Genomic DNA, 57671 nt, shown 5'->3' on the forward strand with positions numbered 1-57671 from the left:
CGGCGTTCGCGCTGGCGGGTGACTGGTTCAGGACCGGCATGTCCACACCCGCACTGGTACGCCGCACCGGCTCGGTCTGGGAATGGCACATCAAACGAACCCAGAGCGGCGGCAACGGCGACCTGACGTTCCGCTACGGCGACGCCCACATGACCCCCGTCGCCGGCGACTGGGACGGCAACGGCTACTGGACACCCGGCGTCGTCGCCAACGAAAACAACTCCCGCCGCTGGTACCTCAAAAACACCCTCGCAGGCGGCGAATCCGACGTCGACTTCCTCTTCGGCGGCAAAGACTACATCCCCGTCACCGGCGACTGGGACGACAACGGCACCACCACCCCAGGAGTCGTCTCCAAAGACAACGGCGCCTGGAAATGGGAACTACGCAACGACAACAGCGCCGGCGGCGTCAACCACACCCTCCGCTACGGCAACGCCAACACCTGGCCGGTCACCGGCGACTGGAACGGCGACGGCACCTGGACCCCCGCCGTCGTCGACGACACCGACGGACCCCGCCACTGGTACCTGAAAAACGACCTCGACCCCACCGACGGCAACTCCGACCTCGACTTCACCTACGGCAGCCACGGCACCTACCCGATCCCCGGCAACTGGAACGGCACCACCACCGCCACCGAACCCGGCATCATCCAGAACTTCGAAAACCGCGTCTGGCGCTGGCACCTCAAGAACACCGTCACCGGCGGCGTCGCCGACAAATACTTCGACTACGGCAACGACGCACCCTACCCCTACCCCTTCTGACGCATCCCGCCCCGGGGGCCGGCCTGGCCAGCCCTCGGGGCACCCTTCCGTCCGCCGGCGTGCCGGTGTCCCCGGCCGGCGGGACAGCCGGATCGCGGACCGCACGGCCCGGGTGGTCCGAGATCACAGAATCGCCACGTTTTGTCCCATCAGTCCGGGGTACCGCTCTCTGGGCACCCCCACCGTCGTCTGATGGAGGACCTGCCCAGATGGATCCCAGCAAGCCCGCCAAGGTAGTCAAGGACGCCGTGGAAGCCGCGGCAGAGAAACTGACGGACGCCCCGGCGACGGATGTGCCCGGCGCGCCGGGCAGCGCCCCGCCGCCCGTCGAGGAGCCGACGGCCCCCCACGACCCGCTGCCGCCGAAGAGGGAACAGGGCGCTCCGCAGACCCGTACCCCGACCGGTGCGCGGACCGGCGCGCCGACCACCGCGAGCGGTCAGCAGGGCGCGTACCTGACCACCGCGAACGGCGCACGGCTGCGTGACACCGACCATTCCCTGAAGGCCGGTCCCCGCGGTCCGGTCCTGCTCCAGGACCACCACCTACGGGAGAAGATCACTCACTTCGACCATGAACGGATCCCGGAGCGCGTGGTGCACGCGCGGGGCGCCGGAGCGCACGGGGTGTTCACCAGTTACGGCACCGCCGAGGCGCTGACCATGGCCGGCTTCCTCAGGAAGGGGCGGAGCACCGACGTCTTCGTCCGGTTCTCCACGGTGCTCGGCTCGCGCGGATCCGCCGACACGGTCCGCGACACCCGGGGCTTCGCGACGAAGTTCTACACCGACGAGGGCACCTTCGACCTCGTCGCCAACAACATCCCGGTCTTCTTCATCCAGGACGCGATCAAGTTTCCCGACATCATCCACGCCGGCAAACCGCACCCCGACCGGGAGATCCCACAGGCGCAGAGCGCGCACGACACGTTCTGGGACTTCGTCTCCCTGCACACCGAGGCCCAGCACCACACCATGTGGAACATGTCCGACCGGGGCATTCCCCGGTCGTACCGGACGATGGAGGGCTTCGGGGTCCACACCTTCCGCCTGGTGAACGAGGCCGCAGAGACGGTGCTGGTCAAGTTCCACTGGAAGCCCAAGCTCGGCGTGCACTCCCTGACCTGGGAGGAGGCACAGCTGTTGGGTGGGGTGGACCCGGACTTCCACCGCCGGGACCTCTACGACGCGATCGAGTCCGGGGCGTATCCCGAGTGGGAACTCGGCCTGCAGGTCTTCCCGGACACCCCGGAGGAGACCTTCGGCGGAATCGACCTGCTGGACCCGACCAAGATCGTGCCGGAGGAACTGGCACCGGTGCAGCCGGTCGGACTGCTGACGCTCAACCGGACGCCGACGAACTTCTTCGCCGAGACCGAGCAGGTCGCCTTCCACGTCGGCCACCTGCCGCCGGGGATCGACGTCACGAACGACCCGCTGCTGCAGGGCCGGCTCTTCTCGTACGTCGACACCCAGCTCACCCGGTTGGGCGGACCGAACTTCCCGCAGATCCCGATCAACCGCCCGCACGCCCCGGTGAACGACATGCTCCGGGACGGCTTCCACCAGCAGGCCGTGCACGCGGGCGTCGCGCCGTACCGGCCGAACTCGCTCGACGGCGGCAACCCGTTCCCGGCCGGGGACGACGCGCGCGCGTTCGTCGACGTGCCGGTGCGGGTGGCCGAGGCGCCCAAGGTCCGGGCGAACCCGGTCTCCTTCGACGACCACTACAGCCAGGTCCGGCTGTTCTGGCTGAGCATGTCGCCGGTCGAGAAGGAACACATCATCCGCGCCTACACGTTCGAGCTCGGCAAGTGCTACCACCAGGCGATCAGGGAACGCCAGCTGCGGTGCCTGGCCAACATCGACCCGGTGCTGTGCGCACAGGTCGCCACCGGTCTGGGTCTTCCTGCTCCGGAGCCGACCGTGCCGCTCGCCGACGTCACGCCGAGCCCCGCCCTGTCCCAGGTCGGCAGGGAGTGGCCGACCGACGGCCGGACGGTCGGGATCGTCGTCGACCCCGACGGCGACCTCGACGACCTCGACGAGGTACGCCAGGCGGTGTTCGCCGCCGGCATGGTGCCGCTGCTGATCGCGCCGCACGGCGGGATGGTCGCCGACCTGCCGGTGCAGCGGACCTTCGCCACCGCCCGGTCGGTCGAATTCGACGCGCTGCTGCTGGCCGGTGCGCCGGCACCGGCACCGGACGCGCTGCCGGCACGCGACGCCAAGGCCGGCTCGGCCGACCGATCGGCCGTCGATCCACGGGTACTGCTCCTCGTCGAGGAGTGCTGGCGGCATGCCAAGGCGATCGGCGGCTGGGGTGCCGGCGGCGGCGTGCTGCGGCAGTTCGGGGCGACCGGTACCCCGGGTGTCGTCACCGGCGGCTCCGGGGCCGAGGTGTTCGACGGTGTCCGGTCGTTGATGACCGCGCACCGGGTGTGGGAGAGGTTCCCCGCTTCGGTCGCCTGACCTCGACCGGCCCGCCGTACGACCGGCGGGCGGTGCCGACAGCCCGGGTCGGGGCCGGCCGTGCCGGTCTCCGACCCGGGTCGACGTACGGGCCGGGCGCCGGACTTCGCGGTCGACGTCACCGTCCACAACGTCCCCGCCGATGGGTGACCCGGCTCACAATCCGCGCCGACCGGCCTGTCGGCGAAGCGCGGACCACCCGACTACGGTTGTGATGATCCACACCTCCGGGACCGGACGCGACTGGCCGGGCCCCGGAGAACCGGTCGGGAGAGAGGACGTACGGGTGGCGCAGCGGAGAGCACTGGTGGTCCGCGGCGGATGGGAGGGGCACCGGCCGGTCGAGGCGACGGAACTGTTCCTCCCCTTCCTCGAGGAGAACGGCTACGCCGTACGGGTCGAGGAGTCGACCGACGTCTACGCCGACGCCGACGCCATGGCCCAGACCGACCTCGTCGTGCAGTGCGTGACGATGTCCGAGATCAGCGCGGCACAACTGGCCGGACTCGGCGCCGCGGTCGTCGCCGGCACCGGCTTCACCGGCTGGCACGGTGGCATCGCGGATTCGTTCCGGGCGTCGTCGGACTACCTGCACCTGGTCGGCGGCCAGTTCGCCACCCACCCGGGCAAGGAGCCGTGCGAGCGCCACGGCGGCGCCGAGGACAACTTCCTGCCGCACACGGTGCGGATCACCGACCTCGGCCGGGAGCATCCGATCACCGCGGGCATCGAGGACTTCGACCTGGTCACCGAGCAGTACTGGGTGCTGCACGACGACCTGGTCGACGTACTGGCCACCACGACCCACCCGACCCGGCCCTGGCATCCCTGGCACCGGCCGGTCACCTCACCGGCGATCTGGACACGGCTCTGGGGCGCCGGACGGATCGTCGTGACGACCCCGGGGCACAGCCTCGACGTCCTGGCGCACCCGAGCGTCCGCACCGTCATCGAGAGGGGGATGCTGTGGGCGACCCGCACCGTGTCGGCATCGTAGGTCTCGGGGTCATCTCCCGCGCGTACCTGGACACCCTGGCGGACCATCCCGGGGTGCGCGTGGTCGCGGTGGCCGACCTCGACGGCGCCCGGTCGGCCGAGGTCGCCGCCGCGCTCCCCGGCGCCGAGGCGATGACCGTCGACCGCCTGCTCGACCGCCCCGACGTACAGACGGTGCTCAACCTGACGACCCCGGCGGCGCACACCGAGATCTCGCTGCGCGCGATCAACGCGGGCAAGAACGTCTACGTGGAGAAGCCGCTGGCCGTCACGTTCCCGGACGGCCGCACCGTCGTCGACCGGGCCGCGTCGGCCGGCGTCCGGCTGGGTTGCGCCCCGGACACCGTCCTGGGTACGGGGACACAGACGGCCCGCACGGCGATCGACGACGGCCTCATCGGACGTCCACTCTCCGCGTCGGCCGTCATGGTGACACCGGGACACGAGCGCTGGCACCCCCAGCCCGACTTCTACTACGCCCCGGGTGGCGGGCCCCTGCTGGACATGGGGCCGTACTACATCTCGGCCCTGGTCCACCTGCTCGGCCCGGTACGCGCGGTGGTCGGCGCCGCCAGTCGGCTGCGTGCCGAACGGACCATCGACTCGGGCCCGCGCCTCGGCCAGCGGATCACGGTTCAGGTGGACAGCCACGTGACCGGTGTCCTCACGCACGCCAGCGGAGCCCTCTCCACCATCACGACGAGCTTCGACGGCGTCGCCACGACGGCCGCCCCGATCGAGGTGCACGGGGAGACGGGCTCGCTCGCCGTACCCGATCCGAACCGGTTCGACGGCGAGATCCGGCTCTTCGCGCTCGGCGACACCCAGTGGCGTCCGCTCGAACCCCGGGCCGGCTACGCGGGCGGTTCCCGAGGAGTCGGCCTGATCGACCTCGCCGACGCGACGGAGCGGCGCCCGCCGCGCGCCGGCGGCGAGTTCGCGTTGCACGTGCTCGAGACGATGACCGCCCTGCTCCGTTCGGCCGACGAGGGCCGGCGGATCGAGCTGACGACCACGGCGGAGCGGCCCGTGCCTGTCCCGCTCACCAGCGTCGAGGAGTGGAAGGCGCGGTCGTCGGGTCGTTGAGCTGAGCCACGCCGGCGGGAGGTGCGTCAGGAAGTCGGTCAGCCGAACGTCCGCCACCGCCACACCTCGGACGCCCCCAGGGGATTCGCCGGGTCAGCGCGGCGGCGACGGCGTGGCGGTGACGCAGGTGAGCACCCGCCCCTGCCCACGATCCTCGACCCGTCTGGTGGTGGCGAAGCCCTGGGTTCGGAGCAGCCGCTCGGTCGAGGTGAGGTTCGCCTCCGGATGCGCGGACGTGGGCCGCTCGCCGAAGACGTAGAGTCGCCCTCCCGGAGCGAGCAGACTCCGCATCCGGTCGATCTGCCGCGCCACGGCGCCCAGCCAGAACAGGTTGACGTTCACCGCGAAGATCTTGGTGAAGTACCGGTCCGGGAGTTCGACCGACTCGAACTCGGCGCACCGGATCTCGGCCCTGCCCGAGCTGATGTGGTGTGCGTTGCGTTCGGTCGCGAGCCGGGCCATCGTCGCCGCCCGGTCGATCGCGACGATCCGGCCGGTGCCGAGCCGGCTGGCGACCAGGGAGACGGCCACTCCACGCCCACAGCCGATCTCCAACAGGTGGTCGTGCGGTACGACGGCCATCGTCTCCACCGCCCAACGCTGCCGGTAGGTGGCCGCCGGGGCGCCCGGTACCGGGCCGGGGTCGCCTGCGACGAGACCCGGCTCGCGGGTCGGCAGGGTGCATCTCACGACGTCACTCGCCGGGCCGGGATCTGCTCACCCACCTATTGCACCTCTCCGAGCGTCGGGATGCACCGTGCCCTCGGTCACCAGGGCGCGACGACACGTATCGCGGGCCTGGGTCTCCGTGCCGGCACAGGGCCAGCGCGGTCCGCCGGTCGGTGCCGTGGCCAGCCCGACATCCGGGCCGGTCGGCCGGCGAGGTGACCCTGACCACTCCCCCACGGTAGACGGCGGCGGAGTGGTCCGGCCCCGTCGACGGAGGACCCCGTCCGGGCCCGGCCACCCGGCACCGACTCCGCCCCGTCCAGGGCGGATGCCCGTTCGACGGAGACCACGCTGGCGAATCGTCGTTGCAGCACCGCCCGTTGTCCGGAGCCGGCCCGCGCGCGCCCATGTGAGCCTGAATCTTATCAACATCGATGTCCCGGGCCGGACTCGACGACGAGCCGTGTGCACTGTGGACGATATGGGAAGGAGGCCTCATGCGCGGACGCAGATGGGCGATCCGGGTGGCGGCGGTGACGCTCGCCCTGGGCGGACTGGTCGGGAGCGCCGCCGCTCCGGCCGCTGCGGACCCGCCGGGCGGCACCCTGCGCGGCGTCTACTCCGACGGCCAGTTCTGCAACAGCTACGGCAACGAGGGTGTCCAGACCGGCCTGTGGAGCTGGTACTACTGCGAGTACCGCCAGTACGCCCCCACCAGCCCCGGCTTCTACTTCCTCTGGACCTTCACCTACTAGCGCCGGACCGCTGGACGCGCCTGCCCTTCGCGTGCGTATCCCGGACTCACGGTGGTAGGCCGTGTCCAGCTGGTCCCACCACTGCCGGGCACTCTGTGTTCGACCGTACGACAGGGACCGGGCCCGGTTCCTGTCGTACGGTCCGGCGCCCGGACGGTGACACCGGCACGCGGCGGGACGCCGACGGCGCGGTCCGCGTGGGACCGGCGCCGGGTCGGTCCGGTGCTCGGCCTGCGGCGATGCCACGACCGGGTCTCGACCACCGGGAGACGTTCCGGGAGGACCGGGACCTCGACCACGGGCCCCTGGCGACCCGTGAACCCACCACGGCCCGGTGGGATCCCTGCCTGACGGCTCCCCCACCGGCGTCGCCCTACCGAGGTCCGAGCCCGGTCTTCCCGTCGATCAGCTCGCGCGCGACGTCAAGGTGGCCCGCATGCCGTGCGGTCTCCTCGATCATGTGGAGGACGACGCGCCGCAGGTCGGTGACCTCGTCCCCGAGCGGGCCCGGATAACGCCCGCACACGGGCGCGGACAGTGGCGTGGCGGCGAGGACGGCGTTCGATCGTTCGCACTGGGCGCGGTAGAACGCGAAGACCACCGCGGGCGGTCGTGGGGTGGTCAGTGGCGCGTGGTCGTCGTCAGGCCAGGCCAGCGGCTCGACGGAGCCGGTGACGATCTCCTGGAACCAGTACCGCTCGGCGTAGCCGAGGTGTTCGACGAGACCCAGCGGCGTCCATTGCGAGGGCAGGACAGCGGTGGTCAGGGCTTCGGGGTCGAGCCCGTCGACGATCGCGAGAACACTGGCGCGCTGTGCCTCCAGGAACATCAACAGCGCGTTCTTCTCACCGTCTTCCATCCGTTCCACGCTCTTCCTGGTCAGGGTTCTGCCGGCCCACTCCGTGGAGCGCCGCGGGATGCCGCACGCTACCAACCCGGACCGACGTTCTGCTGTGTCCGGGTATGTTCCTGCCGTTCACGGGCGTCGGCGGAGCCGACCGTCGCCCATGCCCACGCCGAGTACGACGAGGAACACGGTCGGGCCGGCGGACATCCTGACGACGGCTACCCCGGGCTCACCGTCGACGTCCGGGACGGGGGCCCGACGCTGCCGCACGAGGCGCCCGAGGGCGACCGGGTCAGGTGCCCGGCTGACGGGACGAACTGTTCGGCGGACCCTGAGGCGGCCCTGGGAACTGCCCGCCGCTACTCACCGGTCGCCCCGGGCGAACGGTCGATCGCCTGGGCCCGCCGCACCGCGATGTCGACGAACTCGTGCACCAGAGGTGACCGGTTCCCCTCGGCCCAGGCCAGGCAGACCTGGTTGGGCCCCAGGTCGTTGACGGGCACGTGGACGACATCGGGCCGGGTGTAGAACGTCGCGGTCGACAGCGGCAGGATCGCCACCCCGCCGTACGCCGCGACGTGTTCCAACTTCTCCTCGACGGAGGAGAGCACGGGCCGGGGGCGGGGATCGGGGTCGGTCGGCCGATTCGGCAGGTCCCGCCACTCCGGCACCGCGTCCGGATCCTGCAGCAGCCGCTCCTCGACCAGCTCGGCGAGGTCGATCGACTCCTTGCCGGCCAGGCGGTGGTCGCCGGGCAGAACCACGACGCGGGGTTCGCCGAACAGTGGGCGCAGGCGCAGGCCACGCTGGTCCACCGGAAGCCGTACGTAGCTGACGTCGGCACGCCCCTCGTGTACCACCTCGACCTGGTCGTTCCAGGAGGTCCGGACGACACCGACGGACAGGTCGGGGTGCCGCTGGCCGATGGCACGGGCCTCGGCGGTGACGATGATGCCGGGCATGAAGGCGATGGTGAACGTCGGTCTGGCGTGCGCGGCCCGTTGCACCCGCCGACGCAGCGCCTCGGCCGAGGCGAGCAACGGACGGGCGTCGGCCAGCAGTTGGCGGCCGGCCTCGGTCAGCACGGTGGAGCGGCGGTCCCGGACGAAGAGCTCGGCGCGAAGTTCGTGCTCGAAGGCCCGAATCTGGCGGGACAGGACCGGTTGGGCGATGTGCAGTCGGGCCGCGGCGCGGCCGAAGTGCAACTCCTCGGCGACCGCCACGAAGTAGCGGAGCTTGCGTAGATCGACGTCCACCCGGCCCCCGTACCCGTCCGCCCGTTTCCTCCCGGCGGTTCCACGATACCCGCCGGGTATGACTGGGGAGATACCCAACGGGCATTACAGCAGGTGAAAGAGGTCTTGGACGCGGGCGTTCCCGCCGGCGCAGGGTGGAAGCCGTCTCCACCGCACATCCCACACGATCCGGAAGGACAAGATCATGGCCCTCACCGACCAGCGTGTCGTCGTACTCGGCGGAACCTCGGGGATCGGGCTCGCCACCGCCACCCTGGCCGCCCGCGAGGGCGCCCAGGTCGTGGTCGCCTCCAGCAGTCAGCGCAGCGTGGACCGCGCCCTGTCGACCCTGCCGGCCGGCACCCTGGGGTACGTCGCCAACCTCACCGACTCCGGCGACGTGTCCCGGCTGTTCGAGGGTCTCGGCCCGTTCGACCACCTCGTCTACACCGCCGGTGAGCCGCTCGCGCTGATGTCCGTGGACGCCCTCGACCTGGACGCCGCGCGTGCCGCGTTCGAACTGCGCTACTTCGGCTCCCTCTCGGCGGTCAACGCGGCAGTCCCGTACCTGCGGCCGAACGGGTCGATCACTCTCACCACCGGCACCGCCAACTACCGCCCGAGCGCGGGCTGGTCCGTGGCGGCCAGCATCACCGGGGCGATCGACGCACTGGTCCGCGCGCTCGCCGTCGAACTCGCCCCGGTCCGGGTCAACGCCGTCTCCGCCGGCGTGATCCGCTCGCCGCTGTGGAACTCGTTGCCGGACGAGACCCGCGAGCAGATGTACGCCCAGCTCAGCGAGTCGCTTCCGCTCGGTCGCGTGGGTGAGCCCGAGGAGGTCGCCGAGGCGTTCGGCTACCTGCTGCGAGCGAGCTACGCCACCGGCACGGTGGTCACCGTCGACGGTGGCACCCTGATCGCCTGAGCCCGGCGGCCCCGCCTCGCCACGCCGTCGGCACAGCCGGGCACGGCGAGGTGGGGTCGGCCAGCCGGGCGCTCGGCGACCCACACCCGCTCGGCTGGATCACGTCGGTGGATTGTCAGCGGGCTGGGCCGCCGAGCGAGGTTTCGTCCGGAAGCGGCGGTGTCGTGACAGGAGCCGCCGGCCCGCTCGGCCGGACAGCGCGCAGGATCCACATGCCGATGCCGCCCACCACGGCGCCGACCAACGCGACCGTGGCCATCAGCAGGTCGGCCACGAACGCCAGGCGCCAACCCAGCGCGACCGTCAGGGTGCCGCTCACCACGGGTCCGACCAGGAGAGCCACGCCGAGCCCGAGGCCGAGCACCAGCCGGGCCCGGGAACGCCAGTGGCCCAGCTGACCGGAGAGGGCGAGGACGACGCCGACCACGGTTCCGGCACCGACGCCGAGGACCACCCGACCGACCGCCAACAGTGCCACCCCTGGCGTGAAGGCGCTCACCGCGCTTCCGAGGACCAGGAGCATCGAGGCCGGGACCGCGGTCGCGGTCGGCCACCGCCGGCCGAGCAGGTGACCGGGCACGACCAGGGCCGCCGCCGCCACGACGTACGGGACCACCACGGTCATCAGCATGGTCGTGGTGGACAGTCCGAGGTCGCGGGTGATCGCGCCGGCCAGCGGCCCGATGGGCGCGGTGAGCAGTCCGGCGGCGAGCAACGCGCCGAGCGCGGGGCCGACGAGCGACCAGAGCGGACGTCCCACCGGTGGTCGGGCAAGTTCGGGGTTTCCGGGCGGAATCACGCGGCGAGTCTATGCATCAGCCGCTCGGTCGCCAAGATCTCGCCGTGGCGGGGCGTTCCCCCCAGGTACCCGGCCCACCGTGCCCTGACCACATCGGAGGCGATCCGGCCAGGCGGGCGAGGCCGCCCCACTCAGGAACTCACCGACGCCGTGGACGTCCACAGCAGCCGGACCGCACTCTTTCGCGGGCGACGCGGACAGTGACAGGAATGGTTTTCCGGCGGTCGGGTACCGGAAGCGAAAGCCCGCCGACCGGGTACCGGAAGCCAAAGCCCGACGACCGAAAGAGGTGTGATCCAGTGGCAACCGCACGCGACATCATGACCCCGGGGGCCGCCTGCATCGGCGAGAACGACGACATACTGACGGCCGCCCGCCGGATGGCCGAACTGAGCATCGGCTCGATGCCCATCTGCGGCAGCGACAACCGACTCAAGGGGATGCTCACCGACCGCGACATCGTCGTGAAGGTGCTCGCCGAGGGGCGGGACCCCGCCACCGTCACCGCGGGCGAGCTCGCCCAGGGCAAGCCAGTCACGATCGGCGCCGACGACGACGCCGAGGAGATCCTCCAGACCATGGGCAGCCACCAGGTACGACGACTGCCGGTCATCGACGGGCACGAACTGGTCGGCGTGGTCGCCGTCGCCGACGTTGCCCGTGCGCTGCCCGACCGCCCGGTGGGTGACCTGATCGACGCCATCTCCCAGCACTGACATCCGTAGCGCGCACCACCACCGCGATGCGCGAGGTCGGCCCCGGAGCGGAACTGGCGGCTCGCTGACCGCACGACCCCGGTGTCGACCGCCCGGATCTCGCCGCCTACGCAGAGCACCGGTTCGGCCCTGCCTGGTTCTGCCGGAGCAGGGCCGAACCGATCCAGCGGGAGAGCTTTCCCCGTACCGTTCCGACGACCGCGTGCCGGGCTCAGTCCGAACCCGAACCAGGCTCGGAGAGCTTGCGGTGCATCTGTGCGTTGACGGTTTCCGGCGTCTGCCTCGACGCGCCGGCGATCACCCTGTTCTTCGGGGAGCCCGCGACGACGTGGTCCCTGCCCTTCATCAGCGCCTCGAACCCGTGCCGGGCGACTTCCGCCGCGTCGTCCTTCTTCGCGGCGCCCACCCGCGTGTCCCGCATGTCGGCCCGTTCGAAGAACTCCGTGTCGGTCGGACCCGGCAGTAGGGCGGTCACCGTGACCCCGGTGTCCTTGAGCTCGTTACGCAACGCCTCGGAGAACGACAGACGCTCGGGGCCGAACCGGGAGTCGCGGTGATGTCCCTCTACCGGCACCTACCGAACCGGGACGCCGTCCTCGCCGCGGTCGTCGACCGTCTCGCCGCCGAGGCGGTCGACGACCTCCACCTCGGCTCCACCTGGCCGGAGGCACTGGCCGCGTTCGGCACGAACTACCGCCGCATGCTGCTCCGTCATCCGAACGCGGTGCCACTGCTGGCCACCCATCCGATGGATGTCGACGCCGGCCTCAAACTCGTCGACGGCCTGCTCGCCCGGTTCTCCGACGCGGGTGTGCCGCAGGCGGAGTGGTTGACCGCCGTGCAGTCGGTCATCGTCTACGTGCTCGGCCACGCCCTTGCCCAGGTCGGTTCCCCCTCCGGGGTCTCGGCCGCCCCGCCCGAGACTCCGGAAGCAAGCGACTACTACCAGCGGTGGTTCACCGCCGGCCTGACCGCCATGGTCGGCGGGTTCGCCGACCGGTACCGCCGGTAGACCGGGTCGGCATCCCCACCAGCCCGGTCGTCGCCACGCGACGTGCGCAAGCGCCCCGGTTGCACCGACCGCGGCTTGCACCAAGCCGCCAACCGGGCTCTTTTTCCTGTATATCCTGGTTTGGCCGCCGCGAGTCACCCACTTCCCGACTGCCTACCCACGGCCGAGGAGACACCATGAGCACGGACGACTCGTACGAGCGCGGCCTGCTGGCGACCGAACGTCTGCTCGGACAGCGCCTCGACATCCCGATGGGTGTCGGGGAGCCGGACTCGGGGCGGGACTTCCGCAAGCTGGCGATCGCGCACACCTTCGGTGATTCGTGGGTGCGGACGGGACTCGACGAGCGGGGCCGGAGCCTGGTGTCGGTGGCGATCACGGCCACGCTCGGCACCCTCGGGCCGCTGCGGGGACAGCTACGGATCGCCCTCAACTCGGGAGTCTCGCCGGACGAGATCGTCGAACTGTTCATCCACCTGCAGGCGTACGCCGGGGCGGCGCGGGCGTTCGAGGGTTACCAGGTCGCCATGGAGGTCTTCGCCGAACGGGCCGAACACGGGTGAACACTGCCGCCGCACTCCGTCATCCCGCTGGCACCGCAGCCGACCGACCCGGGTCCCCCGGCCCGGTGATCCACAACGGGTCGCCCGCCGGGAGCCGGGTGTGGGGCCGCACCGCCGCAGCGCCGGCGTAAGGAGGCAGCCGAGCGGCTCGCCGGTGAATCCGGTGCCGGGGCTCACCGCCGGCTGGCGGTGGTGCTCCGCCGGCCTCGTCGGCAACCAGGCCGCCCACCGATCCGCGGGCCCGGTGGCGGCCGGTCCTTCCGGACGACCGCCCCCGGGCCCGCCAGGTGTCGGGGATCAGGTGCGGAAGGGTCCGGTGACGCAGTACGTGATGCCGCCGGAGGAGGAGCCCGAGGTGCCCCGCTGGGACGAGAAGTACAGCCGGTTCCCGGCCGGGGTGAAGGCGGGACCGCAGATCTCCGAGGAACCCTGGCCGGTGATCCGGAGGAACACGGAGATCTTTCCGTCCGGCGTGATCATGCAGATCTCCATGTTGCCGCCGTCCTCGGCGACGTAGAGGTCGCCGAAGCGGGAACCGGTGATGTTGTCCACGCCGGTCAGCGGCGCCGGACCGGGGTTGACGAGGTTGTCGTCGTAGGCGAGTTCGTAGGTGTTGTTGGTGAGGTTGAGCTGCCAGATCCGGTTGTCACCCTTGGTGGTGAACCACACCCGGTTGTCGGCGTAATGGCAGCCCTCGCCGCCGTTGAACGACTTGGCACCGGAGACCTGCGACCGGGTCACGGTCGGAGAGCCGTCCGGGTCGGGCACGGTGGCCCAGCTGAACGAGCCGGAGGTGCCGCTGCCGGCGACCATCACCTGTAGCGTGCCGGCAGAGAGGTCACCCCAGGTGTTCGGGACGAACCGGTAGAACCTGCCGTTGGTCTCGTCCTCGGTGAGGTAGATGACCCGCCGGTCCGGGTCGGCCGCGGCGGCTTCGTGCTTGAACCGGCCCATCGCCGGGCGTACCACGGCGGTGCCGCCGAGCGGGTACGTCTCCCACACCCGGCCGAGGCTGACCTCTTCACAGGACAACCAGGTGTTCCAGGGTGTCTTGCCGCCGGCACAGTTGTTGTTGGTACCGGAGAGGATCCGGGACGCACCGGTGATCTTCCCGGTGGAGTCGAAGACGATCCGGGACGCGCCGCCGCCGGAGCCGGCGCTGGTCTCCGAGTTGGACACGTAGACCCAGCCGCTGCCGTTGGCGAACACCGCCCCGCCGTCGGGTGCGTCATGCCAGGTGTACGAGGTGCCGGGTACGACCTGGCCGGATCGGGCGATGATCTGGCTGCTGAAGCCGGCCGGGAGTTGGATGCCGTGGCTGTTGGCCGCCAGCAGTGGACCGTACGGGTTGGGTGCGTTCTGCGCCGGTGCGGCGTACGCCGCCGACCAGGCGGTGAACGGCAGCGCCACCGCGCCGGCACCGAGCACGGTGGCACGCAGCATGTTTCGTCGATCCATTGTGGACCTCCTTGTGGGCGGGTCCGGGAAACGTATCCATCCCCGCTTTCCATCGACCGGTAGGTACGTGAACGGTCGTTGTCGACGTACCGACGAACGGACCCGGTACGCCAGAAATGGGGCGATCGGGCACCGCCGGCGAGCCGTCCGGAGACGGCACTCGGCCTCGCCGCCCGTCGCGGCGAGGCCGAGTCGACCGTGGTACGGACCGCCGGTCGCGGCGGAGAGGATCAGCGGCCGGTGAACCGGCTGTCCACGTAGACGAGCGCGTCGCCGACCGCCCGCTCGGTGCCACCGCTCGGCTGGTTGACCAGCGCGCCCCCGACCGACATGGTGGTCGATCCACCGCCGTCGAGGTTGATCGCGTCCCGCAGGCCGAGCGCGGCGGCCACGGCCGCGGTCTCGTCCATCGTGGTGCCGACGCTGCTGGTCATGCGGCCGTCGATCGTGGCGAGCACGATCGTGCCGTCGGCGGCGGTGCCCGCGATCGTCCGCGGGTTGCGCGCGAAGAAGCTGTCCGAGCCGGACGGGACCACGATCCGCCCGTCGGCGAGCAGCCGGTAGCGGCCGGTCACCCCGAACGTCCCGGCGCGCAACGCGAGCTGCTCGCCCTTCTCGTCCCACACCGTGGTGGTCACCTTGACGCAGCCCTTCGCCACGGCGAGCAGCGCCACGGTGTCCCGGCCCGTCGCCTGCAGCGAGGTCTGGCCCGCCAGCAGCGTCGTACCCCGGGTCGTCGAGGTCCGGACCACGCAGCCCCGCTCGTCGAGGACCGCCTCGACCCCGGCGCCGGCCGGCGTGGACGCGGCGAACTCCGGGGTGAACCGCACCAGGTCGCCGGAGACCCCGCACTGGGTCTGCTCGACGAGGTCGGCGCATTCGGCCGGGATCACCGGCGGGTGGTTGACGAACTCCAGCGGCAGGGTGACCTTGCTCTTCGGGTTCCGGACCGTGCCGGTCCAGCGCAGCCGGCCCATCATGACCTTGTTGCTCCTGGCGTCCACGACCAGGTTGGCCTCGGCCGGATCGCCGGTCGGCTCGCTGAGCAGCTTCCCGCCGAACACGCCCAGTCCCACCTGCTCGCCCGGGTACTGGGCGCTGGCGGTGAACGTGAAGAAGGAGGCGTTGACCCCGGCGAGGGCGCCGGCGGAACGGACCAGGTCGGTGGTCTTCTCCACCTTCGCCAGGTCGGGGCCGTACGTCGCGGCCAGGTGTCCGCGGGCCGTCTTCGGATCGATGGTCAGCACGTTGACCACCCACGGGCCACGGGTGGTGGTGTTGATCTGGTCGGCCGGGGCCGGCTCGGTACCGCGGACGATCCTGGTCAGCGTCACGCCGCGGGTCAGGGTCTGGCTGCTCCGACTCTCCACGAGGTCGGCGTCGCCCAGCGGCAGCGTCGCGTCGCCGGGCGCGGCGTGCGCCACGGGGGCCAGGCCGAGGCTGAGCACGGCGGTCACCGCGGCCGCGACGGCCCCGGCCCGCCGCAGTCCCGCGACCGGAAGGGTGTAAAAGATCATGGTCTCATCCTGTTTGCTCGGATGAACCGCTCCGCCCATCGGCACTGAAGAGCAAAACAACACTGGGTTACGGATCGCGGGGCACCGCCGCCGTCGCCGGCGGTGCCCCGGGACCTGGCTAGCTGATCGGTTCGACCCAGATGTTGCGGTAGAACAGGTTGGCGCCGGGATCACCGTGGTCCTGCAGACGGATCGGTCCCACCGACGGACCCTCCGGCGCCCCGCCGCCGGTCGGCCCGTTGATCTCGGCGTTGTCGTGCACGGTGACGCCGTTCCACACGACGGTGACCCGGGCGTTCGCCGTCTTGGCCCCGGAGGCGTCGAAGCGGGCGGCGCGGAACGTCACGTCGTACGTCTGCCAGGTCTGCGGTGCGGTCGCGGCGTTCACCCTCGGCGCCAGCTTCTCGTAGATCGCGCCGCACTCGTTGGTGGCCGGGCTGGTGTCCCCGTACGAGTCGAGCACCTGCAGCTCGTACCGGTCCTGGAGGTAGATGCCGCTGTTCGCCCGGGCCTGCCCGGTGACGTCCGCCGGCAGGTTCGGCAGCCAGAACTCGACGTGCAGTCGGAAGTCGCCGAAGCTCTGCCGGCTCCGGATGTCACCGCCGAGCACCTCCACCCCGCCGTTGCCCAGCGGCCAGGTCGGGTTGGTGCCGTCGGCCTGCTGGAAGTTGTTCATGTTGGTGCCGTCGAACAACGTCACCCGGCCGGGATTTCCGCCGGTGCCGTACGCCTCGAACTCGTAGATCCGGGCCGCGTTGTCGGTGGTGCTGGTCGGCGCGCTCACCGTCAGCCGGGCGTACCTGGCCTGGGTGGCCGGGATGTCGTGCGTGGTGACGTTCGCCGTGTTGCCGGTGACGTTCGCGACCGTGCTCCAGGCGGTGCCGTCGGTACTGACCTGGACGGCGAAGTCGCGGGTGTTCCAGGCCGCGTTCTCACCGCCGGCACCCGCGTGCCGGACCACGAACCGCTGCACGCTCTGGGTGGTGCCGAGGTCGACCTGCAACCACTTGCTGGCGCCGAGCGAGCACCACTTGTCGCCGTTGCCGCCGGCCACGCTGCCGTTGACCGCCTGCGCCGGTCCCTCGGAGCTGGAACAGGAGCTGTCCGCCGTCGCCGGCCGCCCCAGGGCGACGTTGGTCGACGGTGGGGCGGCACCGCCGTACACCTCGAGTTCGTAGATCCGGGCCGCGTTGTTGCCGTTGCTGCTCGGCGTGGTGACGGCGAGACGGACGTACCTCGCCTGGGTCGCACCGAAGGTGTGCGTGGTGGTGTTGGCGGTGTTGCCGGTGACGTTCGCGACCGTGGTCCAGGCGGTGCCGTTGGTGCTGACCTGGACGGCGAAGTCGCGGGTGTTCCAGGCGGCGGATTCGCCACCGGCGCCGGCGTGCGCGACGACGACCCGGTTCACGCTCTGCGCCGAGCCCAGGTCGACCTGCAGCCACCGGTTGGTCCCCGACGAGCACCACTTGTCGAGGTTGCCCGAGGTGGTGGTCCCGTTGACGGCCTTCGCCGGGCCCTCGACGACCGAGCAGGAACTGTCGGCCGTCGCCGGCCTGCCCAGGGCGAGGTTGACCGCCGGTGTCTGGCCGGGAATGGCGTTGAGGGTGTACCAGACCTCGGTGCTCCACAGCGCCTGGCCGTCGCTCGCGCTGAACGGCCGGGGCGAGCGGACGTGCACCACCCGGCCGGCCTTGAGCCCGTTGACGACCAGGGTGACCTTCCTGCCGTCCGCCGACAGCGTCGCCGAGGAGACCGCGAGTGTCTCCTCGTCCACCTTCGGCCCGCCGTAGGCGGCGGTGGGGACGTACCGCCACTGCTTGACCCGGTACTTCGTGGCCAGCGCGGTAGCGGTCGCCGCCGACAACGGCTTGGTGTACTCGATCTCGAAGCCGTTCGGTCGGGCCCGCATCGCCAGCATGTCGAAGGTGTTGCCGCCGTTCGTGTCGATCTTCTGAAGGCCGTGGCTGAGCTTGCCCTCCTGGCCCCAGTTCCCGCCGCCGTGCAGGCCGCCGGTGTAGAGGGCACCGTCCGGGCCGACACTGACCTCGGAGACGCCGGCCTCGAGACCCTGGGTCATCCGGAACAGTGCGCCCTGGTACTCGCCGTTGACCTTCTCCAGGTAGGCCCGCTGGATGCCGCCGTACGTCACGTCACCGATCGCCATCTGCCCGGCGAAGACGCCCTCGGTCATCATCACCGGCGTGCTCGGCGAGTTGCCGATCTCGTTCTGCGGGAACCAGATGACCGGCTGGGTCACCGGGTTGTTGTCGAACGGCCCCGGCGGGTTGAGGTAGTGGTGGAAGAACCGGTCCTGCTTGATGTGCAGCAGCTTGGACGCCGGCTGGTAGCCGCCCTGGTTGTCGGTGACGAACAGCCCGTTCTCCGGCCCCCAGCCGATGCCGTGCGGGGTACGCAGCCCGCCCGCGACGTACGACACCGCGCCGGTGGTCCGGTTCACCTTGATGGTGGTGCCCCGGTTCCCCGCCGGCTGCGGGTCGGTGGTGGCGCCGCCGTAGTTGATCGACACCGACAGGTTCAGGTAGAAGAACCCGTCGGCGTAGAGCAACCCGAACCCGAACTCGTGGAAGTTCTGGCCGAACGGCCAGGTGGCCACCGTCCGGTAGTTGTCGGTCACCCCGTCGCCGTTGGTGTCGTTGAGCTCCGTCAACCGGTGCTTCTCCGACACGTACAGCTTGCCGTCGACGACCTTGAGACCCATCGGCTCCTGGAGCCCACTCGCCACCCGGGTCCGGGTCACCTGCGCCGGGCTGGTGTTGCCGGTGACGTTGTCCAGGATCCAGACCTCGCCCGCGGTGGTCAGCGAACCACCCCAGGTGAGCACCGCGAGACGTCCGTCCGGGAGCCAGTCGAAGCCGGTGACCTGCGGCTCGAAGCCGCCGGGCCGTAGGTTGGTCAGCGTGTAGTTCGGGTGTACGCCGGTCAGCGGCAGCCCGTCGCCGGGCGAGTCACCGCTGGCCTCGCACTCCTTACGGCCGGGCGCGGTGACCCGGACGACCCCGGCGTCGGTGCTCAGCACCGAGTTGGGCACCGTCACGAACGACGTCGCCCCGGGCGGCCGCCACTGCAGCGTCAACTGCTGGCCGCCGTCCCGCTCGAAGTGCTCGATCCGCAGTGAGTGGTAGCCGGTGGTGAGGTTGACCGTGCCGTCCTTCGGGTCCGGTCCGTGCAGTCCGTCGTGGTCGATGACAACAGCGTCGTCGATCAGCAGTCGTGATCCGTCGTCACTGAGCAACCGGAAGGTGTAGCTGCCGGCCTGGGCGATGTTGATGTTGCCGAGGGCCTGGGCCAGGAAGTGGTTCTCGAAGCCGAACTCCGCCGCGGTCGTCCAGTTGATCGTCGGCATCAGCTTGTCGACGTTGGGCGTCTGCGCGGCCTTGAGGGTGCAGAGATTGTTCAGCGGCACCTGCAGGTCGAACACCCGCAGGGTGACACCGGGCTCCTGCGGCGGCGGCGCGGCGGTGGCGCCGCCGGCCGGCAGGCAGACGGCCGCGACGGCGAGCACGGCAGCGATCGTGCCCAGAACGGGCGTACGGGTTCGTCGGAATGGTGAGACCACGATTCCCTCCCAGGGTGAGCGGGACGATGACGCACCGTCACGGGCACGGCGGACCGCTCGGGCGCGCCGTGGTAACCGACGGGACGACTTCGTTACGTCGTGTGGCTGACCGGGCACGCCGCTGCCTGGCGAGGCAAACCTTACGATCGTTACGTTTGGATGTCTATATGTTTCGTCTCGAACGCTCCAACTTTTGCAACGCTCGACAAAAGCCCCCTCGACACCGGTGCCGGCGCACCGCCCGGAGCAGCCACGGGCGGTGCGTACACCGGCGGCCACGGCGCGGCCACCGCGAGCACCACCTCACCCGACCCGACCCGCCGACAACGTCGACGTCAGGAGATGTCCAGTGTGTATTCAGCGGTCTGGACCCGGCCGGCGACCTGGAAGTCGAAGTACGCCCGGTACCGGCCGGCACTCGGTGCGGTCAGCCAGAACGTCACCGCCCCGTCCACCAGCTCCGGTTCCGGGTGCACGTGCACGTAGCCCAGGTCGCCCTCGCGGACGACGATCAGGTGGCCGTACGCGCCCAGGTAGCGCTCGAGCTGGGCCGCCGCCGGCATACCGTCGCGACTGGGCCGGAAGAGCAGTGGTGTCATCACGCCCACCGTGGGTGTGCCCTCCATCGACACCGCGAACGGGCCCGCCGTCGCCTGCGGCTGTGCCGCCGGAACCGGGACCGGCGTGTACGCACCCGGCACGACGTGGTCGACCCCCAGGACCAGGGGCAGCTGGGTGGTGCCGTCGGCACCGATGACGGTGAAGTCGGCGTAGATCCGGTATCCGCCCGGCCGGGCCAGCCGCAGCGGCACGCTCCAGGTGCCGTCGGCCGCCATCGTCGGGTGCAGGTGCTGGTATCCGGACAGGTCCCGGCCGACGACGATCATGTGCAGCGGTCTGTCGTGCACGGTCGCGAACCGCGTGGCGGCCTGCCGGTCGGTCCCCACGATCCGGAAGGCATAGTCCACGGTCTGTCCGGGCCGCTGGTCACGCCGCACGGGCTGGAGGGTGTAGCCGTTGGCGCTGACCGTCGTACCGGTGGCCAGTGCCGCACCGGCGTCGCCGGTGTGAGTGTGCGGACCGGTACCCGGACCGTGTTGGTGTCCATCCACTGCCGACCGTCGGGCATCCGACGCGGGCGCCCCGCCCGCGGGCACGGTCGCGGAACCGCCGCCGGCCCGACCGCCGTCATCCAACCGTCCCAACCCGAAGCCGGCCAGGAGTGACACCACCAGACCGCCGGCCAGCAGCGCGAGCCGGGTGTTGCTCGGCCCCAGCCGGGCGGCCGCCACCGTCGGGACGACATTCTCCGCTTCCGCCCCGGCCGGCGGGGTGTCGTTCACGGGTCGGACGGCCACCCGGCCGCCTCCCCGGGTGGTCGGGATGACGGCACCCGCGCCCGCTGCCGTTGTTTTCCTGGCCCGCGAACCGGTGCCGTGCCTCGTTGTCGAGTTCGGGCCGCCGGGGCGACCACGCCGCGGGTCCGCCGGCCGGGCGGCCGACCGGCTCGAGCGGGTCTTCGCGACCGCGAACCGCCCACCGGTACGCCACACCACGAGGCCGGCGACCACGACCACGAACGCGAACGCCCAGCCGGTCCAGGCGACCCACCCGACGCCACCGGTCTCGTCCGATTCCCCGGGTGGGGCGGCCACCGGCGCCTCAGCGGAGGCGGGAGCGGGCGCGGGCGCGGCGGACGTCGGCAGAACCTGGTCCGGGGTACCGTGCCGGTCGGCCGCGGCCAGTAGCGCCGGGTCCGGTTGGTTGGTCGGCGGGCTCCAGCCCTGCGGAGCCGGGGTCGCCGGGCCGGTGTAGCGGAACGTCAGCGTGCCGCGCACCGGATCCCCGTCCGAGGCGACCGAGAGATAGCTGACCGAGTACTGACCGGCGGCCGGTAGGTGCGCCACGGTCACCACCGCCGGGAAGCCCGTGGTGTACTCGCGCGGCTCGAACTTCCCCTCCACCAGGAAGTACTCGCGCACCGGCTTGTCCAGCGGCTTCGGCGAACCGTGCGTCCAGCCGCTGTCGACCCGACCACCGCCCGGCGCGATGATCGTGAAGTAGGCGTGGGACGCGACCCGCTCCGTGAAATACAGCTCGACCGCTGACAGCGGCCCGGTCACCGTCGCGCCCTCGGCGGGGGTCGACATCGCCAGAGTGCCGTGTGCCGCCGCAGGCGGCGGGACGGCGAGAACGGCGACCGCCGCGGCGACCATGCCGAGGAGGAGGCGACGGGTACTCATGGGGAGTGGACGCATCGGACCATGCTCCCGAGCACTGGGTTTTGATCAAGAGCTGGTGAACTTTTTCCGCAGATGACAAAAGTTATCGCTGCCCTACTTCAATGACCGGGCGACGCGTACGAAACTTTTTCGCCGCACCCAGGGATCGAGAGGCCGCAGCCCCGCTGCCAGGGCGAGTGCCGTCAGGCACCCCGCCGCCGGCCGGGACCCGGCTCGGCCGACCCCGCGCTTGTCCGACGCCCGCCGTCGCCGGCCCGAGCACACCGCCCCACGTGAATGTCTTGACGCGTACCCCGGATCCATCCCTATAGTACTAGGCATCTAGGGAAATGGGAGAACGCGGTGATGGAGTTCCATCTCGACGGCCGCTCCGGTGTCGCTCCCTACATGCAGCTGATCCAGCAGGTACGCCAGGCGCTGCGGCTCGGGCTGCTGGTCGAGGGGGACCGTCTGCCGACCGTCAAGGAAGTGGTCGCCAAGGTGGCCATCAACCCGAACACGGTCTTCAAGGCGTACCGCGAACTCGAACACCAGGGCCTGGTCACCGCCCGGCCGGGGGTGGGCACGTTCGTCACCCGCACCCTGACCGATCAGTCACTCGCCGCGCACGGGTCACTGCGTGCGGAACTGCGCGCCTGGTTGGACAAGGCGCGCGCCGCCGGCCTGGACGGCGAGAGCATCGAGGCCCTGATCGCGACCACCGTCCGCACCAGCATCGAGGAGTCCACATGACCGAACCCGCGCTGAGGGCCGTGGGTCTCACGAAGCGGTACGGACGGCATCTCGCACTGTCCGACTGCACCCTCGACATCCCGGCAGGCAGAGTCGTCGGGCTGGTCGGCCCGAACGGTGCCGGCAAGACGACGTTGCTCCAGTTGGCGGCCGGCATGTTGACCCCGACGGCGGGCACCATCGAGGTCCTCGGTGGCCGACCGGCGTCCGGTACGGCCCAGTTGGCCAAGGTCGGTTTCGTCGCGCAGGACACACCGGTCTACGCCGGCCTGTCGATCGCCGACCACCTCAGGTTCGGCGCCTCCGCCAATCCACGGTGGGATCAGCCGACCGCCGAGGAGCGGATCGCCCAGCTCGGCCTGGATCTCCGCCAGAAGGCCGGCCGGCTCTCGGGTGGTCAGCGTGCCCAGCTGGCGCTCACGATGGCCGTCGCGAAGCGGCCCGAGCTGCTCATCCTCGACGAGCCGGTGGCCAGTCTGGACCCGGTGGCCCGCCGAGAGTTCCTGAAGGGACTGATGAGCTTCACGGCGGAGCACGGCGCCAGCGTGATCCTCTCCTCCCATCTGATGTCCGACCTGGAACGCGTCTGCGACTACCTCATCGTGCTGGTCGCCTCCCGGGTGCGGGTCGCCGGCGACGTCGACGACCTGCTGGACGGTCACTTCCGGCTCACCGGCCCCCGGCGCGACCTCGACGACCTGCCCGACGGGATGGAGATCATCGAGGAGAGTCACGTCGAGCGGCAGTCCACCCTCATCGTCCGCGCCGACGTTCCGCTCGACGGGACCTCGTTCACCGTCGAGCAGCTCACCCTTGAAGACCTGGTGCTGTCGTACATGTCGCAGGCCATGTCGTCCCGGCCGGTATTGGAGCCCACCCGATGATCTGGTTCACCTGGCGTCAGTTCCGCTCCCAGACACTGATCGCGGCGGCGGCGCTCGCGGCGTTCGGCGTCCTGCTCCTGGTCACCGCGCGCCTCATCACCGACCTGTACGCCGACGTCGCCGCCTGTCGGAGCGACTGCGCGGGCCTCGTCACCGCGTTTCTCGACCGGTTCCGCAGCAGTGCCGCCTTCCCGACGTACCTCGCCGCGCTGGGTGCCGCGTACGTGCTCCCGGCGCTGCTCGGAATCTTCTGGGGTGCTCCGCTGATCGCCCGCGAACTGGAGACCGGCACCCATCGGCTGGCGTGGAACCAGTCGGTGACCCGGACACGCTGGCTCGCGGTCAAGCTCGGGGCGGGTTGCGCGATCGCCGCGACGAGCACCGGCCTGCTCAGTTGGGCGGTGACCGTCTGGTCCCACCGTGTCGACAGCGCCTCCCACGACCGGATGCTGCCGCTGTTGTTCGGGTCGCGCGGGATCGTGCCCGTCGCGTACGCCCTGTTCGCCTTTCTGCTCGGCGTCACGACCGGGATGCTGCTGCGCCGTGTCGTTCCCGCGATCGCGGCCACCCTGGCGATCCACGTGGGAGCGGTGGTGGCCATGCCGCTGTGGGTACGGGCACACCTGATCCCGGCCCGACACGAGACGATCGCGCTGGACGTCCAGAACCTCATGGGGATCTCCATCAGCCCCGACAGCGGCACGATCAATGTCGTCGGTGAACCGGTGGAAGGCGCCTGGACCGTCGGCAACCGCACGGTCACGAGCGACGGATCCACCTTCACCGGTCCCGTCGACTTCACGACCTGCGGCCCGAACGGCAGCCACGTCAGGTGCCAGGAGTGGCTCGGATCGCTCGGCCTGCGCCAGGACCTTCTCTACCACCCCGGCAGCCACTTCTGGCCCCTGCAGTGGGCGGAGGCCGGAGTTTTCGTCGGTCTGGCCGCCCTGCTCGCCGCGTTCTGCTTCTGGTGGATCCGTCACCGGGTCGTCTGAGTCGTCAGCCTGGCCCGCCTCCCGGATCACCACAACCGGGATGCGGGCCAGGCGCCGACCGTCGCCCGCTCCCGTCGGTGTCCGTCGTGGGCAGGGTCGATGGTGCTGGTGGATGGTTGGCCATGGCCAGCGCCGGCTACCCGCCACGGCGGTAGTCTCGGCCTGTGACCCCTGATCTTCGGCAGTTCAGGTACTTCGTCGCCGTCGCCGAGGAGTCGAGTTTCACCCGGGCGGCCGGCCGACTCATGATCACGCAGCAGTCGCTGTCGCAGCAGATCAACGCCCTGGAACGGATACTCGGCGCGAAACTGTTCGACCGAGACAGTCGGGGTACCAGAATGACCGATACCGGGGCGTTGTTCCTGCCCGAGGCACGCGCGGTGCTGGACCGCGCCGACGAGGCCGTCGCGGTGGTCCGACGGGCCGTACGCGGCGAAACCGGCCAACTCCACCTGGCCTTTCTGGCCACCACCGCGAACCACCTGCTCCCACCGGTGATCCGGGCCGCCCGGGAACGTCTTCCCCAGGTGGGACTCAGCACCGAGGAGACCACGATCGGACTGCTCGTCGAGGGCCTGTTCGACGGCCGATACGACCTCGCGTTCACCCGTCCCCCTCAGGTCCCCGGCCTGGCCGCCCGGACCATCGCCACCGAGCAGGTGTGCGTCGTCCTGCCCGAGGGACACCCGCTCGCCGACCGCACCGAACTGACCCTGTCCGAACTGGCCGACGAACGGTGGGTGATGACCCCGCACAGCTCCTGGGAGCCCTGGCACCACACGTTCGACGAGAACTTCCGGGCCGCCGGATTCACCCCCGACATCGTCGCCCGGGACACCAGCGTGCAAGGACTGCTCGGCCTCGTCGCGGCCGGCGTCGGGATCACCCGGCTGGGCTGGTCGGCACAGAATCTTCGCCGCAGCGGCGTGGTGTTCGTACCGCTTGTCGGGGAGACCGCACCAACCGAGATGGTCTGGCTGCCCGACAACACCTCACCCGCGCTACGCCGGATGGTCGACGTGGTGACCGAGCTGGCCGCCACGACGGACCTCACCACCACCGGCTGACCAGTCATCGACGCGTTGGCACCGGTCCTGGCCGACGGTCGGTGGTCCGCCGGCGTGACACCCGCCGAACAGGCCGGCCCGGTCAGTCCAGCACCTCCACGGTGTCGCCGACGCTGACCGTCCGCTCTCCGCCCGACGGTCCGCCCGGTTCGGTCCGCACCGTCATCTGGAGACCGAAGAGGAGCTTCCGGCCGACGTTCCGCCGTGCGGCGAGCATCCACAGCGGTTCCCGTCCCCGCTTCCCGGTCTCCTGGTCGATCGTCGCGATCAGACAGCGGCCACACTCGGCGGCGCCCTGGAACACGGCCCCGCCGATTCTGATCCGCCGGCCCACCCAGTCACCCTCGGCCCACGGCTCGGCACCGCTGACCACCAGGTTGGGACGGAACTGGATCATCGGCAGCGGCCCCTCGGGGCTGCCCGACTCCAACAGCCAGTTGTTGAACGCGTCCAGCGACGCGGTGTTGGCCAGCAGCAGCGGAGTGCCGTCGGCGAAACTCAGCTCGGCGCCGACTCCCGTCGGAACCGGCCAGGGAACCGGGTTGCCGGTGGGGTCACCGAGCCAGACCAGCCGGGCGGTACGCCCCAACAGCCGGTGGAGCCAGTCGTCCGCCTCGGGGCCGGCGGCGCGTACCGGTGCGGGCGGCCGCCCCCGGTACACCCGCACCTGGACCGCCTCGCCGGTGGTCGGTTCGGCCAGCTCGAGCGGGGCCAGCCCCGGCGCGTCCAGGGTCAGCCCGCCCGGCCGGGACACCGCCCGCATCGTCACCAGTTCCCGGTGCTGGCGTTGGGTCAGGCCGAGCCCGTGTTCGTCCACGATCAGCCAGCGCCGGTCGCCGTCCAGGCCCCACGGCTCGACCCGCGCCGTGTCGCGGTCCATCCGGCGGCACCCCTTCACCGGGTACGTGTACATCGAGGCGACTCGCATCCGGCCAGGATGGCACGACACGGTGTGACGCCGGTACCCCCGCTCCGGCGGCCGGCCGTGGCCGGGTGACTCGATGTCGTGGCCCGGGAAGCGGGTGCCGGGCCGGGTTTCGCGGTGGGCGTGTCGCGGCAACGAGCGTGGACGCGCCCAGGTCGTGGAGCGGCCCCGTCCGGCAGCACCGGCGAGCATCCCCGGTGCCCCCTCTGCTCGCCTGGGCCGCCCTGCGGATCTCGCCCCGTCGCCGTCCGAGGCTTCGATCAAGGAGGTGCGCAACTTTCGGACGATTGGTCGGCAAGTTTCGAGACCCTGGCCACCTCTGACCGACGTGACACCTGGCGGGCTGGAACAGAAGGGCAGGTCATCACAGAGATCTATGGTCTTGAATTTATCGCAACATTTTCGTAACCTCTGCCTGTGCGGCCGGGACAAACGCCAGCACGACAACCTGGCCCGCGCACCCCCGGGAGCCACCCCCACCCGCCGCGAAGAAGCCTGCCGCCCGAACCGGTTCTGCCGGCGCCGCCGGTCCGCGCACCGGTCCGACCCTGGATACGGCACCTGCGCCAGCACGGGCACGCCGGATCCGGCATCCCCCACACCCGGCGACAGCCCGATCGCCGCCGACGCCGACCACCACCCCTCAGGAGAGGAATCCCTAGATGATCATCCGCTCAGGCCGCTCCAGACTCCGATCGTCGGCCGTCGCGTTGACGGTGGCGGCGCTCGTGGTCGGTGGAGCGGTAACCGTGGTAGTGAAGTCCACGACACCCGCGCTCGCGGCCGCCTCGCCGGTCGAGGACGAGGGCGCCGACTGTCCCGTGTCGGTACCCGGCGCACGGCCACAGCTCCTCGGGCCACGCCCGAGGCCCGCGGCCGTGCCCATACCGACCGCGGGTACGGCATTCGGCGTCCCACCGCTTCCGCTCCCCATGTGCTCGGTCAGCGCACCGGGGTTCGTCGGCGGCCTCCTCGGCGTCCGGAATCCGGCCAGCCCTCCCGCACGTGCCGTCGATCGCTGGCCCCGGCGACAGCCCTTGCATTGTCACAATGCATCCCGCACAGTGTCTGCCTAGGACGGTCTGCCTAGGACGGGAGGAGGACCCGATGCTGCGGTTCATCTGGCGGCAGCTCCGGAACCGGGCCGGCCGCGCGATCGCACTGTTCACCGGCATGCTGGTGGCGACCACCGGATTTGTCGTACTGACCGGCGCCACCACCACCTCCCAACTCCGGCTCAGCGACCGGGTGGAACGCGAGACCCGGGCCGCGTACGACGTACTCGTCCGTCCGAAGGGCAGTCGGACGCCACTGGAGGAGCAGCGGGATCTGGTCCGGCCGAACTACCTCTCCGGCCTCTTCGGCGGCATCACCACCGTGCAGTACGAACAGGTCAAGGCTGTCCCCGGGGTGGAGGTCACCGCACCGGTGGCCATGGTCGGCTACACGATGGTGCCGATGTGGGCCGAGTTCGACCTCACCGACGCGGTCGACCGGACCCTCGACCGCCAGGTCATCCGGGTCGACCCGACCTTCCTCGCCGAACGCGGACTCTCCCGTTCCGTCGGCGGCCCCCGGTACGTCTACCTGACCCGGAACCCACTGAGCTATCCGATGTGGGAGAACGGGGTGCTGAACGATCCGGCGCTGCACAGCGACGGCAACCGGTACGCACACCCGGAGTGCGGCAGTTCCGGCATGCTGGCCCCCCGGGAGATCCTGCCGAACGGCCGCAGCGCGCCGGTCTGCGGCATCTCCCCGGACCGGCGCGTCAACGGAAGTACCCTCGCCGACTCCCGCTTCACCGCGCTGCTGACCGCCCGACTGCGACCCGACGGACGGTTCGAGAACTCACCACACCTCAACACTGACCCGAGGATCCCGGGCCACGAACTCGTCAGTGACCGGCTGGTGATACCCGTCGTCTGGTACGTGCCGTTCCTGCTCGCCGCAGTCGACCCGGTCGCCGAGGACCGACTGCTCGGACTGGGCGGCGCGGTCACCGAGGGCCGCCCGCTGCGCCCCGACGAACCGCCGGTCGAGGTCCCACTCGGGGACGGCACCAAGGCCCGGGACGTCCCGGTGCTCGCCACCACCCGTCCCTACGTCGACGGGACGGTCGACGCGCGGTACACCCGACTCCGCCCCGGCCAGGTCGCCGGCGTCCGACCGCGCGCACAGGCCGAGGCACTCGGCCGGCTGACCGGGGTGGCGGCGGGCCACGGCAGCGCCGACCTGACCGACACGTACCTGGCCCGGCTCCGTCTCGCGCTCACCGCCGACTTCCACACGGGCGGGCTCAGCACGGTGGTGCAGGCCGGGCCGACCGGGTACGAGCAGCTGCCGGACGGGAGTCTGCGACCCCACACCCACCCGGTGGACCAGGCGGTGTACGGCACTCCCGAGTCGTCGGACCGGCTGGTGCCCTGGCTGGTCGAGGACGTTTCGTTCCGCCCGGTGCACCAGCGGGTGCTACGCGACCGGGATGAGTTCCCGTGGCTGGGCTGGCGGGCGGTGGGCCTGTTCGACCCGGAGCGGCTGACCGCGTTCAGCGGGCTCTCCGAGGTGCCGCTGGAGACGTACGAGCCGCCGACCGCGACCGGTGCCGACGAGGCGAGCCGGGCCGCGCTCGGCGACCGGCCGCTGCTGCCCAGCGGCAACCCTGGCGGTTACCTCTCCGCTCCCCCGCTGCTGCTGACCAGTCTCACCGCGCTGCCGGGGCTGCTCGACGGCCGGGGCGCCCGGGACCAGGCGGCGGCCCCGATCAGCGCGATCCGGGTCCGGGTCGCCGACGTCGACGGCTACACCGACCAGGCCGCCGAACGGGTCCGGCTGATCGCGGAGCAGATCGCCGTGCGTACCGGGCTTGACGTCGACGTCACCTTCGGCTCGTCGCCGGCCCCGCAGACCGTCACCCATCCCGCCGGCACGTTCGGCCGGCCGGAACTACGGCTCCGGGAGGGCTGGTCGGCACTCGGCGTCGCGTCGGTGCTGGTGCGCGCGGTCGACCGGAAGAGTCTCGGGTTGTTCCTGCTGGTCCTGGTGGTCTGCGTACTGTTCCTGGTCAACGCGGTCTCCGCCGCCGTACGGGACCGCCGGTCGGAACTGGCCGTGCTCGCCTGCCTGGGCTGGCCGGCCCGGCGGATCGGCGCCGTCCTGCTCGGCGAGGTCACCCTGCTCGGTCTGCTGGCGGGTCTGCTCGCGCTGGGGCTCACCGTACCGCTGGCCGCGCTGCTGGAGATCGACGTCGGGTGGCGGCACGCACTGCTCGCCGTACCGGTGGCGCTGCTGCTCGCCCTGGTCGCCGGGGCGGCACCGGCGCTGCGGGCGGGCCGTACCCATCCGGCGGTGGCCCTGCGCCCCGCCGTCGTACCGGTCCGGCGGGTCCGCCGAGCCCCCGGAGTGCTCGGTCTCGCCCTGGTCAACCTCGCCCGGATGCCGGGCCGGACCGCGCTCGGCGCGGTCGCCCTCGGCATCGGCATCGCCGCCCTCACCCTGCTGGCCGGGATCACCTACGCGTTCCACGGAACGGCGGTGGGCAACCTGCTCGGCGACGCCGTGTCGCTGAGCGTGCGGCCGGCCGACACGGTTGCCGCGACCGCCACCGTGCTGCTCGGCGCCGCGGCCGTGGCCGACGTGCTCTACCTGAACATCCGGGACCGGGCCGCCGAGCTGGCGACGTTACGGGCCGCCGGCTGGACCGGGGCGGCACTGAGCCGGCTGGTGACGTACGAGGGCGTCGGGATCGGCCTGCTCGGCGCCACCACCGGCGCGGCAACCGGACTGGCCGCCACCGGCCTACTGGTCGGCGAACTGACCGCACGGCTCGTCCTGATCGCCGGGCTCACCGCCGCCGCGGGCGTCCTGCTCACCGCGCTGGCCGCCCTCGTCCCGGCGACCCTGCACCGCCGGCTGCCCGCCGCACGCCTGCTCGCCGAGGAGTAGCCCGTGGCACCGGACGGCAGACCGTCACGCGCACCGGGCCGACCGTCCGCTGCCGCACCCGAGGTGGGCCGCGGACGGCCGGCCCGCCAGGTCAGGCCCGTTCGCCCTGCTCGGTCCTGAAGGTGCGGAATCCTCGGCGGTGGTAGTTGGGCAGCGCGTGCGGGTGGTCCACCGACGAGGTGTGCAACCAGACCCTCTTCACCGTGGGCGTCAGGTCCCAGGCCCGCCGGATCCCGAGAGTCAACGCGTATCCGCCCAGGCGCCGGCCGATGAACTCCGGTACCAGCCCGAAGGTCTCGATCTCCACCTCGTCGTCCGGGTGGAGATCGTAGGCGACCAGGCCCGCCGGTTCACCGTCGAACGACAGCAGCCAGAACACCCGGTCCGGATGTTCCGCGAACCAGGCGGTCCACTCCTGCGCGGTGCGGCTCGCGCACCTCCATCCATGCGGAGTGCCGATCCTGACCTGTAGCTCGACAACCAGCGGTGAGTTCCGGTCCAGGGGTTCCAGCGCCAGGCCAGGCACCGGGTCGGCCGGGGTGAACCGCTCGCGGGCCCTCATCTCCAGATAGGTCACGGTCTCCTTCACCCGCCGGAGACTACCCGGCGGCCTCATCGACGATCTCGGCGATCGACTCGAACGGGTCGTACTGGCCGATCTCCTTGGCGATGATCCCGGCCCGCGACCGGTAGCCCGGGTCGTGCAGCACCGTCCGCACCGCGGCACGCAACTCGGCCACCGCCGGCGTGCCGGTGCGCAGGTTGACCCCGGTGCCGCTCCACTCGACGCGGGCGGCCACCTCCGGCTTGTCCTCGCTGGCACCGGCGACCACCAGCGGCACCCCGTGGTACAGGGCGGTCTGCACACCGCCGTAACCGCCGTTGGTGACCAACGCGTCGGCGTGCGGCAGCAACCGGTCGAACGGTACGAAGCCGGCCAGCCGCACGTTGTCCGGCACGTCGACCAGGGCCCGGCGTACCAGGTCCGGCCCGTCCTCGCGTACGGTGGCGGCCACCACGAGGACGTCGAGGTCGGCGAGGGCACGCACGGTCGGGATGACCAGTTCGTTCAGGTCGGTGTTGGCGACGGTTCCCTGGGTGACGACCACCACCGGACGACCGGCCGACAGCTCGGGCCACCACACGGGCTCCTCGTAGTCCCCGCCGGGGGCTGGAGGAAGCGTACCGACGAACCGTAGGTGCGCCGGAAGGTCGCTCCGGGGGTACTCGAAGCTGGGCACGGTCAGTTGCAGGTAGTGGTCCGTACGACGGAAAGGCGCGTCGAAGAGGTAGCCGGGCAGTGTCACGCCCAACGACTCGAGCGTCGCCTCGCCGAAGGTCTGCAACTCGGCGAAGATCCGGCGCACCTCAGCGTTCATGGCCCGGTTGCGGGCACGCGCCTCCTCGCCCGGCGTGGGCAGGATGCCGGCGCCGAACGCGGGGGTGTCCTCGCTCTGGATCAGCAGGGGAACCGAGCCCAGCGTCACGAGCGTCGGGCGTTCCTGCGGCGCTGTGGAGAGGCTGAGCACCGGTATCGACCAGAACCCGAGCTCGCCGAGCACCACATCCGCCGGGAACCTCGCCAGCAGCGCCCGTAGACCTCGCACCTGCGCGGGCAGCTGGCCGAGGAAGAAGTGCTCGAAGTCGAACGACAACTGGGCGGGGCCCGGTGGCAGCGTGGCCCGTACCGGGAAGAGGGTGTCCAGCCTCCGGTCGTCGAGGTCGGCCTCCGGCGGCAGCGCCTGGAACCGCGCCCCGATCGCCAGAGCACGCTCCTCGAACCGGGATCCGGTGTACACGACCACCTCGTGACCACGCTCCACCAGGTCCGCCGCGACGGTGAGGACCGGGCTGACGTGCCCCTGGAAGGGGGTCGCCCCAACTATCACCTTGGCCATTCAAGCTCCTCATTTCGGATGTGCAGCCGGGTCCGGCAGTGTCAGATTGGAAGTCCGGCGCGAGCATTCACGTGCTCCGCCGTACGTTGAAATGGCGCGTCACCCGCGTCGTGCCGTGTCCCGGCGCGTCGTCAGACGGCCCTGACCCACGACCACAGCCCGACGGCCGGCGCCTTCGCGAGCCACCTGACCGGGCGCGAAACCCTGCCGGCGGTGGCCGGTCGACGCTCCGTCGCAGGGGGCGTCCGACGACGCTCAGTCGTGCCGGCGACCAGCACGCCACTGGTGCCCGCACACTGGGTCAGGAGTGCTGTGTTCCCTGTTCGTCCGCGACCTGGATGATCGTTTTGCCGGGCGTGCGGCGGTGCCGGGCGAACGCGGCGGCCGTCTCGGCAAGCGGTCGCACGGCGCCGACGATCGGGTCGAGCCGTCCGGTCCGGAGGCGCTGGGCGAGGTCGGTCAGCCGGGCTCGGTCAGGTTCGACGACGAAGAAGACGGCCCGCCCCTCCTTGGGCTGCACGGTAGGCGGCATGGCGATGGTGACGAGCGTGCCGCCCGGGCGTACCAGTTCGGCCGATCGTTCGAGGATGCTGCCGCCGATGACGTCGAAGACCACGTCCACCTCGCCGACGTGTCGCAGATCGTCGGCGTCCAGATCGAGGAAGGCCTGCGCGCCGAGGCCGAGCACGACGTCACGGTCGTCGGCCCGGCCGGTGCCGATCACGCGGGCGCCCGCCTCCCGCGCGAGTTGCACGGCGATCGAGCCGACGCCGCCCGCGGCCCCGTGGATGAGGACGCTCTGGCCGGTCGTGAGGTGGGCCTGGTCGAACAGTCCCTGCCATGCGGTCAGTCCGGAAATGGGCAGCGCGGCGGCGACGGTGTGGTCGATGTCGGCCGCGAGAGGGGCGAGGTTGCGAGCCTCCACCGCGGTGTATTCGGCGAGAGACCCGTTGCGGGCCCAGTCGGTCAGTCCGAACACCCGCTGGCCCACGGTGAGGCCGGTGGTGCCGTAGCCGAGTTCGACCACGACTCCGGACAGCTCGTGCCCGGGGATGCTGGGTGTCCGGTCACGGCCGGCGCGGTCGACCCACGTTGCCGGCCAGGCGAGTTCTCCGGGGGTGAAGCCTGCCGCGTGCACGCGCACGATGACGTCGTTCTCCGCCGTGGTGGGGTAGGGCATGTCGGTCAGGGTGAGGCCGCCGACACCCGCGTCACGGTCTCGCACGGTGATCGCTCGCATGCGCGAATCCTTTCAAACGAACTCGGGGTAAATGCGGAGATTGCGAGGTTTTGGCACGGCGGCCGGCAGGGCGGAATGCTCGCCGGCAGCGGCCGGCGCGAGGACTGTCATGACGGCCCGGGCGGGCCGCCGACCCGCCCCCGGCGGCGAGCAGCCGACCCGGTCCCGGCGACGAGGCCCTGCGCCACACCGGCGACCAACGGCGATCCCGGCCCGTCAGCTCGGCCAGGGCGAGCCGACCATACGCTCGACCGTCGTCACCCGCTTGAAGCCGGGGACGAAGTGCTCGAGCACGTCCGAGTTCACGGTGCCGTTCGTGGTTTCGGGGCGGTTCTTCAGGCCGTCGACGTAGGCCCGCAGAAACCCGTTCTTGAAATCGCCTCGTGGATGGACGGCGAGAATTTCACTCAGCTGATCGTGTTCCAGTTCGTTTAGGCCGAGGCCGAGCACGTCGGTCAGGACACCGAGGTACATGGTCGCGATTTCCGGGGCCATCCGGTCCGGGATACCCGGCGTGGTGTGCAGCGCGATCGCCGTCCAGACGGTCTCGGCGGCGGCGGTCGGGAAACCACGGTCCAGGAGGAACTTGCGCGCGTGGTCGGCGCCGTCGACCTCGAAGCGCTGCTCGACGTCGGAAAAGGGGGTCAGGAGGCCGGAGTCGTGGAACATGGACGCCACGTACAACAGCTCCGGATCCGGCTTCACGCCCAGCTTGTTCGCGTGAATAAGGGCGAAGAAAAAGACCCGCCGGGAGTGGTGGTAGATGAGAGGGCTGGTCGTTTCCTGGATGTGTCTGGTCGCTTCGGCGACCGCCGCTGTCTCAGGAATCTCCAGTCCCGCGATGACCTCTGACATGATCTGTGACCTTCCGGGAAATGTGTAGGGCCGTTTTCCGACCTCCATGCTCTCCGCCAATCGTCGTCGCCGCCGCCTTCGTCCGGCCAGGGTTCCCTCATATCCGGACAGCGCGAGTTCGGGCTCGGGGGAATCCAGCGCCACGGAGAGTTCGCTCACACGCGGTAGAGGTAACGTGAGCAACTCCGCTTACGGTGGCCCGTCATCCCCGGTAATGGCGTGCTACCAATAAGCGGTGTCCACGCCCGCTGTCCCGCCGACCCGACGGCGGTCAGTACCGCCGGCGCCCGGCCGCTCACCGCACGGATCCGGCTCGGGAGAGACCGGACCGGTGAATGTCGGCACCCATCGCGTCGCGGTCCTCGTCTACGACGGAGTGACGTTGCTCGACGTCGCCGGTCCCGCGGAGGTGTTCAAAGAGGCGAACCGGTTCGGCGCCGATTACCGGATCGTACTGCTGTCGCCGACCGGTGCGGACGTCGCGTCGAACCTCGGGATCCGGATCGCGGTCGACGGCGCCGTCGCTCCGGAGCCGGCCTCCGACACGTTCCTGGTGGCCGGGTCCGACCTCTATCCGCGTACCCGGGTTCCCGCCGACCTCGCGGACGCCGCCCGGGTACCGGCGGCTGTGGCAGGCCGGGTCGCGTCGGTCTGCACCGGCGCGTTCGTCCTCGCCGCCGCCGGCGTCCTGGACGGCAAGCGCGCCACCACGCACTGGAAGGTCGCGGACGAGCTCGCCGCCCGGTATCCGACCTGCCGCGTCGAGCCCGACGCGATCTACGTCCGCGATGGCACCACGTACACGTCGGCAGGGGTGACGGCCGGCATCGATCTGGCGCTCGCCCTCGTCGAGGAGGACCACGGGCCCGACCTGGCGCGCGAGGTCGCCCGCGCCCTGGTGGTGTACATGCAGCGGGCGGGCGGCCAGTCCCAGTTCTCGGCACCGCTGCAAGGACCGCCGCCCCGCTCGCCGGCGCTCCGCAAGATCACCGACCTGGTGACGGCGAACCCCCGCGGCGGCCACTCGCTCGGTGAACTCGCCAAGCACCTCAACGTCAGTACCCGGCAGCTCACCCGGCTCTTCCACGACGAGCTGTCGACGACACCGGCCCGCTACGTGGAGAACATCCGATTCGACATGGCCAGGGCACTGCTTGACCAGGGGCACACCGCGACGCAGGCCGCGACCCTCGCCGGGTTCCCCAGCTACGAAAGCATGCGACGGGTCTTCGCCCGGAAGCTGTCGATCAGCCCCGCCGCCTACCAACGTCGGTTCAGCACGGCCCGCCGGGGCAACCCGGGTTAGCCGGCCGGGCGACGCGACACCGGCCTGGTTGACGAGGCTCGGCGCCGAGGCGGCCGGCGACGACAAAGCCCCCGCCCGTTCGCGAGGCAGCCGCAGTCGGATGTCGGGCCTCTGGTCAGCCCCGGGTCCGGAACGGCGCGAGGGTGGCACGGATCTGGTCGGCCGCGCCCCAGTCGTCGTCGAACTGGGCCAGCACGGCGAGGTGTTGTCGCAGTTGGACAATAGGCATGCGGTTCCGCCAGTCGCGATCGAGCGAGGTCAGCTCCGCGTAGACCTCGAAGAACCGGTGTGCCTCGGGCGGGGGCGCGGTGGACCACACGTGGGCGAGGTCGACCTCGGCCCACGTGTAGGACACCGCAGGGTCGATCAGTGCCGGCCGCCCGTCCGGAGCAGCCAGAATGTTCTGTGCCCACAGGTCGCCGTGCGTCAGGCAGGCCGGCCGGTCCGGCAGCAGGTCGGGCAGCCGGTCACACAGCCGCTCCAGCGCCGCCCGGTCCCCGGGGTCGAGCGCCGCCTCGACGCGGGGCTCGCCGAGCCACCGAAGCAGTCGGTGCTGTGCGAAGAAGGCGAAGCCGTCGTCTTCCCAGGTGTTGACCTGCCGGCGGCGGCCCAACCAGTTGTCACGGTGCCATCCGAAGCGGGGCTGGGTCGTGCTCGTGTGCAGGCGGGCCAGCACGTGCGCGAACTGCTCCCAGAAGGTCTCGCTGTGCGGCCTCGGCCGCAGCAGCGACAACACCAGCAGGTCCCGGTCCGCCAGGACCACCTCGGGTGTCACCACGCCGCCGAGCTGGCGCAGGGCGGCCAACCCTTCGGCCTCCGCGACGAAGACGTCGTCGGCCGGCGGGTCGGCGAAGGCCTTGACGAACACCGGCGGGCCACCCCGGCGGGTGGCTATGCCCGCGAGCGCCGCGACCCCACCCGTCGCCGGCTCCACTGCGACGACGTCGCGCATCCCGGCCCCGAGCAGGCACTCCAGCAGGAACGTCGCCGAGCGCGTCACGACAGGCTCCTCCAGCTCCGGGGATGTGGTCGCCGGATCCTATGTGACAGACAGTCGGCCAATTCCCGAGGAACCAGTCTCCGGGTACCAGCTCCGACGCCCGGCGAACCGCCGACGGTTCACGCCGTCCGTCGGTACGGCGGCCGGCAGCACCGCCACCCCGGTCGCGCCTACCGGCCACCCGCGCCGGGAAGCCGCGTCAGTACGACGCCCGGCCCGGCGTACTGTCGTCGTCCGCCCGGGACGGTGAGGCATGACCACGCTGCTGGGCCGGGGTGCCGAACCGTCGACGGCAGATCCGCGTGGCCGACCCAGTCACCGGAACTGACGCGGGTCACCGCTGACCGGGCTGCTAGCGTCGTCGGTCGTGGGCAGCGCTCAGGACTTGCAACTCGCGTTCGACACGTCGGATCTGGCGGCGAACCTCGCGCTCGCCTACTTCGAGTCTGGCGTTCCGGCAACGCTGAAGGCCGACGGCACACCGGTCACCGAAGCCGACCGGGCGGTCGAGCGGTTGTTCCGCGAGACGTTGGCTGCCGCGAGGCCAGGAGATGCGCTCCTCGGCGAGGAACTCGGCCGACTCGGTGAGTCCGACCGGGTCTGGATCATCGACCCGGTGGACGGTACGTCGTTCTTCAGCCGGCGCGACCCGAACTGGCGCGTTCACCTCGCGCTGGAGGTTGCCGGGCGTACCGAGATCGCGGTCGTCACCGCACCCGCGCTACGACGCTGCTGGTGGGCGACCCGAGGCGGCGGTGCCTTCGAGTCGTCCTGGCCACGCGAGGAGGCCGAAGCGAAGCGCCTCGAAGTCAGCACCACCTCGACGTTGGCGGATGCTCGGCTCGACGCTCTGGACGACGCGTCCCGGGCCCGTCTCCCCCGAAGTGGGGGTCGGGCACCGGCGAGCCCGCTCCCCCTCGTCGAGCTTGTTCGTGGCGAAACCGATGCCTTCCTGGTCGAGCGGTACCACATCTGGGACCACGCGCCATGGATCCTCCTCGTTGAGGAAGCGGGCGGCCGTTTCACCGACCGGACCGGAGGACGTGCCGGCGATCAGGGCGGTGGCCTGTACTCCAACGCCAACCTGCACGATCAGTTGCGCACCGCGCTCCGGTACCCGGTACGTCCCTGACCGCTTGGCCGAAGCGACCTCCCGACGCGGACAGCTGACGCGGCCTCGGCGACGGCGTGACGTTCCGTCCGTGCGGCCACCTGCGGGCCCGGGCGACGGGCGTGTGCGGCCGCGGGGTGTCGGGATCCTGCCGAGCAGATCGCCCTCGACCTCTGATCTCGATCAGCGGCGGGGAGTGCGGATCAGCAGGCTCGCCTCGACCTCTTCCGGGCCGACGGTGGCGTAGAGGTGCGGGGTGTCAGCGGCCCAGGAGACGTGCTCTCCCGGGCCCGCCGAGAGGGGCGCGCCGACCGGACCGACCCGGGCCTGGCCACGGAAGACGGTCAGGTGCTCGGTCACGCCGGCGGGGTGGGCGGGCGAGGCCTGTTCGACGCCGACGACGATACGCAGGGCGAACAGTTCGTAGGTGGCGGCGGGTTCCTCGAAGACCTCCAGCAGTGTCGACACCACCGCCTCGCCCCGCACCGGCGAGGCGGCCGAGGCCGGGGCGCCGCGGTCGAGCGTCAGCGCGCTCATCGGCACACCGAGCGCGGCGGCGATCGCGTAGAGGGTCTCCAGCCGGGGATCGCGGGTGCCGTTCTCCAGCCCAGACAGCGTGGCCTTTCCCACGCCGGCCACCCGGGCCAGTTCGGAGAGGGTCAGCCCACGCGCCTCACGTAGCTCCCGCAGCCGCCGACCCACTGCCGTCCCCGGGTGCTGGGGGCTTGTCCCGCGCCTGGTCATCTGCGTATGGTGCCACCCGTTGCCCGTTCCGTTTACGGAACAGGCGGGAAGGGGCGCTGATGGGTTGGGTACGACCGGTCGTCGCCGGCCTGCTGAGCGCGATCGTGGGCTACGCGAGTTCGTTCACCCTGGTGCTCGCCGGGCTGCGGGCCGTGGGCGCCAGCCCGGTCGAGGCCGCCTCGGGGCTGCTGGCCACCTGTCTCGGCATCGGGATCGCGGGCGCGGTGCTGGCCCTGCGCTACCGGATGCCCATCGCCATCGCGTGGTCCACGCCGGGCGCGGCCCTGCTGATCGGGGCCGGCCCGGTGGCGGGCGGCTTCCCCACGGCCGTCGGTGCCTTCCTGGTCTGCGCGGCGCTGACCGTGATCGCCGGCCTCGTACCGTGGCTGGCGCGCGCGATCGCGGCCATCCCACGACCGGTCGCCGGGGCGATGCTCGCCGGCATCCTCGTGCCGCTGTGCACGGCCCCGGTACGGGCCCTGGTGGAGATCCCGGCGCTGGCCGTGCCGGTCGTCGCGACCTGGGCGGTGCTGCTGCGCTACGCGCGCGGCTGGGCGGTGCCGGGCGCGCTGGTCGCGGCCGTGACGGCGATCGCCCTGACCGGGCAGGACGCGGGCCTCGCCGACGCCACCCTGCGACCTGCCCTGGCCTGGACCGTTCCCACCTTCGACCTCAGCGCCCTCGTGGGTATCGCGCTTCCGCTTTTCCTGGTCACCATGGCCGGTCAGAACGTCCCGGGCGCCGCGGTCCTGTCCAGCTACGGGTACGAGGCCCCGCTGCGGCCCTCGCTGGTCACCACCGGTCTGGTGAGCGCGGCCGGCGCCCCGTTCGGCGGTCACCAGGTCAACCTCGCCGCCATCACCGCCGCCCTGACCGCCGGCCCCGAGGCGCACCCCGACCCGCGCCGGCGCTGGATCGCCACCCTGGCCCTGGCGGGCGGCCAGGTGCTGCTCGGGCTCGCGGCCGGCGTGGCGACCGCGCTCGTACTGCTCTCACCGCCGGTGCTGGTGATCGCCGTCGCCGGCCTGGCCCTGCTGCCCGCTCTCGGCTCGTCACTGGGCAACGCCGTCTCCGAGCCGGCCATGCTGCTGCCCGCGGTGGTGACGTTCGTGGTCACCGCATCGGGCGTTGCCGTACTCGGCATCGGCGCCGCGTTCTGGGGTCTGCTCGCCGGCCTGGCCACCATGCTGGTGTTGCACCGCCGCCAGCCCGCAGCGGATGCCGCCGTGCCGGTGGCCGACTGACCCTGCCGCTCAACAGCGCGTCCAGGCCGAACAGCACCGGGTCAACCTGCGCGCTTCGAACGCGTAGCCCGCGGGCGGGGTTGGCAGACTGGTCGCATGACAGGTCTGACCGCCGAACTCGTGGTTGATGGTCGCGCCCCGCAGACCCCCGCTCTCGCCCCAAACGGGCACCTGCTCTGTTACGTTCTCGCTCCCACGAGCCGGATCGGTGACCACCTCGACACCGAGGTCTGGCTCACCGACACCGATGGCGACGGCGAGGCGCGCCGGGCGACCACCGACACCGCCACGGAGTCCCGGCCACGCTGGTCCGCGGACTCGGGCACACTGTTCTTCCTCTCCGACCGCGCCGAGCGCGGTATCCCGCAGCTGCACCGGTTCACCCTCGCCGATGCCACGGTGACCGTGTTGACCGGTTGGCGTACCGGCATCATCGACCACCTGCCACTCGTCGACCCCGGCCGGATCGCCCTGCTGGCCGAGGACGAACCCACCGAGCAGGACGCGCGCCGCGCCCGGGACCGAGATGACGCCGTTGTCGTCGGCGAGCGCGAACCGCGCGCCCGGATGCGCCTGCTCGACCTGCCCACCGGCCGGATCACCACGCCGGACGTGTTCGACGACCGGCACGTCGTGGAACTGCGGCAACGGCCGGACGGCGGGCCGCTCGCCGTACTCACCCAGGCCAGCGCCGACAACGACCACGGCCCCCGTACCGGCCGGCTGCACCTGTTCGACCCCAGCACCGGGACCGTGGAGGAGCTCGGACCGGTCGCGGCCGACGCACACTCGCTGGCCTGGTGGCCGGCGGAGGACGGTTGGCACCTCGGTTACCTCGCACTCACCCCACCGGTTCTCCACGCCGGCACCGCCGTGTTCGACCTGGCCCTGGCCAGCCGAGTCCTGCGCAACCGCACCACCGGTCTGCCGATGTGCCCCACCGAACTGGTGCAGACCGACACCGCCCCGCTGGTTGTCTTCGCCGACGGTCTCAACACGACCCTGGCCCGACTCGACCCCACCGGCCCGACGACCCTGTCACAGCACCCGGGACGCCTCGACAACCTCACCACCACGCGCGGTGGCGACCACCTCGCGGTACTGACCGGCAGCCGTTGTCAGCCCGCCAACGTCCACCTCGGGCCACCGACCGGGCCACTGCGGAGGATCACTGACACCCGCCCGGAACTGGACGGCATCACGCTCGGCACCCAGCAACCGCTGGCGTACCGTGCCGCCGACGGCCTGGAGCTGGACGGCCTGCTCGTACTCCCGGTCGGACAAACCGCGTCCGACGGCCCGTTTCCGCTGGTCACCATCGTGCACGGCGGCCCGTACGACCGCTACGCCGACCGTTGCCAGCTGTTCTGGTTTCCCAGCGCACAGTGGCTGGCCACCGCCGGCTACGCGGTGTTCCTGCCCAACCCCCGCGGCGGGCAGGGACGGGGCCACCAGTTCGCCGCCAGTGTCGCCGGCCGGGTCGGTCAGGAAGAGTGGAGCGACATCCAGACCGGCATCGACCTGCTCATCACCGAGGGCATCGCCGACCCCGATCGGCTGGGCATCGCCGGCTGGAGCCACGGTGGGTTCATGTCCGCCTGGGCCGTCGGCCAGACCGAACGGTTCCGTGCCGCGCTGGTCGGCGCCGGCGTCATCGACTGGGGCATGCTCGCCGCGACCGGGGAGAACGGCCAGTTCGAAGCCGCGCTCGGCGGCAGCACCGGCTGGTCCGGCATCGGCCCGCACCCCCATGACGCGGTCAGTCCGATCTCCTTCGCCAGCCGCATCCGCACCCCGGTGCTCATCCTGCACGGCGCCGAGGACACCAACGTCCCGCTCGGACAGGCCGTGTACCTCCACCGGTCGCTGCGCCACTTCGGCGTCGAGCACGAGTTCGTGATCTACCCCAGGGAAGGGCACTCGATCCGGGAACGCAACCACCAACTCGACGTCATGCGACGGACCCGCGCCTGGTTCGACCGCTGGCTCCGGCCCTGACCGGAGGACTACGGCAGCGGTGGCCGCGCACAGCAGGGAGGGCCGGCCCTCGCGGACCGGCCCTCCCCTGGCGTCAGCTGTCAGTACGTGCCGAGGTCCTGCCACGGACCGTTCGGATCGCCCGGCTGCTGGTTCCGGGACCACCACCTGGCCTTCCAGGTGTGACCGTTGTACGCGACCGTCTCGCCGCCGGTGTAGACCCAGGACGCGGTCCAGGCCCGGACATCGGCTCCGGCCGCCGGGACGAGAGCCCCCTGCTCGGTCCACGAGCCGGTCGCCGAGCTACCCGGCTTCTCGTTCTGCGTCCACCACTGGGCGATGTAGATCGCCCCGTGGTAGGACACCTGGTCGCCGCTCTTGTACGCCTTCTTCGAGTCCCAGGCCGGTACCGCCGGCTTCGGCCCGACCAGCGTGAAGGTCACGGTCGTGACGTTGCCCGCCACGTCGTACACCCTCAGTTCGTTCGCCCCGAGCGCCGCGCCAGAGACACCGGGCTTCACCCCGTTGAGATCGGAGTAGGTGTTGTCGGTCAGGTCCTTCTCGACCCCGTTCAGGGTGAGCCTGTCGACCTTGTGCTCGTCGAACAGCTTGAACGACACCAGCTCGTACCCGGTCGCGGCCGTGCCGACCGTCTCCGTCGCGCCGTCCTTCACGGTCACCGTCGGGCCCGTGGCGTCCAGTACGAAGGTCAGCGTCGTGACATTGCCCGCCACGTCGTACACCTTCAGCTCGTTGCCACCGGCCTTGCCGCCGAACGTGCCCGGCTCGACCCCGTTGAGATCGGAGTAGGTGTTGTCGGTCAGGTCCTTCTCGACCCCGTTCAGGGTGAGCCTGTCGACCTTGCCGGCATCGAACAGTTTGAAGGAGACCTTGCGGTAGACCCCGTCCCTCCCCTTCGACTCCGGCTTCACCGTGATCGTCGGACCGGTCCTGTCGGGTCCGGTCGGGACGACGATGTCGGTCCTCATCGACGGCAGTTTCGCCTCGTCGCCCAGGTAGAAGCTGGCGAAACCGAACTGGTCGTATCCGGTGTTCTTGTTCGCCACGCCGTTGCGGTACATCGGGTCGTGCATCAGCGTCCGGATGCCGTACTCGGTCGGAGACAGGGTCGTGACGATGGCCAGACGGTTGTCGCTGGCCCGCAGGACGAGTTCCTCGCGCCAGTCGCCCAGCAGGTCGGCCTTGAGCGTGGGGGTGCTCTTGTTGCCGGTCGACGTCATGCCGGTCGCCAGGTACGGGGTGGGCGCGAAGGTCAGGTCGTCGACCGTGCTGATGGTGGCGCCGCTGACGGCCATGGCCGTCAGGCCGCCGCCGAACCAGATGGCGTACTGGCCGCTGCGCAGGTTGTTGCTGCCGTTCAGCAGCTCACCGGTGAGCATGCTCCGGGCACCGTTCTGGGAGAATCCCTGCGCGCCGGGCCAGCGGTTGGAGAAGTTGCCGGCCACCGCGCCCTCGGCGTCGGTACCGGCGTAGACGCCGAAGATCATCGAGTTTTCCCGGATGACCTCGCCCTGGTCGTCGCGCCGCATGCCCTTCAACGGATCGTGGGCCTCCGGACCGGGCAGCCAGCCGTGTTGCCTGCCGGTACGGATGTCGTCGAACAGGTTCTCCTCGCTGCCGGACCAGACGCGGATGTTGTTGTCCTTGTCGACCGGAAGCAGCGCGCTGCGGTCGCCGTGGCGCAGCGGTGCCCACGTGTTCAGCGGGTTGTTCCGGACCGCGTCGGTGGCGAACTCGAAGCTGTTGGCCACCGGCGGGACGCTGTTCTGCCCCTCGATCGTCGGCATGGTGTCGCCGTTGATCACCTTGGGCAGGATCTTCGTGCCGTCGGCGTTGAGGCCGAGGACCATGGCCTTCATCACGATCTCGTCCCGGCCGTCGCCGTCGAGGTCGGCGGAGTCGGTGAAGTGGTTGCCACGGTTCTGGTAGTCGTAGGCGGTGCCGCCCAGCGACCAGTACTGCGGGTCGGCCGAGTCGAAGCCGGCCTTCAGCCTGACCTTGCCGTCGACGATGTTGAAGGCGGCGAACGTGGTCCGCGCGTAGTAGCCGCGCTGGGAGACCGCGTACTTGTGCTTGCCGTCCAGGGTCGCCACGACGCCGAGGTAGCGGTTGGCACGGTTGCCCTGGGCGTCGCCCCACGAGGCCGCCTTCCAGGGCTTCTCCAGCCAGTAGGCTTCCGACGGGGCCATCATCTGCGACTTGTAGTCGGCGGGGCCGCTGCCGGCGCCGGGGCCGGGGAAGGCCAGGTAGGAGAAGTTGCCGCGCTGGGTGGCCGGCGTCATGGCCCAGTTGTCGCCGTCGACGCTGCCCCGGTAGGGGAACGGATACCGGGCGCTGTCCATGAGCACGCCCTTGCCGGCGGCGGCGTCCCACTCGAAGGCCGAGAAGAACTCCTGGTCGTCCTTGGCGGGTCCGATCGGACCGACGTGGTACGTCTTGATCCACCGCTTGACGGCCGGATCGTTGACGCCGTCGTTGCCGTTTCCGGCCACCGGGCTGCGGTAGCTGATGGCGAAGCTGTTCAGCAGCGACCAGTAGGTGTCGAGAGCACCGGTGTCGCCGTTGGTGAAGTACTCCTTGAACTTGTCCGTGGTCGCGTGCAGGCCGTCCTCGCCGCCCACGACCGTGTCGAGGGTGTCCGGATAGACGACGGACTGCGACGCCTCGTCCCAGTTGCCGATCCGGGTGCCCAGCGCGGTCTTGAGCATCAGCTCGGCCTTGCCGTCACCGTCGAAGTCCTCGGCGAACAGGGTGGTCTCGTGGTCGTTGCCGGCTCGGACGTTGTAGCCCATGTCGATCCGGAACAGCATGGTGCCGTCCAGCTTGTACGCGTCGACGTACTCGGGGGCGGTCGTGGTGTTACTGCCGTTGAAGATCGGCTCGGAGTACATCGGGTCCTGCTGGGTGCTGCGCCACTTGACGACGATCTCGTACTCACCGTCGCCGTCGAAGTCGCCCACCGTCATGTCGTGCGTGGAGTAGGCGCTGCTCTGTGACGTGTACACCGCGCCGGCGCTGGTCTTCGCGTAGGGCAGTGTGGTGCCGGCGTCCAGGTTCTCCACGTACTTGATGAACTCGGCTTCCAGCTCGTCGTAGAGCACCTTTGTGATCTTGCCGTCCACCAGGGAGTTGGTCAGCGGCCGAGCGCTGGTGTAGGTGGCGTCGCCGAGAGCGTTCGGTGTCGTGTTGTACTCGTTGAGCTTGGCGACCCAGCCGTCGAGCTGCTCCTGGGTCACGGTCGCCTGATCGTCGTACGCGACCCGGAACCCTCGCAGCAGGTCCATGTCGACGACGTACCAGTTCTGGTTTCCGGTACCCGGGACGACCATGTCGGCCGCGTTCAGGTTGGTGCCCGGACCGAACCGCTGTTCCCGGTAGGTGAAGTGCACGAGCGGTACGGGAGCCGGCGCGGGCTTGAGCGGGATGTAACTCGCCGCGCCCCGATTGGCCTGGCCCGCCTGGCCGGGCAGGGCGGACAGCATGGGCACGCTCATGCCCTGCCGCTCGCCCTCGACGCCGGCGACGACCGGAGCGACCTGGTAGGTGGAGGTGAGGACGCCGTCCGGGTCGGTGTAGTTGGACGGGGTGACGTCCTCTTTCACGATGCCGGGGTTCGTGTCGTAGTCGCTCTCGGGCTGCACGTCCCTGGGTGCGATCGTGGCGATCTTCACGAACTCCGCGTCACCGTCTCTGCGGTAGACGTTCCAGGAGATGCCGTCGGGTTCGTTGCCCAGGAAGCGCCAGCTCAGGAAGATGCCGTCCGGCGTCTGGGCGGCGACCAGGCCGCGGGTCAGGTACTCCATCTGGCGCGCACCGGACGCGGGGGCAGCGCTCGCGGCCGGAGAGGTGAGGCCGACCAGGGACAGGCTCACGGCCAGCGTCAGGGGCAAGGGTACGAGTTTACGTAGTGTTTTTCGCACTTTGTTCTCCATCTCGCATCACCCTCCGTTGGGCAAGCGCTTTCCTGCATACTGCCGCGTCCCGCCCTACCGCGCAAGATCCAACATCCGCCCCACGATCGACACCTCGCCGCCGCCGCCCGCGACGGTGTTCAGGCCCGGGTCCAAGCCACGTTCGACCTGGTCACCACGCTTGGTCAACCTGCTCGGAGTCGGTGCCGGCGTCGTGTCGCCCCCACCGCCGAGACGAGATCGCCCGCGTCACACCCGCCGGAAGAGGGCGGCCAGTGCCTGGCCGCCACCGATGCACATGGTGACCACGCCGAGCTCCAGGTCGTGCCGGACCAGGTGCTTGGCCAGCCGGAGTGCGAGGATCGCACCGGTCGCGCCGACGGGATGACCGAGCGCGATGGCACCCCCGTAGGGATTGACCTTGTCCGGATCGAGTTTGGCGTCGCGGATCACGGCGACCGCCTGGGCCGCGAACGCCTCGTTGCACTCGATGGCGTCGATGTCGTCGGGTGTCGTGCCCGTCTGTTCGAACAGCCTACGGAGCGCGACCACCGGGGCGTAGCCCATGATGTCCGGGTCCAACGCACCCGTGGCGACCGCCTCGACGGCCACCAGGGGGGTCAGCCCGTGTTCGGCCGCGGCGGACCGGGTGGCGAGCACGACGGCGGCCGCACCGTCGTTGATGCCCGCGGCGTTTCCGGCGGTGACTGTCCCACCCTCCGTGAAGGCCGGGCGGAGGCGGGCCAGCGCCTCCACGGTCGTCTCGGGCCTCGGGTGCTCGTCAACCGTCACCTCGACGCTGTGGCGTCCGCCGGTGCTGACCGGCACGATCTCCTCGGCGAACGCCGCCCGGGCCGCCGGTGTCGCGGCGCGGCGTTGCGACTCGGCGGCGAACTCGTCCTGGTCAGTACGGGAGATCCCGTAGCGTCCGGCGACGTTTTCCGCTGTCAGCCCCATCTGGACGTGGTGGAACGGGTCGGTGAGCATGAGCATGGTGCCGTCCACCAGGGCACGGTCGCCCAGCTTGTAGCCGGCGCGTGCCCCGAAGTCGTAGAAGGGCATCCGGGTCATGGATTCGTCACCGCCGGCGAGGGTGAACTTGACGTCGTTCCAGCGCATCTCCATGGCCGCGGACCAGATGGCCTGGAGGCCGGACCCGCACAGCCGGTTGACGGTGTAGGCGGGTGTGGACACCGGAAGCCCGGCGGCGACGGCGACCCGACGAGCGTTGTACGCGTCGGGACCGACCTGGCCGACGCAGCCCATCACGACTTCCCCGATGGCGTCGGCCGGTACCGCCGAGCGCGCCAGCGCCGCCTTGGCGGCGACCGCCCCCAGCTCGTGCGCGGGCGTGTTCTTGAACGCCCCACCGTACCTGCCTATCGGCGTACGGGCCCCGTTGACGATCACGATCTGCTGGTCCGACCTGGTCATATCGAAATTCCTCCGTCCACGGGAAGAACGACTCCGGTGATGTACCCGGCCTCCTCGGAGGCGAGGAAGGCGGTGGCCGCGGCCATTTCGCTGGGCGCCGCGAACCGGCCGAGTGGGATGGCGGCGGCGAGTTCCTGGCGCTTCTCCTCGGGAATCGAGCTGATCATGCGCGTCTCGGCGTTGGGCGAGATGGCGTTGACGGTGACGCCGAACGCCGCGAGTTCCTTCGCCGCGGTCTTGGTGAAGCCGATGATCCCCGCCTTGGCGGCACCATAGTTCGCCTGCCCGATGTTGCCGCGCAGGCCGGTGTACGAGGTCACGTTGATGACCCTGCCGTACCGCTGCTCCCGGAACACCGGAACCGCGGCGCGGGTCAGCCGGAAGGTTCCGCCCACGTGGACGTCCAGCACCTCGGCCCAGTCCTGGTCCGACAGCTTCCACAGTCGACGGTCCCGGAGAATGCCGGCGTTGTTGACGATGACGTCCAGCCGGCCGGTCTCCGCGACCGCCAGGTTCACCAGGGCTTCGACGGCCTCGGTGCTGGTGACGTCACAGGCGACGCCGACCGCGCCCAACTCGTCCGCCGCCAGCACGACCGCGTCGGCGTCGGCGTCGACCAGGAACACCATCGCCCCGGATCGGTGGAAGAGGCGGGCGAACTCGAGGCCGAGGCCTCGCGCCGCTCCGGTCACGATCGCCGTTCTTCCCGTGAAGTCGAACGTCAGGTTCGGCAACTCCTGCTCCTCCCCACCGGCCCAGGTGACGGCCGACGAGCATGTCCGTGGTGTCGATGCGGCCCGCCCGGACCCTGCTGACCCGGGCGTCCTTCCCCGGCGCGGGTCGCGCGGTACTCAGTGACGATCCGGTCCGCCATGACTAGAGCACCTCCTCCGCCGCGTCCCGCAACGAGGTCAGGACGCGGCGGGTGTGCGGCGTGTCCGGGAGCGACGCGAGGAGCAGCGGCGAGGCGGAGAAGGTCGACTGGTGGGCCATGAGGCGGCGGACCCATTCCATGCCCGCCTTCAACTCGGCGACGGCGTCGGTCCGGCCTCCGCCGCGTACCCAGTTTCCGAGCGCGGATCGGTGGATCGCGTCGATCAGGGCCGCGAGAGCCATCGACTGGAAAGGCGGAGCGTCGGCGGGGAGATGATCACGCAGGAACGAACGTGTGAGCGCCACGTACCGCTCGTGCTCGATGACCTCCCGCTTCCGTAGCTCGGGAACGACCCGGGTCAGTTTGTACCGCCGGAGGACAAGTTCAGGCCGACTGAGGAAATCGCGCAACGACTCCTCCGTGGCCGCGATGACAGCCTCTACCGGATCCGTGTCCGGGGCGGATTCGACGAGGCATCGCTCGACCAGCCTGATGCGTTCGGTGTGGTCCGGGAACGCAAGCTCGTCCTTGCTCTCGAAGTGCCGGAAAACGGTGCGGCGGGACACGCTGGATGCCTCCGCGACGGCTTCGACAGTTACATTGGCGTACCCCTCCTCGAGGAACAAGGCCATCGCCGTTTCCGAGATCCGGTACTTGGTCTCGAGTATTCTCCGCGAAGTCACCGACAGGTGCCCTCTCCTGATCTGGTGTTGCGCGAAGTGCAGTTCCCGCGCATCGTGAGGTTTGCCGAACTCTCTGATCCTGCGCCCCGCCCGCAGCGGCTCACGGCCCGCGCTCCGCCGGGTCAGCACCGGCCGAGGTCCGGCGCGACAACGTACGGCGCTGCTGCCGGGCCAGCCATTGATGACGAACGGTACCCCAGATCCCACGGCGGAACAGCAGCACCACGAGGACGAAGACCGAGCCGGTGACCAGGTCGATGCCGTCGAAGCCGGACGAGGCGAGATAGTCGGCGAGCATCACGGCCAGGAACGCGCCCAAAATCCCTCCCCACAGCGTGCCGATGCCGCCCAGCACCGTCATCAGCACGACCTCGCCGGAGGTGCTCCAGTGGAGTTCGGTCAGCGCGACGAAACCGTGGTTGATGGCGAACACACCGCCGGCCAGCCCGGTCAACCCGGCGGAGAGCACGAAGGCGATGACCTTGTACTTGTCCACCTCGTAGCCGAGCGCCCGGGCGCGCTGGGGGTTGTCGCGGATCGACACCAGGACCCGTCCGAACGGCGAGTGCACGATCCGCCAGGCTGCCCACATGCCGAGCAGAAGGATCGGCAGGGCCGCGTAGTAGAAGTAGAACGAGTCGGTCTCCACCAGCTCGATGCCGAAGAACTCCCGGGGTACGCCCTGCAGCCCGTTCTCGCCGCCGGTCAGGCCGCTCCACTGGTACCCGACGAAGTAGACCATCTGCGCGAAGGCCAGGGTCACCATCGCGAAGTAGATCCCGGACCGGCGCACCGACAGATACCCGGCGGGAAGGGCCAGGACCATCGCGAACAGTGCGCCGCCGACGACGGCCACGGGGAACGGCGCCCCGTAGTGCGTCGCGATCAGGCCCGTCACATAGGCCGAGCTGCCCCAGAACGCCGCGTGTCCGAAGGACAGCAGGCCGGTGTAGCCGAGCAGGATGTCCAGGGCGATCGCGAACAGCGCCATCGCGACGATGTCCATCGCCACCGGCGGATAGACGAACCATGGCAGCGCCAACGCCGCCACCAGGCCGACGGCCAGCAGCACCCCGCGCAGCCTCGGGCCGCCCGCCGTGACGGCCGGGTGTTCCCCGGCGGCCGGGGCCTGGGTAACCACGGACTGGGTCATGCCGTCGCCTCCTTGCGTCCGAACAATCCGGCGGGGCGGACCAGGATGATCAGGGCCATCAGGACGAAGATCAGGATCTGCGCGAACGTCGGGGCGTAGGCCTGGCCGAACGCCTCCACCAGGCCCACCATGAAGCCCGCGACCACGGCGCCGACGATCGAACCGAGCCCCCCGATGACCACGACCGCGAACAGGATGATCGCGAAGTTGTTCCCCATGTCCGCCGTGATCGCGCGGAACGGTGCGGCGAGCACACCGGCCAGGCCGGCGAGCGCGACGCCGAAGCCGAAGACCGGGGTCACCCAGCGGCCGACGTTGATGCCCAGGGCACGGGCGAGCTCGGGCCTCTCGGTCGACGCCCGGACGATCATGCCAACCCTGGTCCGCGTCATCACCAGCCAGACGAGCACACAGATCGCCACGGAGAACAGGAACACGAACAGTTGGTAGCGCGGCAGCACGACGCCGGCCAGGTCGACGCGTCCCTGCAACGCCGCCGGAGGCTTGTAGGGCAGCCCGGAAACGCCGTACCTCTGCTTGACCAACTCGACGAGGACCAGCGTGAGGCCGAAGGTGAGCAGGAAGTTGTAGAGGGGGTCGAGCCGGAGCAGCCACTGCACGAGCAACCGCTCCACCACCACGCCGAAGACGAACATCAGCACCGGCACCACCAGCAGCGACCACCACAGCGTGAGGTTGAGGGTGTCGAGCAGGACGGCCGCGGTGACCGCGCCGAGCATGTAGAACGCGCCGTGGGCGAAGTTCACCACGCCCAGGACGCCGAAGATGATCGCCAGGCCCAGGGCGGCCAGCGCGTAGAAGCTGCCGGCCGCCAGGCCCTGTACGGCGTACTGCAGCACTGCGTTCATGGGTTCCTTTCCCGGTGCTGGCCCTGGGTGCCGAGAGGCACCCGGGGCGTGGAAAACCGGACCGCCCCGCTCACATCGAGCAGGTGGACGCCTCGACGGGAGGGAATGCCTTCGCCGCGGGGATCGTGGTCACGATTTCCTCGTAGTCCCACTCCTCCTTCACCTCCGACGGCTCCTTGACCCGGGCCAGGTACGCGTCGTGGATCACCAGGTGGTCCTTGGCGCGGACCTCGCCGTTGCGCAGGAACACGTCATTGATTTTCTTGCCCTCGAGTTTGCCGACGACCGCGTCGGCGTCGTCGGTGCCGGCCGCCTGGACCGCCTCCAGGTACTGCAGCGCCGCGGAGTAGTTGCCGGCGTGCTCGAAGGTCGGTCGGGTACCGGTCTCGTCGCGGAACCGGTCCGCCCACGCGCGCGACTCGGCGTCCATGTTCCAGTACCAGGCGTCGGTGAACATCGTGCCGGCAAACTGGTCGACGCCGAGGGAATGGATGTCGGTGATGAGCATCAGTCCGACGGCCAGGTCGATGCCCCGCTCCTTCAACCCCGACTCGTTGAACTGCTTGACCACGTTGATCAGGTCGCCGCCCGCCTGCATGGTACCGATCACGTCGGGATTGGTGCTGCCGGCCTTGGTGAGGAAGGTCGCGAAGTTGTCATTCGGGAACGGCGTCGGAATGGTGCCCTGCACCGTGCCGCCCGCCGTTTTGATCGCCTCGGTGAAGGACTTGGTCATGTCCTGGCCGAACTGGTAGTCGGGGTAGATGATGTGCCAGTTCTTGTCACCGTTCTGGGTGACGGTGGTGCCGGTTCCGTTGGCGAGCATGTACGTGTTGTACGCCCACTGGAAGGTGTACTTGTTGCATTGGGCGCCGACGAGTTCCATGGTCGCCGCGCTCACGTCGATGAACAGCTTCTTGTGGGTCTTCGCCTGGTTGGCGACGGCCAGGGCGGCGGACGAGGTCGGCACGTCGAGGATGATGTCCGCGCCCCCGCGCTCGTACAGCTCCTTCGCCTTGGTGTTGGCGATGTCCGGCTTGTTCTGGTGGTCGGTTGAGGTCACCTCGATGTCGTCGACGACCGCCTGGTCGCCGTACTTCTTCTTGTAGTCGGCCACCGCCATCTTGACCGCCTTGACGGAGTTGGGCCCCGACGCGTCCTTGTAGATGCCGGACTGGTCGTTGAGCACCGCGAGAACCAGCTTGCCGTCCGTGAAATCACCACCCGATCCTCCTGGACCGCCCTGACCGCAGGCGCCCAGCAGCAGCACCCCCGTCATGGCCGCGGCACCGGCCCGAACCAGTTTCTTCTTCATGGTGGTTCTCCTCGTGTCGTGTCGGATGTGTCGCGTCGCCTGGTGGACCGGTCAGATGCCGAGGTGCTTGAGGAGTTCGCCCTCGCGCCGCCGGAAGTCGGAGTTGTCGAGGGTCTCGACGATGCGGCCCTGGCTGAGCAGGTAGTGCCGGTCAGCCACGGTCGCCGCGAACTTGACGTTCTGCTCGATGAGCAGCACGCTGACGCCGGTGGCCTTGATCTGGTGGATGATCTCCCGGATCCGGGCCACGACCACCGGGGCCAGACCCTCGGAGGGCTCGTCCATCAGCAGCAGACGGGCACCGGTACGGAGCACCCTGGCGATGGCCAGCATCTGCTGCTCCCCGCCCGACAGCGTGGTGCCCGCCGCCCTGCGACGGTCGGCGAGCTCCGGGAACGCCTCGTAGACCCGCTTGAGCGTCCATGCCCGCTCGGAGACCTTGGGCGGGAGCAGCAGGTTCTCCTCCACGGTGAGGCTCGCGTAGATGCCGCGGTCGTCCTGCACCCAGCCCATGCCGGCGCGGGCCCGCTGGTGGGCCGGCATACGGGTGACGTCGCGGCCGAGGAACGAGACGGTGCCGCCGACCTGCCGGTGCAGACCGATCAGGCACCGCACCAGGGTGGTCTTGCCGGCGCCGTTGCGTCCGACCAGGGTGACGACCTCGCCCTCCCCCACCCGTACGCTCACCTCGTGCAGCGCCTGCGCCTCGCCGTACCACGCCTTCAGACCGTTGACCTCAAGCATGCTCAGCCTCGCCCAGGTAAGCGGTGATCACCCGATCGTCGTTGCGGACCTCGTCGTAGGCACCCTCGGCGAGGACCTTGCCCTGCTGCAGCACCGTCACCCGGTCGGCCAGGCTGCCGACCACGTGCATGTTGTGGTCGACGAACACGACGGTGCGGCCGACCGCGATGCGCCGGACCAGCTCGATGGTGCGGTCGACGTCCTCGATGCCCATCCCGGCCGTCGGCTCGTCGAGCAGCATCACCCGTGGATCCAGTGCCAGCACCAGCGCCAGCTCCAGCGCCCGCTTCTGCCCGTAGGCGAGCAGTCCGACCGGCTTCTCCGCCAGCGCCGTCAGCCCCACCTGCGCGAGCAGTTCGTCCACCCGGGCGCCATTCCTGCCGAGCAGCTTCTCCGACCGCCAGAACCGGAACCCCTGCCTGGTGAGGCCCTGGAGAGCGAGCTCCACGTGCTCGCGGCTCGTCAGCGTCTCGAAGAGGCTGGTGATCTGGAACGACCTGGCCACGCCGCGGCGCGCGACCTGCTCGGGCTGTTGACCGGTGACGTCCTCGTCGAACACCGTGATCGTCCCGGACGTCGGGGACACGAAGCCGGTCAGGAGGTTGAACAACGTGGTCTTGCCGGCACCGTTGGGACCCACCAGCGCGTGCACGCTGCCCTCGCGAACCGCCAGGTCCACCGAGTCGACCGCGCGAAAGCCGCGGAACACCTTTGTCAGGGCCTGCGTGCGCAGCGCCACCCGACCGTTCGTCGTCACCCGGCTTCCTTCCAGGTGGTCTGCGGGCTCCGGGTCGGCTGCGGCCGGACACCCGCGGCCGCACCGGTGGTGGACGTCGCACGTCGGCAGCCACCGGTGGTGCGTACCGGACGTGCCGGAGCGGAGATGTCCTGAACCGTGCTCTGTCGGAGCACCGGCGAATCCACGTCCTGCGCCCCGCGCACGGGTGGCCGGGCGCGGGCACCCGATCCTGTTGTCGACTCGGCTGCACTCCCTCGGGCGGGGAGCAGCGCTGGCGGTCGAGGCATGTCAGTCCCTTCTCAGTCACACGGTTCGCGCGGCTCCGCGCCGCGGCTGGTCACCGAACCCCTTGTCAACCTGGACCGCGCGGCGCCCGTGCCCGGTCGCGCCGTGGCCGATCGGGCCTCGTCCGATTCCCTCCCGGCCATGGCGCGTCCTGGGCCGACGTCAACGCACACACACGAAGCTCTGGGCGCTGTCGGGATCGCCGGAGCGGTACTTCGGCCAGCTCGGGTACTCGCAGAGCGGGCGGGTCCGGCCGCTCCTGGCGTCCACAGCCACCGGCTCGACCGGCGGCTGTCCCTTCTCGACCCAGCGTTCGAGGGCGGAGAGCGAGTCCCAGTTGGCGGCGAACGCCGGCGCGCCGACGTTGGCGTGATTCGCGCCCGGCACGAGGTAGTACCGCATGAATTCCCGCGTCTGCCGGGGTCCTACCGTGTCGAGCACCCGCTGGTAATAGTCGTTCGTCGAGCGGTGGGAGACCAGCTCGTCCGCGGCACCGTGCAGGAGAAGCAGTTTTCCGCCGGAGCGCGCGAAGGGGCGGAGGTCCGAGTTGTTGCGATCCTGGATGGTGGAGAGGTAGCTGATCCGGGGCAGCCATTTTCCTGGCCGCCGAGGGTCGATATCCAGGGAGTTCTGCTGGGGGTCCCTCGTCAGGAAGTACTTCACCCACTGCTCCCAGTACTGGGCGCCGTATCCGCTTGTCACCGGCATCGGGTTGGCGGGCGCGGCGCTGCCGAACCCGAGAACCGGCGTCCGCATGTCGGCGCCTGACAGGAGAGGGAAGCCGGGATAGTACCGCTCGCCGCTGGCGATCCGGTACGGCCAACTGAACGGCCTGGACGCGGCGGTCACCGAGGCGATCTGCGGGTCGGAGAGACATGTCGGGCCGACATCGGCGCCGTCGGGGCAGCGGAGCACACGGGGGTCGAAGTCACAGCCGCCGAGATTCGAGATGATCCTGTCCTCGAGACCGTCCCGCCCGTCGCATGCCGCCATGACGCTCTCGTAGAGCAGGGTCTGCTTGTCGGGCCCGGGGAACGCGCCAGGACGGGACATCACCCGTGCGAGGTATCCGAGTTGCAGGATCTCGGCCATGTTGTTCCAGGCCGGGTAGGCGGAGATGACGCCGTCGAAGGCGTCCGGCCAGCGTTGCGTGACGATGAGAGCCTCACGACCGCCGGTCGAGCCGCCCGCGAAGTACGTCCGGCCGGGACCGGCACCGTAGCCACGACGGATGAGGTACATGGCGGCGTCGCGGGTCTTCTTGAGGGCGTCGCCGGCGGCGAAGTTGCGGAGTGCCTCGTCGTTCACACCGAAGGAGCCGTCCAGGGATCCCGTGGGACCTGCCTGGTGGCCGGAGTCGCTGGCGAACGTCGCGTAGCGGCGAGCCAGCGGTGCCGGTTGGTCGGGACGCCCGAACGGCACGTTCTGCGCGATGCTGGGAATCGTTCCGTTGTATCCGCCGCCGCCGAACATCATCGCGTTACGGTTCCAGCCGACCGGCATGGCCACCTGCAGCCTGATCTCCGGCGCGGAGGGGTCGACCGGGAAGAGCGCCGCACCGACGCTGCAGTACTCGATGGTGCCGCCGCCCAGGGTCTGGGTCACCAGGGATGCCGACCCGACGCGGCCGCCCCTGGTCGGCAGACTGATCGCCGATGCCGGGATCTCGCTCCCCGCCAACTCGGCGCACCTCGGGGCCGTGTCGACAGCGGCGGTGGCGGCGGCCGCCGGCCCGAGGAGCGCCGTCGTGCTCACCAGGGTGGTGGCGAGCGCCAGTCCAACAGGGAATCGCCTCAATCTTCCACCAACTCGCAGCACTTGACTCATTGCGGACCTCCTGCCTAAGCACGCTGTGCCGCCAGGCCGCCCGTAGACGGCACTGAGTGCCAACACTGTGCCATGGGTCACAAAGGCCCGCAAGAGCCGGGCAGCGGGAGCGTCCAGTGTCGACCGACCGCGAGGGCTCCCCCGCCCTGAGCGGCGACTCAAGGCCGCGTGGTCCCGTCGGACCACGGCGAGCATCCGGCCAGGGCTTACCCGGCAGCCGGGCGCGGGCGCGGCAGACCGCCGCGCGGCACGGCACGCCGTACCTGCGGGTTTGCCGTCCACGGCGGCGCGCCGGCCTCCCGGAGACGAGGCTGACCTGCGCGCCAGCCGTCAGATCGTTGGACAGCGGGAGACGGTCGCCGCACGGGCCACCGGTCCGCACGGTCGGCCAGCCGGCTCTTGCGACGCCCGAGTGACGCATGTAACAGTGATGGCACGCGATGGCAATGATGGTGCGGTTTAGCGACACCGCGTGCCACTCTCGAACCAAGGAGGCAGTGCCAATGCCTGCTGTGCCGTCCGGAGCCGTCGGCCGCCAACCGGCCAGGCGTCCTCGTACGACGTCATCGCCACTCCGGTCGATCCTCGGCCTCGTCCTCGCAGCCGCGGTCCTGACCGCCGTGCCGCCCACCGGTGCGTCCGCGCACGCTGTCCAGCCCGGGAAGGATCCGACCCTCGTCCACACGACGCTGGGTCCGATCGTCGGGCGGGACGAGGGCCGGTCGAGCGGAACCTACTCGTGGCTGGGAATTCCGTACGCCGAGCCGCCGGTGGGTGATCTCCGATGGCGGGCGCCGAAGACCCACCGGTCCTGGGTGGACGTCCGGCGCACCCAGCGGTACGGGTCGGGCTGCCCGCAGCCCGGGCGCTTCTTCAGCCCCTCCCCGAACGGGCCGTTCTACGACCTGGCCGTGCGTGACGGGTTGCAGCAGCCCGTCGGCGAGGAGGACTGCCTGACCCTGAACGTCTTCCGTCCGTCGACGCCGAAGCGAAACCTGCCGGTCGTGTTCTTCATCCACGGCGGGAGCAACGTCGTCGGGTATTCGGCGGATCCCATGTACGACGGGCGGGAGCTGGCCAGGCGCGCCGAGGCCGTGGTCGTCACCGTCAACTACCGGGTCGGAATCTTCGGCTGGCTGAACGCCGAGGGTTCAGCGGCCGGCGACCCGCTGTCGGCGTCCGGCAACTTCGGCACCCTCGACCTCGTCAACGCGCTCCGCTTCGTCGACCAGAACGCCCGGAAGTTCGGTGGGGACGCCGACAACATCAGCGTCATGGGCCAGTCGGCGGGCGCGGTGAATGTCTGGTCGCTGCTCGTCTCCCCACTGGCACGCCCGATGGTCGACAAGGCGATCCCGCTCAGCGGCGGCCTGAGCACCCGCAGTGTGGCCGACGCGAGGGCCTACGCCGACCGCGTCATGCAGGCCGCGAAGAGCGACCACCCCTCGTCGGACAAGAACGGCCTCGATCTGCTGCGTTCGCTCTCCGCCGACGACCTGGTACGAGTGCTCGTCAGGCACCGACTCGACGCGACACCGGCGGTCATCGCGGACGGCACGGTCATCCCCTCGGACCCGTACGCCGTGCTGGAGTCCGGGGTCGGGCGTGACGTGCCCGTACTGGCCGGGAACACCCTCGAGGAGGGAAAGCTGTTCGGCAGCGCCATCGCGGCACACAAGCCGAGCGACTACGACCGGTTCACCTTGCAGTACCTGTTCGACCCCGACAACCCCGGCGACCTGACCCCCTCCGACCTGCTCAAGGACGAGTACCTTCCGGTGGACAAGCCGCAGGGCTGGAACGAGGCGGCCGCGGCGCTGACCGAGGCCGTCTTCACCGGCATCAACCGGGAATCCCTGAACGCGTTGGCCCGCAGCGGGAACCGGTCGCTCTATCACTACCGGTTCGACTGGAATCAGCAACCCGCGCCGTTCGACCAGGTGTACGGCGCGGTACACGCGATCGATCTGCCCTTCGTGTTCGGAAACTTCGGGCGCAGCGTGTTCTCGTACGCCTTCAGCCAGCAGAACCAGCCCGGACGACTGAGGTTGTCGGACCTGATGATCGCCAGCATCCGGAACTTCGTCACGAAGGGATCACCGCAGCACCGGGGACTCGGTCGCACCTGGGACCAGTGGCCGACGAGCCTGGTGCTGGACGCGGACGATCGGCACGTCCACCTCGGGTCGACGACCGACCGGTGACGTCGGTCCCCGTCTGACGATGACCTGACCCGGTACGTCGACAGCGGGGA

The 57671-nt window shown here is 70.4% G+C and carries 45 protein-coding genes; 19 read left to right on the forward strand and 26 right to left on the reverse strand.

The features are described 5' to 3' along the window. The 4 genes from V1633_RS28935 to V1633_RS28950 form a co-directional block, all read left to right on the forward strand. The coding region (locus V1633_RS28935) for a hypothetical protein (RefSeq protein WP_331217457.1) at positions 1-770 on the forward strand (770 nt) is incomplete at its 5' end. A 209-nt stretch (positions 771-979) separates the two neighbouring features. Further along, positions 980-3241, forward strand: a complete 2262-nt coding sequence (locus V1633_RS28940; protein ID WP_331217458.1) for a catalase — start codon at positions 980-982, stop codon at positions 3239-3241. 286 nt (positions 3242-3527) lie between these two features. Further along, positions 3528-4238, forward strand: coding sequence for a ThuA domain-containing protein (locus tag V1633_RS28945; protein ID WP_331217459.1), 711 nt, complete (start codon positions 3528-3530; stop codon positions 4236-4238). Then, a complete protein-coding gene (locus V1633_RS28950) occupies positions 4208-5323 on the forward strand; it encodes a Gfo/Idh/MocA family protein (protein WP_331217460.1) in 1116 nt (371 codons plus the stop codon). The genes V1633_RS28945 and V1633_RS28950 overlap by 31 nt, the downstream gene beginning before the upstream one ends. 93 nt (positions 5324-5416) lie before the next feature. On the opposite strand, the gene V1633_RS28955 is transcribed toward V1633_RS28950, so the two are convergent. Further along, a complete protein-coding gene (locus tag V1633_RS28955; RefSeq protein ID WP_331217461.1) occupies positions 5417-6013 on the reverse strand; it encodes a class I SAM-dependent methyltransferase in 597 nt (198 codons plus the stop codon). 476 nt (positions 6014-6489) lie between these two features. Between V1633_RS28955 and V1633_RS28960 the strand changes: the two genes are divergently transcribed. After that, entirely contained in the window at positions 6490-6747 is a 258-nt protein-coding gene (locus tag V1633_RS28960) for a hypothetical protein (protein WP_331217462.1), read from the forward strand. Positions 6748-7120: 373 nt separating this feature from the next. Here the strand turns inward: V1633_RS28960 and V1633_RS28965 are convergent, their stop codons facing one another. Together V1633_RS28965 and V1633_RS28970 are read right to left on the reverse strand one after the other, a co-directional pair. After that, positions 7121-7606, reverse strand: a complete 486-nt coding sequence (locus tag V1633_RS28965; protein ID WP_331217463.1) for a DinB family protein — start codon at positions 7604-7606, stop codon at positions 7121-7123. A 347-nt stretch (positions 7607-7953) separates the two neighbouring features. Next, positions 7954-8850: a LysR family transcriptional regulator gene (locus tag V1633_RS28970; protein WP_331217464.1), complete on the reverse strand. Its 897-nt coding sequence runs from the start codon at positions 8848-8850 to the stop codon at positions 7954-7956. A 184-nt stretch (positions 8851-9034) separates the two neighbouring features. On the opposite strand from V1633_RS28970, the gene V1633_RS28975 reads away from it, so the two are divergent. Next, positions 9035-9754, forward strand: a complete 720-nt coding sequence (locus tag V1633_RS28975) for an SDR family oxidoreductase (protein WP_331217465.1) — start codon at positions 9035-9037, stop codon at positions 9752-9754. 115 nt (positions 9755-9869) lie between these two features. Here the strand turns inward: V1633_RS28975 and V1633_RS28980 are convergent, their stop codons facing one another. After that, entirely contained in the window at positions 9870-10553 is a 684-nt protein-coding gene (locus V1633_RS28980) for an MFS transporter (RefSeq protein ID WP_331217466.1), read from the reverse strand. 299 nt (positions 10554-10852) lie between these two features. On the opposite strand from V1633_RS28980, the gene V1633_RS28985 reads away from it, so the two are divergent. After that, positions 10853-11269, forward strand: coding sequence for a CBS domain-containing protein (locus V1633_RS28985; RefSeq protein WP_331217467.1), 417 nt, complete (start codon positions 10853-10855; stop codon positions 11267-11269). A 211-nt stretch (positions 11270-11480) separates the two neighbouring features. Here V1633_RS28985 and V1633_RS28990 read toward each other — a convergent pair whose 3' ends face one another. Beyond that, the gene (locus V1633_RS28990; protein WP_331217468.1) at positions 11481-11843 is read right to left on the reverse strand and encodes an SDR family NAD(P)-dependent oxidoreductase; all 363 of its coding nucleotides are present in this window, start codon (positions 11841-11843) and stop codon (positions 11481-11483) included. Here V1633_RS28990 and V1633_RS28995 point away from each other — a divergent pair. Beyond that, positions 11826-12281: a TetR/AcrR family transcriptional regulator C-terminal domain-containing protein gene (locus V1633_RS28995; protein ID WP_331217469.1), complete on the forward strand. Its 456-nt coding sequence runs from the start codon at positions 11826-11828 to the stop codon at positions 12279-12281. The genes V1633_RS28990 and V1633_RS28995 overlap by 18 nt on opposite strands. A gap of 176 nt (positions 12282-12457) precedes the next feature. Next, on the forward strand, positions 12458-12844 hold the full coding sequence (locus V1633_RS29000; protein WP_331217470.1) for a carboxymuconolactone decarboxylase family protein: 387 nt from the start codon (positions 12458-12460) through the stop codon (positions 12842-12844). A gap of 297 nt (positions 12845-13141) precedes the next feature. On the opposite strand, the gene V1633_RS29005 is transcribed toward V1633_RS29000, so the two are convergent. The 4 genes from V1633_RS29005 to V1633_RS29020 form a co-directional block, all read right to left on the reverse strand. Continuing rightward, entirely contained in the window at positions 13142-14302 is a 1161-nt protein-coding gene (locus V1633_RS29005) for an alkaline phosphatase PhoX (RefSeq protein WP_331217471.1), read from the reverse strand. 230 nt (positions 14303-14532) lie between these two features. After that, on the reverse strand, positions 14533-15819 hold the full coding sequence (locus tag V1633_RS29010) for a phosphodiester glycosidase family protein (RefSeq protein ID WP_331217472.1): 1287 nt from the start codon (positions 15817-15819) through the stop codon (positions 14533-14535). A 118-nt stretch (positions 15820-15937) separates the two neighbouring features. Beyond that, positions 15938-19342 (reverse strand): galactose-binding domain-containing protein, encoded by a 3405-nt coding sequence (locus tag V1633_RS29015; RefSeq protein WP_331217473.1) that lies wholly within the window; start codon positions 19340-19342, stop codon positions 15938-15940. Positions 19343-19731: 389 nt separating this feature from the next. After that, the gene (locus V1633_RS29020) at positions 19732-21654 is read right to left on the reverse strand and encodes a copper resistance CopC family protein (protein ID WP_331217474.1); all 1923 of its coding nucleotides are present in this window, start codon (positions 21652-21654) and stop codon (positions 19732-19734) included. A 327-nt stretch (positions 21655-21981) separates the two neighbouring features. Here V1633_RS29020 and V1633_RS29025 point away from each other — a divergent pair, with 327 nt between their 5' ends. From V1633_RS29025 to V1633_RS29040, 4 genes are all read left to right on the forward strand, one after another. Next, on the forward strand, positions 21982-22371 hold the full coding sequence (locus V1633_RS29025) for a GntR family transcriptional regulator (RefSeq protein ID WP_331217475.1): 390 nt from the start codon (positions 21982-21984) through the stop codon (positions 22369-22371). Further along, the gene (locus tag V1633_RS29030; protein ID WP_331217476.1) at positions 22368-23255 is read left to right on the forward strand and encodes an ABC transporter ATP-binding protein; all 888 of its coding nucleotides are present in this window, start codon (positions 22368-22370) and stop codon (positions 23253-23255) included. The genes V1633_RS29025 and V1633_RS29030 overlap by 4 nt, the downstream gene beginning before the upstream one ends. Continuing rightward, positions 23252-24250, forward strand: a complete 999-nt coding sequence (locus V1633_RS29035) for an ABC transporter permease (protein ID WP_331217477.1) — start codon at positions 23252-23254, stop codon at positions 24248-24250. The genes V1633_RS29030 and V1633_RS29035 overlap by 4 nt, the downstream gene beginning before the upstream one ends. A 164-nt stretch (positions 24251-24414) precedes the next feature. After that, complete coding sequence (locus V1633_RS29040; protein ID WP_331217478.1) at positions 24415-25317, forward strand: LysR family transcriptional regulator; 903 nt, start codon at positions 24415-24417, stop codon at positions 25315-25317. A gap of 82 nt (positions 25318-25399) precedes the next feature. On the opposite strand, the gene V1633_RS29045 is transcribed toward V1633_RS29040, so the two are convergent. After that, positions 25400-26245 (reverse strand): MOSC domain-containing protein, encoded by an 846-nt coding sequence (locus V1633_RS29045; protein WP_331217479.1) that lies wholly within the window; start codon positions 26243-26245, stop codon positions 25400-25402. 1104 nt (positions 26246-27349) lie between these two features. Between V1633_RS29045 and V1633_RS29050 the strand changes: the two genes are divergently transcribed. Then, the gene (locus V1633_RS29050; protein WP_331217480.1) at positions 27350-30187 is read left to right on the forward strand and encodes an FtsX-like permease family protein; all 2838 of its coding nucleotides are present in this window, start codon (positions 27350-27352) and stop codon (positions 30185-30187) included. A gap of 91 nt (positions 30188-30278) precedes the next feature. Here the strand turns inward: V1633_RS29050 and V1633_RS29055 are convergent, their stop codons facing one another. The 4 genes from V1633_RS29055 to V1633_RS29070 all read right to left on the reverse strand — a co-directional run bounded on the left by V1633_RS29055 (position 30279) and on the right by V1633_RS29070 (position 34339). After that, entirely contained in the window at positions 30279-30776 is a 498-nt protein-coding gene (locus V1633_RS29055) for a GNAT family N-acetyltransferase (protein ID WP_331217481.1), read from the reverse strand. A 10-nt stretch (positions 30777-30786) separates the two neighbouring features. Further along, positions 30787-32085 (reverse strand): glycosyltransferase, encoded by a 1299-nt coding sequence (locus V1633_RS29060; protein WP_331217482.1) that lies wholly within the window; start codon positions 32083-32085, stop codon positions 30787-30789. 301 nt (positions 32086-32386) lie between these two features. Further along, positions 32387-33325, reverse strand: coding sequence for an NADP-dependent oxidoreductase (locus V1633_RS29065; protein ID WP_331217483.1), 939 nt, complete (start codon positions 33323-33325; stop codon positions 32387-32389). Positions 33326-33541: 216 nt separating this feature from the next. Then, entirely contained in the window at positions 33542-34339 is a 798-nt protein-coding gene (locus V1633_RS29070; RefSeq protein WP_331217484.1) for an HD domain-containing protein, read from the reverse strand. Positions 34340-34511: 172 nt separating this feature from the next. Between V1633_RS29070 and V1633_RS29075 the strand changes: the two genes are divergently transcribed. Continuing rightward, positions 34512-35486: a GlxA family transcriptional regulator gene (locus V1633_RS29075; RefSeq protein WP_331217485.1), complete on the forward strand. Its 975-nt coding sequence runs from the start codon at positions 34512-34514 to the stop codon at positions 35484-35486. 115 nt (positions 35487-35601) lie between these two features. Here the strand turns inward: V1633_RS29075 and V1633_RS29080 are convergent, their stop codons facing one another. Further along, positions 35602-36486 (reverse strand): fructosamine kinase family protein, encoded by an 885-nt coding sequence (locus V1633_RS29080; protein ID WP_331217486.1) that lies wholly within the window; start codon positions 36484-36486, stop codon positions 35602-35604. A 367-nt stretch (positions 36487-36853) separates the two neighbouring features. Between V1633_RS29080 and V1633_RS29085 the strand changes: the two genes are divergently transcribed. Then, the gene (locus tag V1633_RS29085) at positions 36854-37618 is read left to right on the forward strand and encodes an inositol monophosphatase family protein (protein ID WP_331217487.1); all 765 of its coding nucleotides are present in this window, start codon (positions 36854-36856) and stop codon (positions 37616-37618) included. Positions 37619-37780: 162 nt separating this feature from the next. On the opposite strand, the gene V1633_RS29090 is transcribed toward V1633_RS29085, so the two are convergent. After that, positions 37781-38341, reverse strand: coding sequence for a helix-turn-helix transcriptional regulator (locus V1633_RS29090; protein ID WP_331217488.1), 561 nt, complete (start codon positions 38339-38341; stop codon positions 37781-37783). A gap of 59 nt (positions 38342-38400) precedes the next feature. Between V1633_RS29090 and V1633_RS29095 the strand changes: the two genes are divergently transcribed. Continuing rightward, positions 38401-39585: a benzoate/H(+) symporter BenE family transporter gene (locus V1633_RS29095; RefSeq protein ID WP_331217489.1), complete on the forward strand. Its 1185-nt coding sequence runs from the start codon at positions 38401-38403 to the stop codon at positions 39583-39585. Positions 39586-39681: 96 nt separating this feature from the next. Next, positions 39682-41583: a S9 family peptidase gene (locus tag V1633_RS29100; protein WP_331217490.1), complete on the forward strand. Its 1902-nt coding sequence runs from the start codon at positions 39682-39684 to the stop codon at positions 41581-41583. Positions 41584-41663: 80 nt separating this feature from the next. On the opposite strand, the gene V1633_RS29105 is transcribed toward V1633_RS29100, so the two are convergent. The 10 genes from V1633_RS29105 to V1633_RS29150 all read right to left on the reverse strand — a co-directional run bounded on the left by V1633_RS29105 (position 41664) and on the right by V1633_RS29150 (position 55387). Then, positions 41664-45473 (reverse strand): rhamnogalacturonan lyase family protein, encoded by a 3810-nt coding sequence (locus V1633_RS29105; protein ID WP_331217491.1) that lies wholly within the window; start codon positions 45471-45473, stop codon positions 41664-41666. A 270-nt stretch (positions 45474-45743) separates the two neighbouring features. After that, positions 45744-46928 (reverse strand): thiolase family protein, encoded by a 1185-nt coding sequence (locus V1633_RS29110; protein ID WP_331217492.1) that lies wholly within the window; start codon positions 46926-46928, stop codon positions 45744-45746. Further along, on the reverse strand, positions 46925-47662 hold the full coding sequence (locus V1633_RS29115) for an SDR family oxidoreductase (protein WP_331217493.1): 738 nt from the start codon (positions 47660-47662) through the stop codon (positions 46925-46927). The genes V1633_RS29110 and V1633_RS29115 overlap by 4 nt, the downstream gene beginning before the upstream one ends. A gap of 142 nt (positions 47663-47804) precedes the next feature. Further along, positions 47805-48485, reverse strand: coding sequence for a TetR/AcrR family transcriptional regulator (locus V1633_RS29120; protein WP_331217494.1), 681 nt, complete (start codon positions 48483-48485; stop codon positions 47805-47807). Positions 48486-48585: 100 nt separating this feature from the next. Continuing rightward, a complete protein-coding gene (locus V1633_RS29125) occupies positions 48586-49638 on the reverse strand; it encodes a branched-chain amino acid ABC transporter permease (protein WP_331217495.1) in 1053 nt (350 codons plus the stop codon). Then, the gene (locus V1633_RS29130; protein ID WP_331217496.1) at positions 49635-50507 is read right to left on the reverse strand and encodes a branched-chain amino acid ABC transporter permease; all 873 of its coding nucleotides are present in this window, start codon (positions 50505-50507) and stop codon (positions 49635-49637) included. Before V1633_RS29130 ends, V1633_RS29125 begins: the two co-directional genes overlap by 4 nt. Before the next feature lie 70 nt (positions 50508-50577). Then, positions 50578-51822, reverse strand: coding sequence for an ABC transporter substrate-binding protein (locus tag V1633_RS29135; RefSeq protein WP_331217497.1), 1245 nt, complete (start codon positions 51820-51822; stop codon positions 50578-50580). 51 nt (positions 51823-51873) lie between these two features. Then, a complete protein-coding gene (locus tag V1633_RS29140; protein ID WP_331217498.1) occupies positions 51874-52566 on the reverse strand; it encodes an ABC transporter ATP-binding protein in 693 nt (230 codons plus the stop codon). Then, positions 52559-53323: an ABC transporter ATP-binding protein gene (locus V1633_RS29145; protein ID WP_331217499.1), complete on the reverse strand. Its 765-nt coding sequence runs from the start codon at positions 53321-53323 to the stop codon at positions 52559-52561. Before V1633_RS29145 ends, V1633_RS29140 begins: the two co-directional genes overlap by 8 nt. 429 nt (positions 53324-53752) lie before the next feature. Beyond that, positions 53753-55387 carry a tannase/feruloyl esterase family alpha/beta hydrolase gene (locus V1633_RS29150; RefSeq protein WP_331217500.1) on the reverse strand — a complete coding sequence of 545 codons (1635 nt, stop codon included), beginning with the start codon at positions 55385-55387 and terminating at the stop codon, positions 53753-53755. Between the two features lie 470 nt (positions 55388-55857). Here V1633_RS29150 and V1633_RS29155 point away from each other — a divergent pair, with 470 nt between their 5' ends. Further along, entirely contained in the window at positions 55858-57621 is a 1764-nt protein-coding gene (locus V1633_RS29155) for a carboxylesterase/lipase family protein (RefSeq protein ID WP_331217501.1), read from the forward strand. The last annotated feature ends 50 nt before the right edge of the window (positions 57622-57671 follow it).

Source organism: Plantactinospora sonchi, from assembly GCF_036422035.1.
Taxonomy (GTDB): Bacteria; Actinomycetota; Actinomycetes; order Mycobacteriales; family Micromonosporaceae; genus Plantactinospora; species Plantactinospora sonchi.

Bases quoted from the DNA above. Each gene is read 5' to 3' on its own strand.
- V1633_RS28960 (WP_331217462.1), top strand. From the start codon at position 6,490: ATGCGCGGACGCAGATGGGCGATCCGGGTGGCGGCGGTGACGCTCGCC.
- V1633_RS29100 (WP_331217490.1), top strand. From the start codon at position 39,682: ATGACAGGTCTGACCGCCGAACTCGTGGTTGATGGTCGCGCCCCGCAG.
- V1633_RS29090 (WP_331217488.1), bottom strand. From the start codon at position 38,341: ATGACCAGGCGCGGGACAAGCCCCCAGCACCCGGGGACGGCAGTGGGT.
- V1633_RS29060 (WP_331217482.1), bottom strand. From the start codon at position 32,085: ATGGCCAAGGTGATAGTTGGGGCGACCCCCTTCCAGGGGCACGTCAGC.
- V1633_RS29030 (WP_331217476.1), top strand. From the start codon at position 22,368: ATGACCGAACCCGCGCTGAGGGCCGTGGGTCTCACGAAGCGGTACGGA.
- V1633_RS29020 (WP_331217474.1), bottom strand. From the start codon at position 21,654: ATGCGTCCACTCCCCATGAGTACCCGTCGCCTCCTCCTCGGCATGGTC.
- V1633_RS28975 (WP_331217465.1), top strand. From the start codon at position 9,035: ATGGCCCTCACCGACCAGCGTGTCGTCGTACTCGGCGGAACCTCGGGG.
- V1633_RS29130 (WP_331217496.1), bottom strand. From the start codon at position 50,507: ATGAACGCAGTGCTGCAGTACGCCGTACAGGGCCTGGCGGCCGGCAGC.
- V1633_RS29140 (WP_331217498.1), bottom strand. From the start codon at position 52,566: ATGCTTGAGGTCAACGGTCTGAAGGCGTGGTACGGCGAGGCGCAGGCG.
- V1633_RS29155 (WP_331217501.1), top strand. From the start codon at position 55,858: ATGGCAATGATGGTGCGGTTTAGCGACACCGCGTGCCACTCTCGAACC.
- V1633_RS29125 (WP_331217495.1), bottom strand. From the start codon at position 49,638: ATGACCCAGTCCGTGGTTACCCAGGCCCCGGCCGCCGGGGAACACCCG.
- V1633_RS29065 (WP_331217483.1), bottom strand. From the start codon at position 33,325: ATGCGAGCGATCACCGTGCGAGACCGTGACGCGGGTGTCGGCGGCCTC.
- V1633_RS28995 (WP_331217469.1), top strand. From the start codon at position 11,826: ATGTCCCTCTACCGGCACCTACCGAACCGGGACGCCGTCCTCGCCGCG.
- V1633_RS29035 (WP_331217477.1), top strand. From the start codon at position 23,252: ATGATCTGGTTCACCTGGCGTCAGTTCCGCTCCCAGACACTGATCGCG.
- V1633_RS29050 (WP_331217480.1), top strand. From the start codon at position 27,350: ATGCTGCGGTTCATCTGGCGGCAGCTCCGGAACCGGGCCGGCCGCGCG.
- V1633_RS29000 (WP_331217470.1), top strand. From the start codon at position 12,458: ATGAGCACGGACGACTCGTACGAGCGCGGCCTGCTGGCGACCGAACGT.
- V1633_RS28940 (WP_331217458.1), top strand. From the start codon at position 980: ATGGATCCCAGCAAGCCCGCCAAGGTAGTCAAGGACGCCGTGGAAGCC.
- V1633_RS29010 (WP_331217472.1), bottom strand. From the start codon at position 15,819: ATGATCTTTTACACCCTTCCGGTCGCGGGACTGCGGCGGGCCGGGGCC.
- V1633_RS29110 (WP_331217492.1), bottom strand. From the start codon at position 46,928: ATGACCAGGTCGGACCAGCAGATCGTGATCGTCAACGGGGCCCGTACG.
- V1633_RS29095 (WP_331217489.1), top strand. From the start codon at position 38,401: ATGGGTTGGGTACGACCGGTCGTCGCCGGCCTGCTGAGCGCGATCGTG.
- V1633_RS29045 (WP_331217479.1), bottom strand. From the start codon at position 26,245: ATGCGAGTCGCCTCGATGTACACGTACCCGGTGAAGGGGTGCCGCCGG.
- V1633_RS29135 (WP_331217497.1), bottom strand. From the start codon at position 51,822: ATGAAGAAGAAACTGGTTCGGGCCGGTGCCGCGGCCATGACGGGGGTG.
- V1633_RS29005 (WP_331217471.1), bottom strand. From the start codon at position 14,302: ATGGATCGACGAAACATGCTGCGTGCCACCGTGCTCGGTGCCGGCGCG.
- V1633_RS28965 (WP_331217463.1), bottom strand. From the start codon at position 7,606: ATGGAAGACGGTGAGAAGAACGCGCTGTTGATGTTCCTGGAGGCACAG.